Genomic DNA, 53,756 nt, shown 5'->3' on the forward strand with positions numbered 1-53,756 from the left:
GGATGTGGCGCAGCGGGCTAACGTCTCGTTAATGACCGTATCGCGGGCGATTAACGAGCCCGAACGGCTACGGCCTGAAACCTATAAAAAGGTGATGGAAGCGGTAGATGCGCTGGGGTATGTCTCCGATCTCTCCGCTAAAAAAATTCGTGGTGCGAAAACCACGGCTAACACGATTGGGGTGCTGGCGTTGGACACCATGACTACGCCATTTTCCGTGGAGATAACGCTCTCTATCGAAGAGACCGCGCGGGCACACGGTTGGAATAGCTTTGTGGTGAATATGTTCAGCAATGACAAGCCAGAGAAAATGGTTGATCTGCTGCTGGCGCATCGTCCGGACGGTATTATCTACACCGCGATGGGGCTGCGCCAGGTACCGGTACCGGAAAAGCTGCATAAGTATCGCTGCGTGCTGGCGAACTGTGAAAGCACAAGCGGCCCTTTCCCCACCTATATTCCCGATGATGAACAAGGGCAATATCTTGGCGTGAAAGCGCTGCTGGCCGCAGGCTATCGTCAACTGCTGTGCATCCACCTGCCGAAAGGAATTGTGGCGACCGATCGCCGTCGGGCGGGAATGGAGAGGGCTTGTCGTGAAGCGGGTGTCGACCCTGATGCAATGTTCCACCACTATCTTCCGCCGGGGGAGCGCCACCATATTGATGCGGCGGAGATTGCCGGGCATTACCTGAGCGGCGCGCGCCCGATGTTCGATGCGGTGGTGTGCGGTAACGACCGCGTGGCTTTTGTTATTTACCAGCTCTTGCTGGGGCGAGGGCTGCGCATTCCGCAGGACGTCGCTGTGCTGGGCTATGACAATATGGTGGGCACCGGCGAGCTATTTTTGCCGCCGCTATCAACGGTACAGCTGCCGCACTATGAAATCGGTCGTCTTAGCGCGCTGCATCTTATCCAGGGGCTCGATCACCGGGATACCGTGCGGGTAGACAGCCCCTGGCTTCCGCGCGCCTCAATATGATTAACCTAACTGCTTCGTTTCATCAACCGGAGGGATGTGTGAATTATGTGGGGGTATCGCTAATTTTCTGGTGGATGTTACAAAACTGAAACGTGGGGGGACTGTTAAGTCACTGTTTAGCGCGCAAGGCTCAAAGTTGGGGCGTGTATTAAACTTTCGTCGTAATTTAGGGTTTCAATAAAATAACCGTTATTTATTAATGTTAACGTATCAATACATCGTAACTTACGAAACGTTTAGATTTTAGTTCGTACTTACCCATCCATAGCTCTTCTCTGCTCATTCTGCTTCTGTAATTTCAGCGGGACGTACAAGCGTCCACCACATTAACCACATGCAATAGTTCAGCCAGTGACATCGGATTCTACGGCGGTTATAGGCTTTTACGTCCCTTTTTTAGCCTACAGATAAACCGTGAAAATTGTGATCCCGTACTCAGATAGTGCATTCCGTGGTTGCCTTTTAACCACAGACTTTTATTGTATTCTCATTGTATACAATTAAAATACAGGAGATTGAGCATGAAAGTGATTGATACCCATAACCATGTTTGGCATTGCCAGGGAGAACATTTTGCCTGGATCACAGACGATCTGGCGGCAATTCGCCGTGATTTTCTTATTGACGATTTGCAGGCCGTATTGGCTGAAAACCACATCGAAGGCGCCATTTTAGTACAAGCCATCCCTTCAATTGAGGAGACCGAATGGCTGCTGGAAATAGCTGAGCATCACGATGAAGTAAAAGGTGTTGTGGGATGGGTGGATATAAACCGCGGGGCTGGGATCGCAGAGGATTTGCAGAGACTGCAGAGAAAATCCCGCTATCTGAAAGGGATCCGCTATATGTCTCAGGGCTTGCCTGAGAGCCATTTAGTGACCCCGCAATTTATCCAGGGGGTACGTTGCGTTGGAGAGCAGGGGCTGGTGTATGAACTGCTGGTTACGCACCAACAGCTGAAGGCGGCAAGCCAGCTTATCTCTGCTTGTCCGGAAGTGACCTTTGTTATCGAACATGCGGCAAAACCCGCAGTTCGCGACGGAGAAATTACCCGCTGGCGTGAACAGTTAATGTTGATTGGTGAGGCTTACAGCAATGTTTTTTGCAAACTATCAGGCCTGGTCACGGAAGCAGATTATGCCCGCTGGACGGGACCTGAGCAGGCGAGCCAGGAGCTTGAACCTTATTTTAGCTCGGTTTTTGCGGCATTTGGTGATGAGCGAGTGATGTATGGATCTGACTGGCCTGTTTCTCTACTGGCGTTACCGTACGCCGACACTTTAGGGCTTTATCTGAACTACCTGCAATCTCACCAGGCTCTTTCCAGCGATAACTTTTTTTATCGCGTGGCAGAGAAGGTTTACTCATTAAAGTAACAGGGGGGCACTTATGGAAGTCGTTCAATATATCCTCGGATTTGGCCCGGCAGTGGTCATTCCAATGATTATGTTTTTATTTGCCGTGCTATTTGGCGCGAAACTTGCCGATGCGGCGAAAAATGCAATGACGGTAGGTATTGGTTTTCTCGGTCTTTCGTTGCTGATCGGTTTTATGGTGACATCACTCAGCAGTTCGACAGAAGCGATGGTAAAAAACCTCAATCTTCATTATGAAGTATTGGATCTGGGCTGGCCGTTAATTAGCGCCTTCAGTCTGGCTGCGCTTTCTCTACCGATTGTTTATGCGTTATGTTTTGCCACTAATTTGTTGATGATTTCAACCAATACCACCAAAACCCTTAACGTTGATTTTTGGAATTACTGGCACTTTGTATTTGCCGGAATCATCGTTGAACAGGTGACGGGTTCATTTTGGATGGGAATCTTTGCTAGTTGGATCACATTTATTATTACGCTAAAAATCGCCGATTACATTGCCCCACATGTGCAGAAATTCTGTGACACGCCAAACGTGACCATTACTCAGGCGGAGATCGTCGCATGGGCCCCGCTGGCATTTTTAATGGACCGTGTAATTGATCGCATTCCGTTGATTAACAAAATTGACCTTAATCTCAGCAAAATTGAAGCCAAACTAGGGTTTTTTGGTAGTCCGTTAGCGATGGGGGCCATTCTTGGGGTGATCATCGGTATGCTTGGTGCGCTACCGTTCAGCGATATTATTAAGAGTGGAATGAATTTTGCTGCGGTCATGGTGTTATTACCGACGATGGCGGGAGTGCTGGTCAGTGGTCTGGTACCGATTACTGAAATTGCTTCTGAATGGGTAAAGAAACGTTTTCCAACAAAGTCACTTTATTTTGGTATCAGCGGTGAAATTGCTTTTAAAAATCCTGCGGTATTGTCTGTAGGTATTTTGATGGTGCCACTCACGATCCTGATTAGTACTATTTTGCCTTTTAATACCATGATGCCATTCGCCGATATTCCTTATCTGCCGATATTTGTTGTCTTTGGCACGGTTGCATGCAACGGAAACATGTTCCGCGGATTAATTAATGGCATTGTCATCGTGTGTGGGATCCTGTGGTTTGGTTCGGATCTCGCGGTTGTGTCGCAGGCTTTGGCCGAAAAGGCGCAACTGAATGTGCCAAAAGAGATGATGGCCTCATCAATTGATGGTGGCTCACACGCTATATCTTATATCTTCTACAAAATGTTCGAGCTGTTAAAAGGAATGAATCCTGCACTCTTGTGTCTTTTTTCTATCGTAGTGACTGGGATTATTATTTATGTGCTGAAGTTGATTTTTAATATTAATAATAAATCAACGACCGCGGCCTCATTAACTGCTAACAAAGTTGACTAAGAATACTGATAAACATCAGGGGAATATTATGATCACTCAGAATACAATTAAAAGTGTAGGGCTTAGTGTACCTTCTTTAACCTTCGGCGCAGCCAGCCTGGCTAATTTATTCAGAACGCTGAGCAATAACGAAGCCATGGACATTGTTGATAAGGCCATTCAGGTTGGCTGGCGCTACTTTGATACAGCACCACATTATGGCAGCGGACTTTCTGAGTTGCGTTTAGGTCTGGGATTACGTGGACTGGAGCGTAGCGAATATGTTTTGTCCACCAAGGTTGGTCGCCTGCTGCAATCCCGGAAACAAGAGCCAGGCCTTGAAGCAGGGGAATTTTTTTATGATGAGAACCCTTTTAACCGACAGGCTGATTACTCCTATGAGGGCATCATGCGCTCATACGAAAACTCTATCCAGCGGCTGGGAACCCGTTATATCGACATTCTCTATGTACACGATCTCGGCACTTATACCTACGGCAATACGGAACTGGAACGCCAACATTTTAAAACCTTCTGCGAGTCAGGGCAGAAGGCTTTAGAAGAGCTAAAGCGCAATGGTGATATCAAAGCCTGGGGCGCAGGCGCGAATGAAGAGGCAATCCTGATGGAGGTGATGGATAACGCTGCCCCGGATATCTTAATGCTCGCCAACCGCTACAACCTGCTGGAAACAGACCGCCAGGCGTTCTTTGCCAAATGTGAAAGCAACAATGTTTCGGTGGCTGTTGCTGCACCTTTCGCTACCGGAGTTTTAGTCGCGAAAGATAAATCGAAGGCGTTGTATGAATACGGTTCCGCGCCAGCGCAGGTTATTGAAAAAGTAAATGCGATAGAAGCGCTATGTGCAAAACATGCCGTGCCGATTGGTGCTGCGGCGCTGCAATTCCCATTAAGAAACCAAAATGTGGTCACCGTAACCTGCGGCGTTCAATCCGTAGAACAAGCGTTGACTAATTTTGCCTGGGCTAACTGGGATATTCCGCAGGAATTGTGGGATGAACTGGCCAGCATTGGTATTCAGTAAGCATCATTTGTAACTTTGCGAAAAAATTAACAGATATTGAGGATGTAATGAAAATAGTTAAAGCCGAAATCTTTATGGTTGATTTGAAACCTAAAGTAAAACGTGTCGATGCGATTCAGTCTTTTGTCTCACAAGAGACGCCGATTATTCGTTTAACAACATCGAGTGGAGAAATTGGTGAGGGCTATACCTACACAATTGGCACCGGCGGCTCATCTGTGGTTGCGCTGTTACGAGATCACCTGTTACCGAAATTGATTGGTCAGGATGCGACGATGATTGAGGGCATCTGGGAATCATTGCTGTTCTCAACTCATGCGACCTCGGTTGGCGCCATTACGTCTCTGGCATTGGCAGCCATTGATACCGCATTATGGGATTTGAAGTGTAAGCGCATGAATTTGCCGCTGTATAAAGTCGCAGGTGGTGCGAAGTCGCGCATGAAGTTATACACCACCGAAGGGGGCTGGCTGCATTTAAGCACTCAGGAATTAGTTGATGATGCGCTGGCTGTTAAGGCGCAGGGATTCTGCGGTTCTAAAATCAAAATTGGTTCTGAAAGTCCGGTGCGTGATATCGAGCGTTTGACTGCTGTACGTGAAGCGGTGGGTGATGAGTACGTGATCATGACTGATTGCAACCAGGCGTTTAAATTCTCGGAAGCCAAACAGCGAGCAGCGTTGTTGGAGCATATTAATCTTTCATGGATTGAAGAGCCGTTTCTGGCACATGATGTTGATTCTCATCAAAAATTGTGTGAGTCAACCACCATTCCTGTCGCGGTGGGTGAGTCCATTTATTCTATCCAGCACTTCAAAGAGTATTTACAGAATAATGCCGCAGATATTATTCAGGTTGATGTGGCTCGTATTGGTGGTATTACACCATGGCTTAAAGTTGCACATATGGCGGAATGCTTTAATAAAATTGTCTGTCCGCATTTCTTGATGGAATTGCATATATCATTATGTTGCGCCATTACTAATAGCCGTTGGTTGGAATATATTCCACAGCTCGATAGTGTTACTCTGAATAAGGTGAATATTCGCGAGGGATATGCTTTCCCACCAGAAGAACCTGGTTTGGGTATTCAGTGGGACTGGCAGAAAATACAGGCTGATACTGTTGTTTACCATGTCATTGAATAAAACAATTTTTATTTTCTCAGGAATATATTATGTCTGAAAATCATGCTCAATTTCACGGTGCATGGTGCCCATCAATTACGCCTTTTGATCAACAAGGAAATATTGATTTATCGGCACTGCAGCAGCATTTGCGACGTTTGGAAGAGGCTGGGACTCATGTCGTATTGCTAATGGGAAGTATTGGGGAGTTCACCGCATTAACGCTGGATGAACGACTGATGCTTATCCGTGAGGCACGGAAAATGTCATCGCTGCCGCTGGTGGCAAATATCTCAGCTACCTGTATGGCGGATATGATACGTCTGGCAGAAGAGGCCTGGCATTGCGGGTATCAAGCAGTGATGATTCTACCTCACTACTATTTTCAACAAACGCCGGCCCAACTATTGGCATACTACCGCGATCTGGGGCAGCGCCTGAATGGAAAATGGTTCGCATACAACTTTCCTGCCCGAACTGGATGCGATCTGGACGCGGTACTGGTAGCGCAATTAGCGGCAGAATTTCCCAATTTTGTGGGTGTTAAAGATACTGTTGATTGTCTCTCTCATACTCGCGCAATTATTCAGTCAGTCGCGTCCGTTAGAGACGATTTTGTTGTTCTGTCCGGTTATGATGAATATCTTATCCCAAATCTCCTGGCGGGTGGCGCGGGAGTTATTTCAGGATTAAATAATATTTGTCCCGAACTTTTTGTGCAGGCAATTAAAGCCTGGGATGAAAATGATCTTACCCAGCTTACTGGCATACAGCGTGAGATAAGCCGACTTTCTGCTATTTATAATATTGGTAATGATTTTGTTACTACAATTAAAACCGCGGTGGCTCATAAGTTTCAGTATTCTGGAGAGAAATCAAGAAGCTTTGCGGGGGAACTAACTCGTCAGGAATCGCAACAGATTGACATAATGTTCAGTATCCAATAATCAAAAATCAATAACAGCACACATTATGCCACGGCAATGCTGTATTGCTGTTATATCTCTCTGTTATAAGGTATAGAATATGTCTTATAGAATGATATTAAATGAAACCTCATATTTTGGCGTGGGTTCAATTAACGCTATCGTTGATGAAGTTAAAAAGCGAGGTTTTAAAAAAGCGCTGGTAGTTACTGACCACGATCTTATCCAGTTTAATGTAGCGACCAAGGTACTTGATATTCTTGATAGCGCAGGGTTGCCTTACCAAATTTTTGATAAGGTCATACCTAACCCTACGATTGACGTCGTGCAGCAAGGTGTTGAGGCATTTCGTCAGGCGGGGGCAGATTACCTGGTCGCTATTGGTGGCGGTTCACCGCAGGATACGTGCAAAGCGGTAGGGATAATCATTAACAACCCTGAGTTTGCCGATGTCCGCAGCCTCGAAGGTGGGGCTGACACTAAAAATGCCGCTGTACCGATGATTGCCATTCCAACGACCGCGGGTACGGCAGCTGAGGTGACTATTAACTATGTGATTACCGATGTAGAGAACCGACGTAAGTTCGTTTGCTATGATCCTCATGCTATTCCGGTCGTTGCCATTATTGATGCTGACATGATGGCCAGCATGCCGCCCAGTTTAAAAGCGGCAACCGGTGTTGACGCGCTGACTCATGCAATCGAAGGATATATTACGAAAGGGGCATGGGAATTAACCGATACGCTTCATTTAAAGGCGATTGAGATGATAGGGCGTTCGCTACGCGGTTCGATACAGGGAGTCGCCCATGACGCTGAAGGCATGGCGGTGGGGCAGTATATTGCCGGGATGGGCTTTTCTAATGTCGGATTGGGCCTGGTGCATGGGATGGCCCATCCTCTGGGTGCATTCTATGGTACGCCACACGGCGTCGCCAATGCAGTGCTATTGCCGCATATCATGGCATACAACGCCGAGTTTACAGGAGACAAATATCGCCAAATTGCACAGGCTTTGGGCAATACTCAGGCCATGGTGATGCCGATCGAAGAGGCGCGTCAGGCGGCCGTTGAAGCCGTGGCACAGCTTAACCGCGACGTAAATATTCCCGCCCGACTGCGCGATATCGGCATGAAATATGAAGATATCGATGCTCTGGCAGCTGCGGCAATGGCGGACGTCTGTACAGGTGGAAACCCTCGAGATACTTGTATTGAAGAGATTAAGGCGTTGTACCGACAACTCTACTAATTTTTAACTTTCCACATGACCGGTAGAAATACCGGTCATGTTATATGCATAGCCTATTTAAAGCTGGAGAACAGGCGGTTGTAGGAGTTGTTGACGTGATGGGCAATGGCTTCACGGGTTTGTTCTATATCGCGGGCAATAATACCGGCGCAAATTTTCAAATGTTCTTTGGATGAATCAATAATTGAATCATTTTTCATTTTGTCTGAACGCAGCATGCGTAACCGGTCATACATGAAGGTCAGCGTTTTAGTCACAATAGCGTTGTGGCAATCGGATAGCATTTGTTCATGTAGCTCGTTATCAGCTTCGAGTAATAAAGACACATTCGAATCATGAAAACCGACTTCAATTTTATCTTTAATTGTCTGGTAGCGTTGCGGGTCCTGGTTCTCCCATGACAAATTCAATACCATAATTTCAATGTCTTTTCGGATCTGGAAAATATCACGTATTTCACTGAGCGTAATGGGTTTAATGGTTTTCGTTTTATTTTTGGAAGGCTCAATCCAGCCTTCAGTCATCAGGCGAAACAAAGCTTCGCGCAGCGGCGTACGGCTGACATTAAGTTCCTGACATAGCTCATTTTCTGAGATAGCCCCCACCAACTCATTGGCGATGATTTTGGCCTTCAATTGATGATATGTTTTTTCGCTGATGTTCATAGTCTGGCTTTAATGAGGGTCATAATCATGTTTAATGAGATACAAATTAGCCCCTTGTCACTATGAAATCAATGGGTAAGCCCGGTTGTACAACGAATTAGCTCGTGTTTCAACGACTCAGTCAGCAGCACTAACAGCTGCCAGCGCGTCCACATCCTTCTGCAGATGATGTTTTTTTACTCAGCGTGAAGAAACCAAATACCGGCGTTCATACCACGATACTGGCCATCATTAAGAAACTCTCCTGACAATCCACCTTTGCAAACTCAACGTTGAATTTGGCTTAGTGGAAGAGATAGCCGTTAGCCAGTTTGATGAGGATGTATGCAGGTGGTCTTTTGGCCGCCATGTCTCTGGCATTTACTCCTGATGAGGAGCGCTTTTTGTCCCTAAAAATTGTCCAATGCGACTAATGCTCAAATAAATTGTCGATTTCTCTAAAAAAAATGATCAGCGTGCCGATACACTGACAGGATATGTCAGCATTTTATATATAATTCATGTCAGGAAAACAGAAAAGTAGGTGCTTATGGCTGATTCAGCAAGGAGTTGCTCAGCAGAACGTTTAGTCGATATCCTAATAGAGCTGCAAACTTGTGGCGTTGTGAATCGCTATCAGTTGATGAAGAAATTTAATATCACTGAACGAACGGTCTATCGTGATCTTAATATGCTTTCCTCCTTTATTGAGGGGTGTGGTGGAGGAGAGTATCGATTAATACCGATTCGCGCGCAGAATAATAGCGCCTATGCCCTTCATGACCCACTGGCAAAGCTGCTGGACGCCGACGCGGTTTTTCCTGATAGAGATGAGGATTTTTGGCTTAGCTTAGAAAAACGAGCGGTAGAACAGCATGTTAGAGTTCAGCTTGGTCGCCCTGAACATTCAGTCAGAAATGATTTGCGAAAGTATTTTAACTTATTAGAAAAAGCGATTCAGAAAAACAGTGTCTGTCATATTTTATATAAAGACAAAACGCGCACCGTTCACCCTTATAAATTAGTTAACCAGAAAAATATTTGGTATCTGCTGGCGACCGAGGACGGAAAGCTAAAGTCTTTTTCGTTAAGTAAAATTCGATGGTTGGATATCCGGAAAGAGCATTTTACGGTCGATACCCCCACACTGTCATTAATTGATGAGCATCGCGATCCTTGGGTAAGTGAAGAGACGTTTGAGGTGCGGGTGCGTATTAAACACAGCATTGCTGGCTACTTCGCAAGACGAGATTTACTGCCTCAGCAAGAATTAGTGCGTGAAGAGAATGATGGCGTGACTTTGCTTTGCAAGGCAGCACATCAGAATCAAATTATTCCATTAATTCTATTCTGGTTACCGAATATAGAAATTCTGGAACCGGAATGGTTGAAAAAAACGGTCATCAACATACTGCATAACTACATCACTGGCGATCGCGACTCTGTTCCTGTTCTGGAATGTGATGTGTAGCGGGTAACAACGACTTATTGCACAGGAGATTTTTATTTATGGCATTACCTTTCATTATTCTGGGCGTCGCGGCAGCGGCAACGGCGTTTGGTGGCAAAAAAGCTTATGATGGCTACCAGAAAAAATCAGAAGCCGACGATGTTTTAGATCGCGCGCAGCGTCGCTTTGATAAGCATAAAGAGAGCTTTGATCTGGCGAATGAAACAACGTCGAAAAAACTGGCCGAGCTGGGTGAAAAAGAACTGAAGATCGGTAAAGATTTCAATGAATTTAAAACGATTGCCGACGATCTGTTGGCGCGTATGGCTAAGGATGGGCATAAAGATCTTCGTCTGAAGGTACCGCAGCACAACATCAATAAAATTCAGAGTCTGGCGATTTCCGCTACGGAATACCTGACGACGGTCGTCGGTGCCGGGGTGTCCGGTGCTGCCGCTGGTTTTGCCGTGTACAGCGGTGTGATGGCATTTGCCGCAGCGTCTACCGGTACGCCGATTGCCGCCCTGTCTGGTGCGGCGGCGTATAACGCCACAATGGCGGCTATTGGCGGCGGTTCTCTGGCCGCAGGCGGCTGGGGAATGGCGGGCGGTGCGATGGTACTTGGCGGCGCGGTAGTGGCTCCGTTGATTGCTATCGCAGGCTGGGCTTACGATAGCCATGCCGAAAAGGCGCTTAACAATGCTTATCAAAGCTCCCGTGAAGTGACAGCTGCGGTGGAAAAAATGAATGCGGCTGAAGCGCAGCTGACGAAGGTGCAGCAGTATGTAAATAGCATTTATGAATCAATAACCCGTATGCATGGCGTCTTTGTTCAACACTACTTTGAACCGCTGAAAGCGATGCATGCCATCATTGTTGAGCGTCATGAGAAGAATATAACCACTGAGATTAGTGAGTCGGAAGAGATCATGGCTATTATCGACCATGGTTATGAATTAGCCGCCATCATGACCGACGTGATCACCACGCCGCTGTTCAAGCCGGTGACGCAGGAAAACGGTGAAGCTGTTATCGAAGATGGCGTGATCCAACTGCAGACCGACAGCAACGGTATGAACCTGCTGAACAAAGAGATTCTGGACGAAAAACTGGCGGTTTCTGCTTCTGAGTTTGACGCATTTTCTTCTCGTATTTAATCGACGCGCCGGGCGAATCTGCCCGGCATTGCTATGGGCGAGCACAATGAACACAGCCAGGTTTGACTGGGGTGAAGAGTTACATCAGACGGTGGTTAAGAGTCTGACCACCTCTTTTGGGTTGGATTTTCTCTTGCTGGAGGATAAACACGGCGGCGATGTGAATACCATTCATAACGCTCGCGAGGGAGTGTATGCCACCGACGCCGAGCGTCAACGGTACGAGCAACGTGAAGGGTATGATTCTCATCATTACCATAGCCACGAAAACTACATTGCCACCAACCGGGCGGGAAAAAAGGCGCACGAGGCCGGTACGTTGACCGATACCTACACCGGTGAGAAATTTGCGGCTAATGATAAAAAGAACCTCGACCATATTATTGCCGCCCATGAAATTCACAACGATCCAGGGCGTATCCTTGCCGAATGCGATGGTGCCGATCTGGCTAATGATTCATCAAATCTGACCTTCACGAATGAGTCGCTGAATAAGGCGAAGAAGGCGAAAACGATGGATGCCTTCGTGCAAACGCTACAAGAACAGCATGCTGTGACCACGCAGGAAATTGCCCGTTTACGCAGCCAACCAATGCTTTCCGAGCAAGAGCAAAAACAGCTGAATAAGCTGGAAAATAAAGCCGCCGCCGATTTTGAACGGATGAAAGAGGCCGACAAAAAGGCGCGGGCAAAATACAACAGTACGATCAATCAGGAATATTATACCAGCAGTAAGTTTGCGAAGAATGTCGCCACCGCCACAATGAACAATGCGTTTCGCATGGGAACGCGGCAGATGTTGGGACTGATTCTGGCAGAGACCTGGTTTGAGTTCCGCGCGCGTATTCCCGTGATGTTTGAGAAGCATCGTCATTCATTCGATGCCGGAGACTTCCTGCAAGATGCGGCGGAGGCATTACGCGCAGTCTGGCAGCGAGTGCAGGGTAAATTCAGCACTTTCCTGACGTCCTTTAAAGACGGAGCCATCGGTGGCGTGCTCTCCAGCATTACGACGACGCTCTTCAATATCTTCTTTACGACTAAGAAGATGATGGTGCGCCTGATTCGTGAGATGTGGAACAATTTGGTACAGGCCTTTAAAGTTATGGTCTTTAACCCTGAAGGCTTAGCGCCGGGGCAGCTCGCTAAAGCGGTAAGCAAGCTGGTGGCTGCGGGTGTGGCCGTGGCTGCTGGTGTGGTGGTTAACGAAGCTTTAGCCAAGATGCTCGTCTTTCCTTTTGGTCCGGAACTGGCCGCTTTCTGCGGTGCGCTGGCGACAGGTATTCTGACGCTGGTAATGAACTACTTCCTGGAACACAGCGCATTGATGAAAAAGGTCTGGGCGTTTCTGGATACGTTTAAAGATAAGTATCAGAAAGCACTAGAGTATTATCAACAGGTGAATGCTGAACTCGATCGTTATCTACTGGAGCTTTCGGCGTTAGAGTTTGCTATTGATACGTCAGCGTTATCGCGTTTCTCGCTGCATCTTAACGCGGTGAACAGTGAAATTGAGCGTGGTTTGTTGCTGCGTGCAGAGGTTGAGCGCCGAAATATTGCGCTACCGTTTGAAGCAGGGAATACCCGCTCTGTACGTAGCTGGTTAAGTAAGCTATGACGCTCACGCCCGCGTTTCCCTGTAACCAGTGTGGCGCTTGTTGTCGCCACGTCGATCGCGCCAGTGAAACGCAGTTTCTTGATCGCGGTGACGGCATTTGTCGTCACTATCAGATGGAGACAAAGCTGTGCGCGATTTATGAAACACGTCCGCTTATTTGCCAGGTAGAAAAGCAGTATCAGCTTAACTACCAACAGCAATATAGCTGGCAGGAGTTCATTACGCTTAATCGTGAAGCGTGTTTAATTCTGGAGAAAATGTAGGGCGGTGTGCTTCACGAAGGGGTCAGGGTCAATATGTACTCATTATGGAGTTGGCTCGCTTTCGTAATGCGAAGGTCGTAGGTTCGACTCCTATTATCGTGCCATTTAAATCAATAGGTTACAGTTTATTATTTGCATATAATCTTACTGTTTTCTCTCCCGCGTACTTACTGGCGTACTTATTTAGCATGGCATAGCTGAGTGTCATGTTCCCGTTCTCAAATAAATTCAGACCCTACAAACTATTCCCTTCATAGGCTACTAAGAAGCCAATCCAACAGAAGTATCTAACTGAAAACTCATTGCGTTTACATGAAAGTGGTCAAATGCTTGATATACCTCATTGGACGTCCCATGATCTGTGCCGTACTGTACGGACAGGGCTATCTCGTTTGCAATGTCCAAACGAGGTAGCTGAGGCTATATTGGGGCATATGCGTGGCGGCGTTGAAGGTATTAGGATTTACTGACACATAAAAGTGATGGTGAAAAAATGTTGCCTATCAAATATGCATTTTGAAGTTTTGATACATGCATTCGTTTCTCTGGTTCAGAGCTATCGTAGATGGCTTTAGTAAAAAAATCATCAGGCATTGTGTCAGCTGATTTCTTTCTCAGTCGTGCTTCAGAAAGCCTTACGGTGCCAGAATCTAGCATCACGTATTCAAACGCAATGGTACGCTGGACGCTACTTTTCCCAACGCCATGCTCTCCTGTTTCCGTAACGACACCAGAAAAATCAACCTCACCGGATCCGTCTTTATAAATCTGAACGTATACACTGCCATTGAATTTCACCCCATGAGGTAATTCTGGCATCGAGATCGTCGATACACAGTTGATGCTTATCCCATTATTGGGTGCCCAGTCAGCGATTCCTGTCGCGCGAACAGCAATTGCTGAAATAAACGCAATTGCTGAGACGCTTATCAGTGTTTTTTTCTTATTAATTTTCATGGATATAGATATCCTTGCAACCTGCAAATTTAGTTTGTTCTTTGTTATTCCAGGTGCAGCGGGACAAAAATACGCGTCCTTTTTCACCGTAGGTGTATAGATCGTCAGGCTGGAAGAAGTAGGTCGCACCCTGAATGCACGGAAGGTAAGTGTTTGTTAACAATCTGGCTTTTTCGAGTTTGACGGACATCATTTCTGGGGAGTTGTTATAAAAAGTATACACAGGGCACTGATCAATCTTACCGAGTTTCCAAGTCTTTATAGCTGAAATCATATCAGAAGCACCATTTTGTAATGGGTAAAAGGCTATAACCAGTGAACTCAGCAACAAAGTCATTACCAAAATCCAGATTTTTGCCGATACTTGCGTTTTTTTTATTTGCACCGATGCCTTAACATTTAATGAATTGATTTCACGGTAGTTATCAGTCTCTCTGATAGATATAGAGTCATCAGGAACCAAGAAGCCCACCCGGGGTATAGTCTGAATGACTTCCTGATTACAGCCGAGATCGTGGAGTCCTCTTCGTATAAATGAAATGTACTGGCTCAGAGAGTTATTCGAGGCCTGAAACCCATTCTTATCCCAAACATTAACTAAAAGATCCTCACGGGAAACGACCTTACCTCGTTGCTCAAGCAGGAACGAAAAAATACGATTCGCCGTGATGGAAAGTACAACCGAATTTTCGGGTGATGAAAGACTGGCAAGGACACCATCATCAGTTCTGAATGTTACTTCGTTGTAAATTTGGTAAAGCATATGTGTATTCATCTGCATATGATTGTTCCTCTCTATTTTAGCTGATATTTCACGTTTTGACATTGTGCTCTATCACGCATACGCATTTTGCAGTTAGATATTTTATAAAACCATTTCTTCTATTGCTTTATCAGAATATCTACCTATATGACATGACATTACTTCTATAGATTCCTGGGTAAGGTGTTGTTGTATTATTATTTTCGTCTCAAACCCTCCCAGTAACGAGGCTCTTCGTGAAGGTTCTGTCAATTAATTTTGAGAACATCATGAAGGGCATTATCAGGATTTACTCATGATGGATAGGCAAACATTCATGGTCATCACGCATGATACTTTTCTTCGTCAGTCTATTTTCGCTTTAATGAAACAAATTTGTTGTGAAAATAGAATATGTTTCATTGATGTCGATTCATTTAACTCGCTTGGAGAACTGAATGACACCCTATATCACTTTTCCAAAGAGGATGAAATTCGAACGATTTTGATCTCTCGCGGGTTATGGATCTCTAAGGTTATCTCATCTCAAATTGATTTATCTGTGTATGATGATTTAAACAAATGGCGACACCTTATAACGATAGCTAAACTAAAATCGGTGAGTAATGTAATTGAAAAAATTGAATTCTTCAAGGACTTCAAAGGAATGAGCCAATGTGAAGTTAAAACAATTCAATCACTAAAACTTTCAGAGAGTATTTTCTTGGCTGCAAAAAAATCAGGCGTAAGTTATAAAAACTTTTTGAGAAGTACACTCGCTATAGCAAAGAGGTATAATCTTAAAAACACCGCCAACCTGCACTTCTTTGTTTACAGGTTTAATAAATAGGATTACTCTCAAAAAAGTTTTTCCAGGGTGGTAATCCCCCCTGGAGCTTTTTAATCATGAAGCTATTAGTTAACGACATGCTGAAAATATATATCGATAATATGTACTCACCAGAATGTATCCTTCCGCTAACCAATAAAATGTCGTGTAACACCATTTAAAATTCAGCACGATAATCTTTAAAGATTTATTTTTATAGATGATGTATCTATAAATAACGCATTATTCATTATATATACCCTAGAAGAGGGGCGGCAAGTAAAATCACTCACGAAACGCCTGAGCTAAAAATCAGGCACTGATAATTTTGGCCCAAATTCACCTGTGAAGTAATCGCGAAAGAAAATGGGCTGTTAAAAGCGAGTGAGATGATGAACAAAGTATTTAAGGTTATCTGGAGCGTAGCCCGCTCGTGTGCCGTTGTTGTTTCCGAACTGGTACGTGGAAACGTACAATCAAGCAGTTCTTCGCTTATTACGGAAGAACAATACAGCGCAGAATTCCAGAATGCATATGTTTTTCGAATGGCACCTGTCGCTTTATTAATGCTTGCACTTTTTCCAGCGAAATCACAGGCAACAGATTATGTAGTAGACTCCATGACCCCACAAGATGCCATAGAGATAACAGTGAGTGGACGGGATAATACATTGTCAGGTAGCTTTTCGAATGTTTCGTATGGTAATAGTGGTTACACCAATATGACTCTGGGTGAGGCTTATGATAAAGGTCTTCTAGGTACTAATAGTGAGTATGTTAAGAATAACAACATATTTAACATCGGCTCGCAAAGCAAAGTAATTGACTTTATAGATCCAGTTACCGGGAATACGACATCAATAGCGGTCTACGATAATGATGCGATGGTCATTAACTCTCTCGCCGACTTTAATGTTACGATTTCAAATGCCGTGGGTGCTAACGGCCAGTATATAGATCGTAATCTATACAACGTTAATAGTGGAGCCACTCTTGATGTCAATGTTGGAAGTCAGGATGCCAACTGGATTAATGATAGGGAAAACTTATTTAGTGCTGTTTTCAAAAGTTCAAATACGAGTAGCATAAATAAAGCATCAGTTTTTAATGTTTCCAGTGAGTCTGGTGACAAAGCAGAGCTTAATTACCATTCTAAAACAATAGCCCAGTTAGGTAATGATTACAACAATCACAGTGGTGGCACGGCTATTGCGTACCCAGTGATTGACGAATTTACAGGTGAGTTCACCAGCAAACTTGGGCCACAAAATGTGACAAATGTGGAGGAGTTTAAAGCTTACAACGCTGCGTTAATCGCAGCGATTGAAAAAGGTGAGCTCTCAATGACCAGTGCAGAGTACAACGCTGAACTGAATTTGGCGCGAACTACCGGGTCTATCCCTATTTATGCGAATGAGGATGGGATTGCGTCTGATGATGCAGTTAGAGGAACGGTTAATCGTGATACCGTCTCCTACATCCACGGAACCGGCAAAGATGCCGTTATTAACATTGATAAAGACGCTAATCTGCAACTTTTTTGGTCTGATGCATCGCTGGTTAACCTGGAAAATGGTGCAACCTTAATCAATGAGGGCACACTAGGGTCGAATAACAATACGCTTCGTGGGGCCTATGTCGTCGCCGTTCACAGTGGTTCTGTATTTGAGAACAACGGGGTTGTTGATGCAGGGACTAACCCTGACATGGCTGAAAAATTGGGTTCGAGCGCAGCATTAGTCGCAGCAGGCCAGCACACGGCTATCCTGGCAAACGGCACATCCACTATTAATAACAATGCCACTGGCGTGATTAACCTGGCAACGAGCTCTTCTCAATACAGTAATAAAGGTGTCCTACTCTCTTCGTCTGCGGTGCTGACAAATGATGGCACGATCAATGTCGCATCAACAACGCAGACGAGTACCACTGGCACACCGGTCACAACAGGTGTTGAGGCCGGCCAGCAATCAACATTCAACCATAACGGCATGTTGTACATTGGCCGGGAGGCTCAACGTGAGGGTCCGGATGCGACTAACGACCTTCGTATTTCGGGAGACTCCATCGGTGTTCTGTTATCAGGCAGTGCGACGTATAACGGAGATGCGGCCTCAAAAATCGTAATAGGTTCTCAGACAACGAACGCAACAGCCATCGTTGTTAAAAATACCGCGACGTTGAATCAAAATGGCACGATAGAGATCAATGGCGAACTGCCTGGCGAATCCTCGATTGCCAACGTGGGGCTCAACGTAAAATCAGGTACCAGTGAAAACCGGGTCGTGAACAAAGGCATTATCAATCAGAACGGGCAAAACAGTATCGGTATTGATGTGGAAGCCGGTGGGAAAATCACGCACGCTGGTGTCATTAACGTCAACTCCGGTGTTGATGAGGGTACGCATTACGCTAACTACGGTATCCGGGCAAGCGGTGAGGATGCCCTCGCGGTAGTATCAGGCGAAGTCAATCTCAATGGCGATTATGCCATCGGTGTGCAGGCGCGTGATAAAGGCACTATCACCCTGGTGGATAACGGAACGGTCACTTTCAATGACGGGAGTCACCAGACAGGGTATTACATCTACGGTTCTGGAGCGTCAATTATCGATAATTCCACGAGTAATCAAACGGTTTCGACGACAGATTCGACGCTTTATCGCGTCGATGGCGGCGCTGCGTTTGATGGCTCCAACACCAATATGTCACAAATGAATGCAACGGGTGATAACTCCACCATTATCCTTACGACGGACGCAGGCAGCAGTTTTAACTCCGGCAAGCTGGCGTTAAGCATTATAGGCGAAGGCTCAACTGGTGTTCGCATTGAAGGCGGCGCGACGGGGATAATCACGGCGGATGCCGATATTGTTAAAGTCGCCGGTAAGGGCACAACGGCGGGCGTTGTTGACGGAAACTACTATGCCCTGGACGGCGAAGTCGTAGAAGCCAAAAAAGGTGAGTCGGTATTAACCAGCTATGCCACCCTTGAAACGGCCAACACCGCTGACGGTGCTTTCGGCTATATCGCCCGCAATGGCGGTACGCTAAATCACAAAGGTACCATTGACTTTGATCAGCCTGACAGTACCGGGGTGCTGATTTCCGGCGGTACGCTGAACAATGACGGCGATATTCAGGTGAATGGCGTGGCGGTCAATATTCAGGGCGCAGATTCCGTGGTGAACAATATCGCGACAGTTTCTGCCACCGATGGCACCGCGGCGTATCTGGTCGGGAGCGACGCAACGCTTAACCTGACCGGTGAAGGGCAAACTACCGCTGACGGCACGGCGCACGCCATTCTGTTGGCAAGCGGGGCGAAAGGGCTGGTCGTTGATGGCGCAACCATCACGATGGCCGCGGGCGGCAGCGGTAACGCCATTGAAAACCAGGCCAACCTTGCCGGTATTCAACTCAAAGAGACCCACATTACCGTCGGAAACGGCGTTGGTGTGCATACCGGGGCTTCCATGGATCGGATCAACTCTGGCACCATCAACGTCACTGGCAGCGGCACAGGTATCCTGTTTGAAAACATTGATGGTTCGCAAACCAATCAGACTCTGGATATGTCCGATTCGCGCGACCTGGTCATCAACGTCCAGCAGGCGAGCGGCAAAGGGATCGTCACCAATTCGTCCGCAGACCTGAAAACCGGTGCCAGCGTGAACGTGCTGGACCGCGATGGTGCAGAAGCGCTGGTCGTCGGCGGGACCACGAAAAATATTGAACAGTCGGGCGAGTTGACGTCGGTTTCCACCTCGCATGCGGTGGTCGATGCAGATAACGGCTCACTGGAAAGTTTCCTTAATAAAGGGGTGATCCGCGCGCTGGATGCTTCGCAAAAAGCGTTGGAAATCGTCAAAGGTAAGGGTATTGCCTTTACCAATGCCGCGGAAGCCAGCATCACTGGGATGGTGAATTTACTGAGTGGTGACAATACCATCACGCTGGAGTCCGGCAGTACGGCAACGGATATCACCACCGGTGACGGCAGCGATCTCTTCGTGCTGAAAGACATCAAGACGACTGAAACGTCGCTCTTCACCAGCCTGAATGGCGGAGAAGGCGAAGACACGCTCCGGTTGCAGAACGCGCAGTACAGCCTGAACAGTGCCGACGCTATTACCGGCATGGAGCATATCGATCTGACCAGCAACTCGGTGTTTACCGTCAATGACGTCGACTTCGCCCTGGGTGATTCGAAAGATGATGCATCAAATACGGGTTACAGCATCGATGCGAATAGCACGCTGCAACTGAACGCGACCGGCGATCTAGAGTTCAACAGTCACCTATCGGGAACCGGGAGCGTGTCTGTGGATGCGTCCGGCAAGGCGTTTGATTTTACCGCTAACAATGCCGCAGACGGTTTCCAGGGCACGCTTGCGCTGCAAAACAGCACCTATGAATTGACCGGACTGAACACTCAGGCGCTGACTCAGGCGAGGCTGATCGCGGGTGAAGGTAGCATCACGCATGTTGGCAAGGGCGAACAGAATATCGGTGGGCTGGCGTTTAACGGCGGCACGGTGAGCTTCGACGGTGTTACACCGGGCAAAACGCAAGCGGATGGTACGATCCATGCGGGTGAAATGGATCTGAGTGGTCGCGGGACCGTTCAGGTGGATACCGGCAGCGTCAGCAACGATCGTCCGCTGACGGATACGACGCTCTCCCTGCTTGAACAGGACGACGCGCAGGAATTGATCAAACTGGTCACCTCTGACACCGCTGTGCAGGGTGGTGCGGGCAACCTGACGTTAACCGACAAAGACGGCAACGTTATCAGCGATGGCGTGGTGGCTGACATTGAGCAGAATGGCGACGTGGTGGCCAAAGGCACTTACGATTACCGCCTGACCGGTGGCGAAAACGACGACGGGCTGTATATCAACTACGGGCTGACGCAGGTCGAACTGCTGGCGTCCGGCAGTAACGCACTGGTGCTGGATGCTAACGGTAAAACAGGTAATGCCGCTGACCTCAGCGCCCGCGTCACCGGTTCAGGAGACCTGGCCTTCGACAGTGCCAGAGGCCAGACCGTGTCTCTCTCCAATATGGATAACGACTACACCGGTGTCACCGATGTGCGCAGCGGCAACCTGCTGATGAAGAACAACGACGTGCTGGGGCAGACCAGCGAACTGAGTCTGGCATCTGACACCGGTTTTGATATGAACGGCTACAGTCAGACGGTCGGTAAACTGACTACTACTGTCGATTCTCTGCTGAACATTAATGGTGGCAGCATGACGATTGCGGACGGTGGCGAGGCTAACGGCACTTTAACAGGTAGCGGCGCGCTCAACCTGAATGGCGGAATGCTGACTGTCACGGCTGAAAACAGCACTCTGGCAGCGAAAACCACTATTGCCGAAGGGGCAACGGCGCTGCTGAACTCCACGCTGGGCCTCGGCACCGGCGACATCGTGGCGGCCGGTACGCTGGCGTTAAGCAATGCCGCAGGCGTACTGTACAACGCCATCAGCGATAACGGCAGTGTTGAACTGACCGACAGCGATGTGGTGCTGGCCGGTAACAACAGCGAGTTTACCGGAACCTTTGACATTGATGGTGGATCGCAGCTTACCGCGTCCGTGGCTGAACATCTGGGCGATGCGGCGGTGAAAAACGCCGGTTCCCTGGTGCTCAACAGCGCCAGTAGCTGGGACCTGAACAACATTGTTTCCGGTGCGGGCAGCGTTACCAAGCTCGGCAGTGGCACCATCACCGTGGGCGAGAATGCCGAGTGGACCGGTGCCACACGCATTGAGCAGGGGGGCCTGCAGCTGGGCAGCGAGATTGCTTCAGTGGTGCTGAGCAGCAAGCAGGTCAATATCGCAGAACAGGGAACGTTATCCGGGTTTGGCGGCGTGGCAGGTGATATCAACAACGCTGGTCTGCTTCAGGTTGGCACCGCTGAGAGTATAGGTACGCACACATTTACGGTGGGCGGAAACGTCACCAACAACGGTACGATGGCCACCGGTGTGTCCGGTCAACAAGCCGGTAACCAACTGGTGATTAAGGGTAACTATGCGGGCAACGATGGGCTGCTGTCACTTAACACCGCGCTTGGCGACGATAAATCCGTCACCGATAAGCTGGTGGTGGAAGGCGATACCTCCGGCAACACGTATGTCACGGTGACAAACGCCGGGGGCAAAGGGGCGGCGACCATCAACGGTATTGAAGTTATTACCGTTGAGGGGGCGTCCGACGGTGATTTCACCCAGAAAGGCCGTATTGTTGCCGGGGCGTATGACTACACCCTGAACCGCGGTACCGGTGAAAACAGCAGTAACTGGTATCTGAACAGCAGCAAAACGGACCCGGGCACGGATCCGGGTGATAAAGAAACGCCGGATCTGCGTCCGGAAGGCGGCAGCTACACCGCAAACCTGGCGGCGGCTAACACCCTGTTTGTGACCCGTCTGCACGATCGCCTGGGTGAAACACAGTTCATCGACGCGTTAACCGGCGAGCAAAAAGTCACCAGCATGTGGATGCGTCACGTGGGCGGCCACAACAACTGGCGTGATGGCAGCGGGCAGCTCAAAACGCAGAGCAACCGTTACGCCGTTCAACTGGGCGGTGATGTGGCGCAGTGGAGCCAGAGTGGTCTTGACCGCTGGCATCTTGGGCTGATGGCCGGTTACGGCAACGACCACAGCAATACCCACACGTCACGTACGCAGTATGGTTCGAAAGGGTCTGTGAACGGCTATTCCGCCGGGGTTTACTCAACCTGGTATGCCAACGACGAGACGCACAGCGGGCTGTATGTCGATACCTGGGCACAGTACAACTGGTTTAACAACAGCGTGAAGGGTGAAGGTCTGCAGGGCGAATCCTATAAATCGAAAGGGGTGAACGCCTCGGTGGAAACCGGCTACACCTGGAAAATGGGGGAATACCAGACGCGTGAAGGTTCGACCAACGAATGGTATATCCAGCCGCAGGCACAGGCCGTGTGGATGGGCGTGAAAGCCGACGATCACCGTGAAAGCAACGGCACCCGCATCACCAGCAGCGGTGACGGTAATGTGCAAACGCGACTTGGTGTGAAAACCTGGATCAAAGGCCACAGCCAGCTCGATAACGGTAAAGCGCGTGAGTTCCAGCCGTTTGCCGAAGTTAATTGGCTGCACAATACCCGTGATTTCAGCACCCGGATGGACGGCGTTAACGTCAGCCAGGCCGGAACGAAAAACCTGGGTGAGGTGAAAGTGGGTGTCGAAGGGCAGGTCAGCCCACGTTTCAACCTGTGGGGCAATGTCGGCGTGCAGGTGGGTGATAAAGGCTATAATGACAGTGCGGCAATGATCGGCGCGAAATGGAACTTCTGATAATCGTCTCCTGACCTTTTTGCCAGGCAACCAGTGGTTTGCCTGGCAATCCTGCTGGTTGGACTGACCCCACGCTCGTAGACAAATTCTTTCCTCACGACGGGGCCTGTTCAATAAGTTGAGACATTATGAAATGAAAAATCCACGCAATTGCGTGGATTTTATAGGGTTTTGTGATTTTCATGAGATTCGATGAAACCTCACGAGACAACAAATTTTATTTAGACGTTGAACAGGAAGTTCATGATATCGCCATCTTTGACGATATAGTCCTTACCTTCGGCACGCATTTTCCCAGCTTCTTTCGCACCTTGCTCACCTTTATAGGTGATGAAATCTTCAAACGCGATGGTTTGTGCGCGGATAAAGCCTTTCTCGAAGTCGGTATGGATTTTACCGGCTGCCTGCGGAGCCGTGGCACCGACAGGAATGGTCCATGCACGGACTTCTTTCACGCCAGCAGTGAAGTAGGTCTGCAGGTTCAGCAATTCGTAGCCAGCACGGATAACGCGGTTCAGGCCCGGCTCTTCCAGACCCATTTCAGCCATGAATTCTTCACGGTCAGCATCATCAAGTTCTGCGATGTCAGCTTCAACGGCAGCGCAAACGGCAACCACAACAGAACCTTCGGCAGCCGCGATTTCGCGCACTTTATCGAGGTACGGGTTATTTTCAAAACCGTCTTCGTTGACGTTAGCGATGTACATTGTTGGCTTCAGCGTCAGGAAACTCAGGTATTTGATGGCCGCTTTGTCTTCGTCAGTCAGCGTTTTCAGCGCACGCAGCATGCCAGCGTTTTCCAGCTGTGGCAGGCATTTTTCCAGCGCAGCCAGTTCTGCTTTAGCGTCTTTGTCGCCGCCTTTGGCCTTCTTCTGCACGCGATGGATAGCGCGCTCACAGGTGTCGAGGTCGGACAACGCCAGCTCGGTATTGATAACTTCAATGTCGTCAGCCGGATCCACTTTGTTATTAACGTGGATGATGTTGTCGTTTTCAAAGCAACGCACCACGTGGCCGATAGCTTCGGTTTCACGGATGTTGGTCAGGAACTGGTTACCCAGGCCTTCACCTTTAGACGCGCCTTTTACCAGACCGGCGATGTCGACGAATTCCATCGTTGTTGGCAGGATACGCTGCGGTTTGACGATTTCGGCCAGCTGATCCAGACGCGGATCGGGCATCGGGACAACACCGGTGTTCGGCTCGATAGTACAGAACGGGAAGTTTGCCGCTTCAATACCCGCTTTTGTGAGCGCGTTGAACAAGGTGGATTTGCCTACGTTTGGCAAACCGACGATACCGCATTTGAATCCCATGTTTAAATCACCTTAATCTTTTGATATTCAACCTGTTATGGAAAACAGATTGTAGAAATGTAAATAACTTTGCCTATTATACACAGCACGCGAGAAAAATGCCGCACATCGCTGCTTATTGCGCTTTAAAGGTGTGTAACCGGCTCGTCGCTTTGGTCAGGCCATCTTTGAACAAAATCTCGGTACAACGTGCCGCTTCGTCAATTGCTTCATCAATTAACTTCTGTTCTGAAACAGGCGGTTTGCCTAAAACAAATCCGACAACTTTGTTTTTATCGCCCGGATGGCCAATTCCAACGCGTAAACGATGAAAGTTGGGGTTATTACCTAACTTACTAATGATGTCTTTCAGGCCATTATGTCCGCCATGACCGCCGCCAAGCTTAAATTTGGCAACGCCTGGCGGCAGGTCTAACTCATCGTGTGCGACCAAAATTTCATCGGGGTTAATACGATAAAAACTGGCCATCGCACCGACAGCCTTGCCGCTCAGATTCATAAATGTGGTTGGCACCAGCAGACGGACGTCTTCACCTTCAAGCGTAACTCTGGAGGTGTAGCCGAAGAATTTCGGCTCATCGCGCAGGGGAGCGCGTAATCTTTCTGCCAGCAGATCGACATACCATGCGCCTGCATTGTGTCGCGTTGCCGCATACTCTGCGCCGGGGTTTGCCAGGCCGACAATCAATTTAATCGCCACGTGTTTTGTCCTGAGTGTTTCGATAAACGACGTGTAGTTTACTGTCTGACGCTGCTGTTGACAAAAAACTGCGTGCTTATCGCCAAAAGCTGAATAATTGCACAAATGGACTATTAGAAAATGAGTGTGTTCAGTGGCTTATTTGTAAAGTTTTGTTGCATGAGTGTTTGTAATTGTGATCGCTCCCGCACTTGCGAACGGCAGTGTTGTCTATACTTTACACATAAGGATTAGGGGTATTCCCTGTAACAACCCAAAGTTCCGGAGGTGACACATGAAACGCAAAAACGCTTCGTTACTCGGTAACGTGCTCATGGCTTTAGGGTTGGTGGTGATGGTGGGTGGTGTTGGTTACTCTATTTTAAACCAACTGCCGCAATTTAATCTGCCACAGTTTTTCGCACATGGTGCCGTGCTCAGTATTTTTGTTGGTGGAGTCCTCTGGTTGGCCGGTGCCAGAGTGGGGGGGCACGAACAAATCAGCGATCGTTACTGGTGGGTGCGCCACTATGACAAACGCTGCCGTCGCGGTGATACCAATCATCGGCATAACTAAATAGCTCTCCCAACTCGGAGTGCAGTTGTTTGAACACAAAGTCCTGGTTTAAAAACCAGGGCTCTGCTTGTTCGTCAGTACTGGATTAAACGACTTCTACCCTTGGTGGCATACTACAAAGAAGCGTTATTCGAATAACCGATAATGTAACGCTTTGATCGCGCTGTCTGCATTGTCAGCCGGCAACAGGATACTCAGGTTGTCGTTTGACGCCCCATGGCAAATCATTCGTACCGTATGCTCTTCAAGCCAGGCAAAAACGTCTTTGCAAACTCCCGCAGCCTGTGTGAGTTGATTCCCCACCAAAGTGACCAGCGCCAGCCCGGTTTCCACTTCCACACGACAGTGGGAGGACAAGGCGGTAAACAATGCGGTGGTCAACACATGGTCTTCACCTGAGGTTGCATGAGTGGCGTCCAGCGCCAGCGCAATACTATTCTCTGAGGTTGTAACCAAATCCACCGTGACCGCATGGCGAGCTAAAATGGCGAAGGACTGCGCCAGGAAAGAACAGGAAGGTTGCTTCTCCAGACTGTGTAACCGCAACAGCGTCTGTTTACGACGCACGGCGAGCGCGCGATAGCGAGGTGGATTATCGGTGGTGTTGTGCACCAGCGTACCTCCGGCGGCAGTATCCTTACTTGAGCCAACAAAGACCGGAATGCTTTTACGCATTGCCGGGAGCAGTGTCGCCGGGTGGAGGACCTTCGCACCGTAGGCGGCCATATCGCTGGCCTCGGAAAATGAGATATGGTCGATTCGTTTGGCCCGCGGCGCAATGCGTGGGTCGGTGGTGTAGATCCCTGCAACGTCGGTCCAGATGTCAACGCGTGTGGCGTGAAGCGCCTCACCGAGAAGCGTAGCCGTGTAATCACTACCGCCGCGTCCAAGCGTTGTGGTGTGTCCTGCGGCATCACGCCCGATAAATCCCTGAGTCACCATAATCGCTTGCTCAAGACGAGGGCGCAGGTGAGTCTCCACCTGGTGGTGCAGTGTGCCAAGCTCGGGTTCGGCGCAGCCGAAGTTCGAGTTAGTACGCATCACGCTGCGGGCGTCAAACCACCCGGCCTCGGCATGCCGTTCACGTAAGACTTCAGTAAACAGTAGCGAGGACATCAGCTCGCCATGGCTGACTAACTCATCGCTTAACGCATCAGACGGCGAAACCATCGCCGTTTGTGCAAGTCGACGTATATTGTTTAGAAGATTATCGATTTCCGTGCTGATAACGGACGGCTGCTTCAGGCGGGAAATAATGTTGTATTGGATGGCGCGTAAAGTCTCAATCTTATCTAATTGTTGATGTGTTTCCAGACCTTCAGAAAGCTCAACCAGTAAGTTTGTCACGCCTGCTGAAGCAGACAAAACGACTAAACGGACATCTTGATCAGCAAGGACAATGCTGGCGCTGCGGTTCATCGCATCAAAATCAGCGACGCTGGTGCCGCCAAATTTGGCAACGACGGATGGTGGATAAATGCGAGTCATAACAATCTCATATCAGGGCGCCATAAAAGTATGGCTAGAAAATTTTCATTCTCGGCATAAGGGAACGAAGTTCGCCTTACGAAATGTCCGCCCGCGAACATTTCTGCTGACAACCCAGGGAATACCTGTTGTCGATAACGCGTGTCGCCTGTACGCGTTATCGGGTGCTGCGCATTAATTTTATCTACATAGCCTGCAAATAAGCGCGCCATACTAAGTGATTTATATTTAGGGATCGACTTTTTTATTCGATTTATCGACAAATAAGTGAAAAATCATGGCATCACAAGATATCGCGAGCATCATTAATGGTAAAAACGTGTAAAAAAATAATAAAAACACGAAAATTCCATGGTTTTTATTAGATTGTCTGCGTTGCAATTAGCTGCAACATTGTTAATTAAATAGATATATTTCTTTAGGATTTAGTAATGGTAAATAGTTGTTACGCTTTGAATTTAAAGGGGAAAGTTGTTATTTTCAATGCCGAAAAATAAATGATTGAGTCCTAAGCTAAAACAACATATATTAGCCGCGCTTTTTTACAGGTAATCCTTATAACCATTTATTCAATCAGGCGTTAATCTACACCTGGTTGTAGGAGTGATATGATGACGGATAAAGTCCGTATTGATACTTTAAGTGCTAATTCATTACCACAGAGCAATGATACCTTTTTAGCAAGACAGGCTGAGTTTGAATCTAATGTCCGCAGCTATCCACGTAAACTGCCATTAGCGATCGCTAAAGCGCAGGGCGTCTGGATTACTGATGTAGAAAATAATCAATATCTTGATTGCCTGGCAGGTGCCGGAACCCTGGCGCTTGGTCATAACCATCCTGAAGTGCTGCAGAGCATTCAAAGTGTCATCACAAGCGGCTTACCGTTACATACGCTTGACCTTACCACGCCGTTAAAAGATGAATTCTCATCATATTTACTTTCTTTATTACCGGGTCAGGGCAAAGAATATTGTCTGCAGTTCACCGGTCCGTCCGGCGCAGATGCTGTTGAAGCGGCACTGAAGCTGGCGAAGAAAGTCACCGGCCGTTCCAGCATCATCAGTTTCTCCGGTGGATACCACGGGATGACCCACGGTGCGCTGTCCGTGACCGGCAACCTGTCGCCGAAAGAAGCGGTCAGCAACATGATGGCGGAAGTGCAGTTTATGCCGTATCCGCATCAATACCGTTGTCCGCTGGGTATCGGCGGCGACGCTGGCGTTAAAGCATTAACCTACTACTTCGAAAACCTGATCAACGACGTTGAAAGCGGCGTGCGTAAACCAGCTGCCGTGATCCTCGAAGCGGTGCAGGGTGAAGGTGGCGTGAATCCGGCTCCGGTCGAGTGGCTGCAACGCATTCGTAAAGTGACGCAGGAACATGGCATTCTGCTGATCATCGATGAAGTTCAGGCGGGCTTTGCACGTACCGGTAAACTGTTCGCCTTCGAACATGCCGGTATTGAGCCAGATATCATCGTGATGTCCAAAGCGGTTGGCGGCGGTCTGCCACTGGCGGTGCTGGGCATTAAAAAGCAGTTCGATGCGTGGGCTCCGGGCCACCACACTGGTACTTTCCGCGGCAACCAGTTGGCGATGGCGACCGGTCTGACAACGCTGAAGATCCTCAAAGATGACAAGATTGCCGATAAAGTTGCTGCCCAGGGCGAGTGGCTGAAAGGCAAACTGGCTGACCTGCAGAAACGCTACCCGGTTATCGGCCAGGTGCGCGGTCTGGGTCTGATGATCGGCCTGGAAATCGTGAAGCCGAACGAAGCGCAGGATCACATGGGCTGCTACCCGGCCGATGGCGAGCTGTCCGCGTTGCTGCAGAAAAAATGCTTCGAAAATGGGCTGATTCTGGAGCGTGGTGGCCGCAACGGTTGCGTGCTGCGCCTGCTGCCGTCACTGCTGATCACCAACGCTGAACTGGAAATCTTCCTCGATAAATTCGAAAACGCCCTGCTGGGCGCTGGCGTGAAGCCGGTTTAAACGGAGTTGGATCGAATGTCAGACGTAAACCCGATTCTGTCCGGCTCGGCGCAAAGCATTGCAGCTTATCAGGACGCTATCGAGCAGAGTACGCAAGCGGTCGTTGAATGGTTGAAGCAGCCTGAGATGTATCAGGGTAAAACCGTTGAGCAACTGCGTGAACGTATCAACCTGAATTTTACGTCTCAGGGCCTGGGCAACCAGGCCGCTATTGAGCGTGCGGTTGAATACTTTCTCAAAGACAGCTTGTTGGTTCACCATGCGCAGTGCGTGGCGCATCTGCACTGCCCGAGCCTGGTGATTAGCCAGGCGGCGGAAGTGCTGATCAACGCCACCAACCAGAGTATGGACTCCTGGGACCAGAGCCCGTCGGCCACCATCATTGAGATCAAGCTGATCGAGTGGTTGCGTGAGCAGGTTGGATACCCGGCAGGCGATGCGGGCGTATTCACCAGCGGCGGTACGCAGAGTAACCTGATGGGTCTGATGCTGGCGCGTGATGCTTTCTTCGCTCGCCAGGGGCACTCCATTCAGCAGGATGGTCTGACCGGTGATCTGAGTAAAATCAAAGTGTTCTGCTCTGAAAGCGCGCACTTCTCCGTGCAGAAGAACATGGCGCTGATGGGGCTGGGCTACCGTTCCGTCACCCAGGTGAAGACCGATGCGTTTTCACGCATGGATCTGGCTGACCTGAAAGACAAGCTGGCCCAGGCGAAAGCCAACGGTGAGCAGGTGATGGCAATCGTCGCCACTGCCGGTACTACCGATGCGGGCGCAATCGATCCGTTAGCGGATATTGCAGCGCTGGCTGCAGAACATCAGATTTGGATGCACGTGGATGCGGCATGGGGCGGGGCGTTACTGCTTTCTGAGAAGTACCGTGACTTCCTGAACGGCCTTGAACTGGCGGATTCCGTGACGCTGGATTTCCACAAGCAGTTCTTCCAGACCATCAGTTGCGGTGCGTTCCTGTTAAAAGATGCGCGCCACTACGAGCTGATGCGTTACCAGGCGGCGTACCTGAACTCTGATTTCGATGAAGAGGCTGGCGTACCAAACCTGGTATCGAAGTCGCTGCAGACCACGCGTCGTTTCGATGCGCTGAAGCTGTGGATGGGCCTCGAAGCGCTGGGCAAAAAGCAGTATGCCGAGATCATTGATAACGGTGTGACGCTGGCGCGTGATGTTGCTGAGTTTGTCAAAACCCAGCCGCATCTTGAACTGGTGATGGAGCCGCAGCTGGCAAGCGTGCTCTTCCGCTTCCGCCCGCAAAGTGACGACGTGGCATTTGTCGCGCTGCTGAACCAGCGTATTGGTGACGTTCTGCTGGCTTCTGGTAGCGCCAACGTCGGCGTGACCGAAGCAGATGGTGTCACCTGCCTGAAGCTAACGCTGCTCAATCCGACGGTATGTCTGGAGGATGTTAAAGTCCTGCTGGCAAGCGTGAAGGCAACGGCTGAGCAACTGTTGAACGCGTAAGCAATAAGCTTGTTATAAAAATGGCTCCCACGTACGGGAGTAATGCCAGTCAGTTAGCGCCTCAGTTTCAGTAAACTGGCGGAGGTAAAGAACATGCTATCCCGGAGATAGAGTTCCGTTCACCTCATGCTCATTGTTTCTCTGAAACACGGATTCCCGTGAACGTGTAAAGGGCGTTCTCCGCCACGCCCTTTACAATCCCGGCTCCCGGCGGGAAAATTGTTGCTACGCAATACCCTCCGCTTATTCCTCCAAGCTTCCGGGCCGGGCGCGAGGAATCGTCCCTGCAAAGCGCGCCCTGAGCCAGCATCCATGCTGGCTCTCCCGGCCTTACGGAAACACGTCGGCAATTTTCAGCCGGACCAGCCACGCCTGACCACCTGAGCTTTTACTTGAATACCTGTGAACAGCAAAACGGATATAGCTGAAAGCCAGAGCGCTGAAGCGACACCCTGGTCCGGCTGAAAATTGATGAGGCGTTGACGTCTGCCCGGGACTGCCCGCAGGGATGCGGGCAGAGGGGATGGCCTGCATGGATGCAGGCTCGGCCCCGACCCGACAGGCAGACGGCATAAGACGAATAACTCGCGCAGCGACGATTTTCCCGCCGGGAGCCTGGGTTGCAAGGGAGGCGGCGGTGAGCCTCCCTTGCACGTTCACAGGTATCTGCGCTTCAGAGAAATGACATCACTGAGGTGAACGGAACCCTGAGCAAGAATCACATGTTCACCATACATGCTTAACTGACGAGCATTACCCACGTAAGGGAGCCATTTTTTTGTCTGTCATTTGCAATCCGGCGGCGTTTAGCCTGGCCGGGCTACACGTTAGCGGATATCTGCTAGCGCAGCATCTTTATTCGGGAAGAACGTCAGACGCCCGGCGATCGGCTGAATACCCGCGCGCGCCATGGTACGTAGCGGCTGGAATTCCAGATTACTGATGCGTAATTCACAACCTTCCGGCAGACGTTTTACAAAGCGCTGGAAAGCGTCCAGGCCACCGGCATCCAGTACCGGGACCGCGTCCCACTTCAAGACTACGATGCGTTTACCTTCAATACGCGACTCGAGATCGGTAAATAATCCTTCCGCCGCGGCAAAGAACAGCGGACCAATAACGCGCAGCACCAGCACATCGTCCGGTACGTCTACGTTGACCGGCGCCAGGCGAGTCATGCGCGCAATACGACGCATAAACAGCAGAGAGGCGAGAACGATACCGACGCTGATGGCAATAACCATGTCGAACAGTACCGTCAGCGACATACACATCAGCATGACAATGATGTCGTCTTTCGGTGCATGGCGCAGCAAATCCACGACTTTATGCGCTTCACTCATGTTCCATGCCACCATCAGTAGCAGGGCGGCCATGGCGGAAAGCGGTAACCAGGAAAGCAGCGGTGCAAGTACCAGCAGGGCAAGGATCACCAGAATCGCGTGGATAACCGCAGAGATTGGCGAGGTCGCCCCGGCGCGGACGTTTGCCGCAGAGCGGGCAATTGCCGCTGTGGCGGTGATACCGCCAAAGAACGGTGCCACGATGTTACCCAGCCCCTGGCCAATCAACTCGCTGTTAGCTTTATGCTTGGTGCCGGTCATCCCATCGAGTACGACGGCGCACAGCAGAGATTCAATTGCCCCCAGCATCGCCATCGAGAAGGCTGCCGGTAACAGCGCCTGTAACGAGCTCCAGCTCAGGGTAAAGTTTGACTCCGGCATATTCCACGGCAGGACCAGCTGCGGCAGCAACTGCGGGATACCATTACCCTGTGAGCCGTCAGCCAGAATGTAGTGGAACTGAGAACCAATAGTGGCGACATGGCCGCCGGTCAGGTTCACGATACCCATTACCGCACAGCCTGCCAGCAGTGCGGGAAGGTGACCCGGCAGTCGGATCCCCAGGCGCGGCCAGAAAATCAGGATCCCCAGCGTCACTACGCCAATGGCGGCATCGCCGAAATTGATGGTCGGCAAGGCCATAAACAGCGCGCCAACCTTCTGCAGATAGTGCTCCGGGACATGGGCCATCTGCAGGCCAAGAAAATCTTTAATCTGCATGGTACCGATGGTGATACCAATACCCGATGTAAAACCTAACGTTACCGACACGGGGATATATTCGATCAGGCGGCCAAAACGAGCGAGGCCGAAAAGGATCAGGAATATCCCGGACATGAGCGTGGCAACCAGCAGGCCTGCCAGCCCAAACTGTTGCGACACCGGATACAGAATCACCACGAAGGCGGCGGTTGGGCCAGATACGCTAAAGCGCGATCCCCCGGTAAGGGCGATAACAATCCCAGCGACGGCTGAGGTATACAGGCCGTACTGCGGCGCAACGCCACTGCCTATTGCCAGGGCCATTGCCAGCGGAATGGCGATGATCCCAACGGTTATCCCGGCGATCAGGTCACGGGTAAAGCGAGAGGCAGTATATTTTTCTTTCCAACAAGCGTCGATGAGGGCGCGGAAAGGCATCACATGTGAGGAAAATAATCTGTTCACAATAATGTTTCATCCATGAGCGCATCATCTGTCAACTAAATGGCAGGTGAAGGAGGCATAAGTCATACAAATAAGTATTGCAGATAAAAAAACCCGCCGCAGCGGGTTTTTGAGCCGGGCTCGATTAATGCTCGAACATAGCAGAGATGGATTCTTCGTTGCTGATACGACGAATCGCTTCGGCCAGCATACCCGACAGGGTCAATGTACGCACGTTTGGCAGCGCTTTGATTTCGTCAGTCAGTGGAATAGTGTCACAGACAACGACTTCATCAATCACTGAGTTGCGCAGGTTGTTTGCCGCATTACCTGAGAAGATCGGGTGAGTGGCGTAAGCAAATACGCGTTTAGCACCACGTTCTTTCAGTGCTTCTGCTGCTTTGCACAGCGTACCGCCGGTATCGATCATGTCATCAACCAGAACACAGTCACGACCTGCAACGTCACCAATAATGTGCATCACCTGAGAAACGTTCGCACGCGGGCGACGTTTGTCGATGATAGCCATGTCGGTATCGTTCAGCAGTTTAGCGATAGCGCGGGCACGCACGACGCCACCGATATCCGGAGAAACCACAATCGGGTTGTCCAGGTTCAGCTGCAGCATGTCTTCTAACAGGATCGGGCTACCGAATACGTTATCAACCGGTACGTCAAAGAAGCCCTGGATCTGTTCAGCATGCAGGTCAACGGTGAGGACGCGGTCAACGCCAACGCTGGACAGGAAATCAGCGACGACTTTAGCGGTAATCGGTACACGAGCGGAACGTACGCGACGATCCTGACGTGCATAGCCGAAGTAAGGAATAACGGCGGTGATACGGCCTGCGGAAGCACGGCGCAGCGCATCAACCATAACGACCAATTCCATCAGGTTGTCGTTAGTAGGGGCACAAGTGGACTGGATGATGAAAATATCACCACCGCGTACATTTTCATTAATTTGTACGCTGACTTCGCCGTCGCTAAAGCGACCTACAGCGGCGTCGCCGAGTGAAGTGTACAGGCGGTTGGCAATACGTTGTGCTAGTTCCGGGGTGGCGTTACCAGCAAAAAGCTTCATATCAGGCACGAGAAGAACCTCAGGCATGCGTCCATTGGTGGAAAGAATCTGCCGAAAACTGTGCGGGCCAGGCAGTATCCTCTCCATGCGGTGTATTAAAGAGCGCGATGCAACGTCTGGAACAGGGTGACGTTGTCACCGCAACTCAGCTTGCCCGGCTTACTCTTTATCTTTCGCGTTTCATTTGCGCTGGCATCAATTCCTCACACCAGTTACATACTGAAATTGTATGCATCTGGCGATTCGTCATTTCGCCATCTTCCTGAAATCCGAAGGATTTAGAGTAACGCTCTGTGCAATGGGGAGAGGTTGACGCCTTTCGCCACAAAGCCTTTGAGCCATTCCGGGGCTTGCTCAAGCACCTGGCGAGCACGAGACTCAGTGTCAAATTCAGCAAAGACACAAGCCCCTGTACCAGTCAGGCGCGACGGCGCGTATTCTAACAGCCAGGAAAGCGCCGCATCAACCTCGCGAAAACGTTTTCTTGCGATAACCTCGCAATCATTGCCGAATTCACATTTTAGTAACGTTTTTATTGACCTTTTTGGCGTGTTGCGCGGGAGGTCGGGATCGTTAAAAATCACCGGTGTCGGAATACTGACTCCCGGATGAGCAACCAGATACCACTTTTCCTCAGGCTCGACCGGCGTCAGAATTTCGCCTACGCCTTCGGCAAAGGCCGCATGGCCGCGCACGAATACGGGAACATCCGCCCCCAGCGTTAAGCCGAGTGCCGCCAGTTCATCAACCGAAAGTCCGCACTGCCAGAGATGATTCAGCGCCACCAGAACGGTTGCCGCATTAGACGAACCTCCGCCAAGACCGCCGCCCATCGGCAGGCGTTTGTCGATACTGATGTCCGCACCACTCCCTTTGGGAAGGCGATTGCTTTCAGATGCCGCTTTCATCAGCAAACGTGCCGCACGGACGATCAGATTGTCTTCATGCGCAACGCCTTCCACTGGGGTTAACAGGTGAATTTCGCCGTCGCTACGCGGTGCAATATCTATCGTGTCGCCATAATCAAGAAACTGAAATAAGGTCTGCAGCGTGTGGTAACCGTCCGCACGCTGTCCGGTGATGTATAAAAACAAATTCAGTTTTGCCGGAGAGGGCCAATGGGTCATCATTTCACAATCCAGTTATCCATTTTCAGCTTAATACGCTGGGAGCCGTCGGACAGCTCCATGTTTGCTGGCATCGCTGGCTGGGTTTTGCTGTCGTAGGCGCTATAGACCACTTTCCAGTTTTTACCGTCTTTGCTGTAGTTCACTTCACTCAGACGATATTGGTCGTCGAGCTTATAATCGGTGGCGTCACCTGGCAGTCCAAGGATCCACTGGCGCAGGCTGTTTAATGGGATAGGCATGCCGGTCAGTTTGCCGATCATCTCTTCAGCGTCGTCGGCGGTGTAATGCTTGCCTTTGTTATCGACCAGTTCGACGTTGCCCGGCTGCGCATTAAGTTCCAGTTCAGTGCTGCCCAGAGGGTTGGTCAGCAGGAGACGATAGCGATCCTGACCGGTTTGCTGCCAGAAAAAGCGGGCATACACTTTCTGTTGATCGGAAATATAGGCAAACGCACCACGCGTCTGATACTGGTTCAGGGCGCGAACTTCCTGTTGGTGCTGGCGCCACTGCGGAGAATCGGGGCTTTTACCGGGACCTTTAGGCGCGTTGAGCGTACAGGCAGTAAGAACCAGGGCCGCCAGCGGCAGCAGGCGAATCAGGCGAAAATCAGGCAGGGTCATAATGATGACAAATCCTTGAGATACGTTGCAGTTATAACTCTTAATGCTAGCGCCGCCATCAGACATCGTCTACGTTCAAGTTATCTTAAATCGCTTAAATTTGTGCACTAAGCTATTACTCCAAAAGGGGTCAGTCTCTTTTATTGACCGCACGCATCCTGTATGATGCACCCAGTCTAACCTTATCAACGCTGGTACTATTCCCGCACACATGACCCTTTTAGCGCTTGGTATTAACCATAAAACGGCACCTGTATCGCTGCGAGAACGCGTAACGTTTTCGCCGGATACGCTCGATCAGGCGCTGGACAGCCTGCTCGCGCAGCCAATGGTGCAGGGCGGGGTAGTGCTGTCGACGTGTAACCGCACGGAGCTGTATCTCAGCGTTGAAGAGCAGGATAACCTGCAAGAAGCGCTGGTTCGCTGGCTGTGTGAATACCATAACCTCAATGAAGAAGATCTGCGCAACAGCCTGTACTGGCACCAGGACAACGACGCGGTCAGTCATTTGATGCGTGTTGCCAGCGGTCTGGATTCACTGGTGCTCGGTGAACCGCAAATTCTTGGGCAGGTGAAAAAAGCGTTTGCGGATTCGCAAAAAGGTCACCTGAACGCCAGTGCGCTGGAACGCATGTTCCAGAAATCATTCTCTGTCGCAAAACGTGTACGTACAGAAACTGACATCGGCGCCAGCGCTGTGTCGGTGGCGTTTGCCGCCTGTACCCTGGCGCGGCAGATATTTGAATCGCTCTCCACGGTAACCGTGCTGTTAGTCGGTGCGGGCGAAACCATTGAGCTGGTAGCGCGACATCTGCGCGAGCACAAAGTGAAGAAGATGATCATCGCCAACCGCACTCGCGAGCGTGCGCAGGTGCTGGCGGATGAAGTCGGCGCCGAGGTGATTTCACTGAGTGATATAGACGCGCGTTTACAGGATGCCGATATCATTATCAGTTCTACCGCCAGTCCGCTGCCGATTATCGGCAAAGGAATGGTGGAACGTGCGCTTAAAAACCGCCGCAATCAGCCTATGTTGCTGGTGGATATCGCCGTACCGCGCGATGTCGAGCCGGAAGTGGGTAAATTGTCTAACGCCTATCTGTACAGCGTTGATGACCTGCAAAGCATCATTTCGCATAACCTGGCCCAGCGCAAAGCGGCGGCGGTGGAAGCCGAAACGATAGTGGAGCAGGAAGCCAGCGAGTTTATGGCCTGGCTACGCGCCCAGGGCGCAAGCGACACTATCCGCGAGTATCGCAGTCAGTCAGAACAGATCCGTGATGAACTGACCGCCAAAGCGTTGGCCGCTCTTCAACAGGGCGGTGATGCGCAAGCCATTATGCAGGATCTGGCCTGGAAACTGACCAATCGCCTGATTCATGCACCAACCAAATCACTTCAACAGGCCGCCCGTGACGGGGATAGTGAACGCCTGAATATTCTGCGCGACAGCCTCGGGCTGGAGTAGCAGCACACCAATCTTATTTTTTACAGGGTGCATTTACGCCTATGAAGCCTTCTATCGTTGCCAAACTGGAAGCCCTGCATGAACGCCATGAAGAAGTTCAGGCGCTGCTCGGTGATGCGGGTACTATCGCAGACCAGGATCGCTTTCGTGCGCTGTCGCGCGAATATGCGCAATTAAGCGATGTATCTCGCTGTTTTACGGACTGGCAACAGGTTCAGGAAGATATCGAGACGGCTCAGATGATGCTCGACGATCCTGAAATGCGTGAAATGGCGCAGGATGAACTGCGCGAAGCAAAAGAGAAATGTGAGCAGCTGGAACAGCATCTGCAGGTCCTGCTATTACCTAAAGATCCCGATGACGAACGTAACGCCTTCCTCGAAGTGCGCGCGGGAACCGGTGGTGATGAAGCGGCGCTGTTTGCCGGCGATCTGTTCCGCATGTACAGCCGTTACGCTGAATCGCGTCGCTGGCGGGTTGAGATCATGAGCGCCAGCGAAGGCGAGCATGGCGGGTTTAAAGAAGTCATTGCCAAGATTAGCGGCGAAGGCGTTTACGGGCGACTGAAGTTTGAGTCTGGCGGCCATCGCGTGCAGCGCGTACCTGCGACGGAATCGCAGGGGCGTATTCATACCTCGGCCTGTACGGTCGCGGTTATGCCGGAACTGCCGGATGCCGAACTGCCGGACATCAACCCGGCCGATCTGCGTATTGACACCTTCCGTTCATCAGGCGCGGGCGGTCAGCACGTTAACACCACCGACTCCGCAATCCGTATTACCCACTTACCGACCGGTATCGTAGTGGAATGCCAGGACGAACGTTCACAGCATAAAAACAAAGCCAAAGCGATGTCGGTGCTGGGGGCGCGAATTCGTGCGGCCGAAGTGGCAAGACGTCAACAGGCGGAAGCCTCTGAGCGTCGCAACCTGTTGGGCAGTGGCGATCGCAGCGATCGTAACCGTACCTATAACTTCCCGCAGGGTCGTGTGACCGATCACCGCATTAACCTGACGCTCTACCGTCTGGATGAAGCGATGGAAGGCAAACTGGATATGCTCATTGAGCCGATTGTCCAGGAATACCAGGCCGACCAACTGGCGGCGTTGTCCGAGCAGGATTAATGGATTATCAGCACTGGCTGCGTGAAGCGATTAGCCAATTACAGGCAAGCGAAAGCCCGCGCCGTGACGCCGAGATTTTACTCGAGTTCGTTACTGGCAAAGGGCGCACCTTTATTCTGGCTTTCGGCGAAACGGAGTTAACCGAGGCGCAGCGTCAACAGCTTGATACGCTACTGGAGCGGCGTCAGCAGGGAGAGCCGGTGGCGCACTTAACCGGCGTGCGTGAGTTCTGGTCGTTGCCGCTGTTTGTGTCTCCAGCCACGCTTATTCCGCGTCCGGATACCGAGTGTCTGGTGGAGCAGGCGCTGGCTCGCCTGCCGGCCTCAGCGTGTCGTATTCTCGATTTGGGAACCGGCACGGGTGCCATTGCGCTGGCGCTGGCAACCGAGCGTCCGGATTGTGCAGTGACAGCTGTAGACCGCATGCCTGATGCCGTGGCACTGGCCATTCGCAACAAGCAGCAACTGGGCATCGACAATGTTTGTGTGCTGCAAAGTAACTGGTTCAGCGCATTGCAGGGACAGCAGTTTGACATGATTGTCAGCAATCCGCCGTATATCGACGAACAGGATCCGCACCTGGCGCAAGGCGACGTTCGCTTTGAACCGCTGTCGGCGCTGGTGGCGGGCGCTCAGGGGCTGGCGGATATCGTGCATATCATCGACCAGTCTCAGCGCATGTTAACGCCCGGCGGCTATCTGTTGCTGGAACATGGTTGGCAGCAGGGCGAGGCCGTCCGTGATGCCTTTACTCGTGCGGGTTACGTGGCAGTTGAAACCTGTCGTGACTATGGCGGCAACGAGCGAATTACGCTTGGACGCATCCCATCATGAGTACCTTCGGTGTGTTACTCAACGTCCATCTCATCAGCATTGCGCTTTCGGTTGGTTTGCTGATCCTGCGATTTTGGTGGCGTTACACCGACTCGCGCCTTGCCTGCGCGCGCTGGACGCGCATCGTGCCGCCGGTTGTCGATACCGTTTTATTACTCAGCGGCGTAGCGTTAATGGTTAAAGCGCACATCCTGCCATTCACTGAGCACGGGACATGGCTGACTGAAAAGCTGTTTGGGGTTATCATTTACATCGTTTTGGGTTTTATTGCGCTCGATTATCGTCGGGCGCGCAGTCAGCAGGCGCGATTAATCGCTTTTCCGCTGGCGCTGGTGGTGCTGTACATCATCATTAAACTCGCCACCACAAAAATACCGTTACTGGGGTAAGCATGAGGTCGTTAGCTGATTTCGAATTTAATAAAGCGCCATTGTGTGATGGGATGATCCTGGCGTCGGAGTCTATCCGTCTGGATTTTCCAACACAAACTGTCTATGACGAACTGGAACGTCTGGTCAGTCTGGCGCAAGAAGAAATTAGCCAGCTCCTGTCTCAGGATGAGCAACTGGAAAAACTGCTGGCACTTTTTTACGGCGAATGGGGGTTTACGGATACCCACGGCGTCTATCGTCTTTCTGATGCACTATGGCTTGATCAGGTACTGAAAAATCGTCAGGGCAGCGCCGTATCCCTGGGTGCGATCTTATTGTGGATTGCCAACCGACTGGAGCTGCCGCTGGTGCCGGTGATTTTCCCGACACAACTCATCCTGCGTATTGAATCGCTCGATGGCGAAATGTGGCTAATCAATCCGTTCAATGGCGAAACGTTAAATGAGCACACGCTGGAAGTGTGGCTGAAGGGGAATATCAGCCCGGTCGCGGAGCTGTTTAACGAAGACCTGGATGAGGCGGATAATGCAGAAGTAATTCGTAAGCTGCTCGACACGCTGAAATCATCGCTGATGGAAGAGCGGCAAATGGAGCTGGCGTTGCGTGCCAGCGAAGCACTATTACAGTTTAATCCTGAAGATCCGTATGAAATACGCGATCGTGGATTAATTTACGCGCAACTGGAGTGTGAACATGTTGCGCTGACAGATTTAAGTTATTTCGTTGAACAGTGTCCGGAAGACCCGATCAGTGAAATGATTCGTGCGCAGATTAATACTATTTCGCACAAGCAAATTGTATTGCATTGATTAATGACACTTTACCTACCGTTTAAGGCGATCCTATGAAACAAAAAGTGGTTAGCATTGGCGACATCAACGTGGCAAATGACCTGCCGTTCGTGCTGTTTGGCGGAATGAACGTGCTGGAATCCCGCGATCTGGCGATGCGCATTTGTGAGCACTACGTAACCGTTACTCAAAAACTGGGTATCCCTTACGTGTTCAAAGCCTCCTTTGATAAAGCCAACCGTTCTTCCATCCACTCTTACCGTGGACCTGGCCTTGAAGAAGGGATGAAAATCTTCCAGGAACTGAAGCAGACTTTTGGCGTAAAAGTGATCACCGACGTTCACGAAGCCAGCCAGGCTCAGCCTGTTGCTGACGTGGTGGATGTGATTCAGCTGCCGGCCTTCCTCGCTCGTCAGACCGATCTGGTGGAAGCGATGGCGAAAACCGGTGCCGTTATCAACGTGAAAAAACCACAGTTCGTAAGCCCGGGCCAGATGGGCAATATCGTGGACAAATTCCATGAAGGCGGCAACGACAAAGTAATTCTGTGCGACCGTGGCGCGAACTTTGGTTATGACAACCTGGTTGTGGATATGCTGGGCTTCAGCGTGATGAAGAAAGTTTCTGGCAACTCGCCGGTGATTTTTGACGTTACCCATGCGCTGCAATGCCGTGACCCGTTTGGCGCAGCAAGCGGCGGTCGTCGTGCGCAGGTTACCGAACTGGCGCGCGCAGGTATGGCGGTAGGTCTGGCCGGTCTGTTTATTGAAGCGCATCCGGATCCAGCCAATGCGAAATGCGATGGTCCATCCGCGCTGCCGCTGGCGAAACTGGAACAGTTCCTGACTCAGATTAAAGCGATTGATGACTTGGTTAAAAGCTTCGACGAGCTGGATACCGAGAACTAAGAAAGTATTGCAGTCCGGAGAGATATCTCTTCGGACTGCTGTTTGAGAAAAGTGTTAAGGGTGGCCGTCAGGCGCCAAATGCACCGTCAATTGTATGCATTGCCCCCGTCACAAACCCAGCCTCAGGGCCTGCAAGCCAGGCAACCATTCCCGCAACTTCCTCTGGACGGCCATGTCGTTTTAGCGCCATAAAACTGTGCATCACCTCTTTCAGTGGGCCATCTTCCGGGTTGGCATCGGTATCAATAGGACCCGGTTGAACCACGTTTACCGTAATGCCCCGCGGTCCAAAATCACGTGCCAGCCCCCGGGCCAGCCCTTGCAGCGCTGATTTGCTCACCGCATAAGAGGCCAGGCCAGCAAGAGGCATACGGTCGCCATTCACAGAACCAATAACGATAATGCGTCCGCCGTCAGGCATCTGTCGTGCCGCTTCCACGGCCGCATAGTATGGGGAGTGAATGTTAATCCGGAACAGGCGCTCCACGTCATCCGGATCCTGCTCCAGCGCATCACCAAACAGAATAATGCCTGCATTAACTACCAGCACGTCCAGCGGGCCGCTTTCGCGTACCCGGTTGATGACGGCGTTACGATCGGCGCTATCGGTTTGCGCTGTCTGGGTACCCGTCTCATCAGCAAGCGCTTTGGCAGCGTCAGGGGAGCCTGAATAGGTAAAGGTAACCGATGCGCCATCTGCGGCAAAACGGCGCACGATAGCCGCGCCAATTCCACGACTGCCGCCAAGAACCAGAACTGACTTGCCGTTAAAAGAAGACATGAGGTACTCCTTGAACAATTATGTAGTGATCGATATATAATAGGTGCACTGTTTTCTGTCAATGGATTTGTAATGAATACTACAAAATGCACTCGTGCACCTGGACGCCCACGTAATTTTGATCCAGAAATGGCCGTTGCCAAAGTACAACCCTTGTTTCACGCACATGGCTATGACGCGGTCAGCGTGGCGGATGTCACCGCGGCGTTGTCGATCAAGCCCCCCAGTTTCTATGCTGCTTTTGGGAACAAAATCGGTCTTTATAAACGTGTTCTTGACCGCTACGTACAAACTGAGGCGATCCCTTTTGATGACATTCTTCGCCCCGACAAACCCGTTTCTGCATGTCTTACCGATCTGCTTGAAGAGGCGGCGCGACGTTATGCCGCAGATCCGCATGCGCTGGGATGTTTGGTCCTGGAGGGCACGCACAGTAACGATCCGCAGGCGCGGAAGGTCGCGCGGAATTTCTACTCGGCTGCCGAACATAAAATTCACGACTTTATCGCACAGCGGCATCCTAAAGAGGCTGACAGCCTGACTGATTACGTCAGTACCACAATGCTTGGCCTGTCGGGAAAAGCGCGTTGCGGGCATTCGTTCGAACGTCTGCTAGCCAGCGCGCGAATCGCCAGCGTAGCGGTGCGGCATCAGCTTTCCTGATTTTCATCACGTGAAAAGGTAGATAAATATGATGGGTAAACTGGGACTTCGCTTTAATACTCCCCCTCCGGCTATTCGCAAAGCAACGTTGGCCGCAATTCTGATCGGAACTTCATTTCTGGCGCATTCTCAGGACAAGGCCGATGTTATTTTGTATAACGGCAAGCTGATTACCATGGATGAACAACAACCCAACGCGCAGGCGCTGGCGGTAAAAGGGCGGCATATTATTGCGGTGGGTAATAATGAAACGGTGAAAAAATGGTCCGGACCGAACACGAAGGAAATCAATCTTACGGGGCAAACCGTTATTCCGGGATTAATTGATGCGCATCTGCATGGCATTCGGGGTGGGAGGACGTTTTTATTTGAAACCTACTGGTTTGATACTAAAAATTTACCCGATGCGTTAAATAAATTGTCGCAATCTGCGGCACAGAAAAATACTGCGCAATGGGTGGCGGTGGCTGGCTCATGGATGCCTGAACAATTTGCTGAAAAACGGGATCCGACGGTTCAGGAACTGAATCAGGCGGTGCCTCAGCATCCTGCGTATATACAAAGCCTTTATGACTATGCCCTGTTAAATCAAAAGGCTATCGAGACCCTAAAACTTAATAGTCCACAGCCGGATGTTCCGGCAGGGATCGTGATAGAACGCGATGACAAAGGGCTGGCAACGGGGAAATTGCGCGGGACCATTGGCAGTTTTAACCAGCTTTTCGCCCAGATTAGCCAGACTTCCGATGTTGAAAAGAACCTTAACGCCTTTGTTCGTTATTTAAATAAACGCGGCGTGGTCGGGTTTATCGATCCTTCTGCCGGGCATGAGCAAGCTTATCGTGATTTCTTTAAACTTCAGCAGCAACCTCTCAGGATACGTGTTGGATATCGTTTATCCGCACCGCCTGGTAATGAAACGGAATGGTTTAAACAACGTCTGGCATTTCGCCCGGCAATACACGATGACGGCAGAATAGCCTTTCTGGGCTTCGGTGAAAGCCTGGTGATGGCAATGAATGACGGCGTACGGATGTCATCTGGATTTAAGTCTTCTGCACAATCCCAACAAGAACAATTTAAGGTGCTCCAGCTTGCCGCCCAGGAAGGGGTCGCCGTAGAAATACATGCCTATACCGATGACAGTGCGGATGCGATTTTAGATCTCATTAGCGAGGTGGCTAAATCGTATGACATTGCTCCGTTACGCTGGTCTATTGCGCATCTCAATACCGGTACGCCAGAAACAATTACCCGCATGAAGAAACTCGGCTTGGCCTATTCTGTCCAGATGGGGCCATATTTTGAATCTCCCGCCATTGAGCGCGCGAATGGTAAAACGGTGGCGGCGCTATCATCACCAGTTCAACCCGCGTTAGAGCAGGGGGTAATCGTTGCTGGCGGTACAGATGCGACGCGGATTGGCGTTGCGGGAGTGTGGCATGCCATTGAGTATCATGTCACAGGTAAAGCACTCGACGGCTCAGTACGCCATGACACCCGCCAGTTAAGTCGGGAAGATGCGTTAAAAATGTATACCCGAAATGCCGCCTGGCTGGCTTTTGCAGAACAGCAGAGGGGTAGTTTGCGGGAAGGTAAGCTCGCCGATTTTGCGGTGCTTAATCAGGATATTATGGCTATTCCGGCAGACAAATTGCACCAAACGGAGTCGTTATTAACGTTTGTCGATGGTCAACAGGTTTATCCGGAGCTGTGAGCGGTAAAAGAAAACGGCCCTGAGAAGGGCCGTGGGTTCTATCAGAAAGACTAATCAGGCAAATATCGTCATCAGATAGGCGATAAACAGCGCCAGATGCGCCGCACCGTTAAGCACGTTGGTGCGTCCGGTGGAGAAAGAGATGTGGCACAGTACCAGTGATGAAACCATCACAATCATCTCTGGCGCGCCCAGCGCAAAGACCAAATCATTCCCGGTTGCCCATGCGATCAGAGTCACTACCGGAACGGTCAGTGAAATGGTGGCTAACACCGAACCGAAGAATAAATTCATCGCCCGCTGTACCTGATTACTCAGAACCGCTTTCAGCGCGCCGAGGCCTTCAGGAGAGAGGATCAGCAATGCGACTAGGAAACCGGTAAATGCCACTGGGGCATTCAGTTCAGTCAGCAATGTCTCCAGCGGGCTGGCGTTCATCTTGGTCACGGCAATAACGGCGATCAGATGAATGATAAGCCAGGCAGCGTGCCACAAATTGCTATGTGCTGACGGTTTACCGTGATGCGGGTCGTCGTCGTCACCCTCGTCTTCATGCTCGTAAATGAACAGACTCTGGTGCGTTTTAGTTTGGATCAGCAAAAATACACCGTACATTGCCGCAGAAATTAACGCCACCAACAGCGCTTGTGCGGTAGTGAAATTCGCACCCGGTAAAGCCATTGGGAACACCAGTACAATAATGGCCAGTGGGAACAGTGCAATTAAATACTGCTTAATGCCAAACAGATTCATATACTGAGTGGCAAATTTACGGCCACCTAACAGTAATGAAAAACCGACCAGGCCGCCGGTTACGATCATAATGATTGAATATAGCGTATCGCGCATGAGCGTAGGCGCAGCATCGCCGGTCGCCATTAATGCGGAGATTAAGCTGACTTCAAGAATAACAACGGACAGGCTGAGGATCAGCGACCCGTAGGGTTCACCAAGTCGATGTGCTAATACGTCCGCATGACGGACAACACTGAATGCACTGCTTAATATACCAATAAGGGCCAGCGCATTAATGCCGATGACCACTGGTAGTGACTGACTGCTCCCCCATAAGAACAGTACTACCAGTGCTAAAATCGGGAAGACGAGAGAGGTCTCCTTGTGGCGGGTTTTTACCGCCTCATGTACGTGTGTCATTGAACTAATTCTCCATCTCTGCAGGTATTTATAATTATAAAAGTATTAAAGAATGTAAAAAATAACAGAACTTTCGGTATTTCCGATCTGATTTTACGTAATTTTACGGCATGGACCATTTTTTGCATCCGAGCGAATGAAATTGCATATCTTGTTTAGAGAATATTTAAATAACAGCACATTAGATTTTAGCGTCCACAAAAATTGATGATCGTACTGATACAAATGATAGTGCAGGATGTACCACCCCGAGAGGATATAAAGTGCCGTTGACACTTTGTTCCCTTGCAAGCGAGCGGTGAATTGCCTATCGTCCAGTTATTGGTTTCAAAATGAGCAGCAAAAAAGCCCGGAAGGCGTCAAAAAAGTTGTCGCAGGGAAGCAGCAGTGGCGGAGGTGTAAGGTGTTAACGCGTGATTTTTTATTGAATGCCGACTGTAAGACGGCATTTGGTGCTATTGAAGAATCACTACTCTGGTCAGCGGAACAACGGGCAGCCTCACTGGCCGCCACGCTTGCATGCCGACCAGATGATGGACCGGTGTGGATCTTCGGTTATGGATCGTTGATGTGGAACCCGGCCTTAGAGTTTGAAGAGTCCTGTTCCGGGACGTTAGTCGGCTGGCACCGTGCATTTTGTCTGCGCCTGACGGCGGGGCGAGGAACGGCGTGTCAACCAGGACGTATGCTGGCCCTGAAAGAGGGCGGACGCACCACCGGTGTGGCCTACCGTTTGCCGGACGCGTCGCTGGAACAAGAGCTTTCTCTGCTGTGGAAGCGTGAAATGATCACCGGATGCTATCTACCAACCTGGTGCCAGTTGACGTTGGATGACGGTCGGGCGGTAAACGCGCTGGTCTTTATTATGGATCCGCGTCATCCGCTGTTTGAGTCAGATACGCGCGCGCAGGTGATTGCGCCGCTTATCGCCGCGGCGAGCGGACCTTTAGGCACCAATGCCCAGTATCTGTTCTCACTGGAACAAGAGCTGGTCAAGTTGGGGATGCAGGATGATTGTCTTAACGATCTGGTGATCACAGTCAAACGATTGTTGGGAGAGAACCTGCCGGAAGGTGTTATGCGTCCAGGATTTGCCTAATATCGCCCGATGTTGTATGCCCGATAAGCCTAGTGCTTATCGGGCGTTTAACGCTTAGGCTGCAATAAAACTTATCGAATGCTCGAGCGACTGGCTATGGCTGTCGATCAGCACATTCCAGACGCCGGTATACGGTACGGTTAACCATGCGTTATCACGATCCTGCACGCTTAAGATGTCGGACTGCGTGTCTTTGACGTGATTTTTCTCGCTCATCAGGTGGATGTGGCAGCGCTCAGAACAGCGCACTACCACCGTATCACCACCAAATAACTTTAAACTCGCCTTCACTAATGCCATTTTTCACCCCGTTCTTGAAAACAACGTACTTTCTGTCGAAAGTGCTGCGTGATGTTGTTCACATTTCACTCATTGCATAACACCAAAGGGGGAGCAACAGGATGCTGATTTTGATCAAAAAATGGCATAACGATTAAACAAAAGTGACAAAATACCTCAAAAGGGTTGAAAGGGCGTGCTAACGTTCAACGAAACCGCGCCCATCTACGATTAAATTCGGAAATTATCGACACTTTCAGTGAGCTTGCCTGAAGCGGTGTATCAGAAGGTTAATACTTTATCTGCAGCCAGCGTCCATTGAGCCAGTTCTACCAGCGTGCCGACGGCTACTCCGTCAATTAACGGCAGCGTCGTGATCCCGCGGCCATCGGTGCAGGTTTTACACAGTTTGACCGGCACATTTTGCGCCGTCAGGATCTCCAGCATTTGCTGAATATTGTATCCTTCTGCAGGTTTCTGACCTCGTAATCCCGCGGTTACCGCGTCCGACATTAAAAATAAACGTAGGTCGAGTTCCGCATCCTGTTCGCGCAGGGCGATGGCCAGACGCAGGCTGTTAAATAACGATTCGCTTCCATAGGCTGCACCGTTCGCGACGATCACTATCTTTTGCATTATTACTCCTGTTGTCAGATGGAAGGGATAATTCCTGGCGTGTATGTTACTCCCTGTTCCTGATGTGGGAAAGAAAGCATGGTTGCAGGAGTGGGTACCTCTAATTATCCATGTCAGAAAATCCCGAAAACGGGGATAAAGGCTGCAATTAACAGCCGAAGACGTTATGGTTTAGGTTAAGTGTGTCTAATTAATTGATGTAAGAAACAACTGACGATTTGAGCCGTAATATTTATTTTTCTCTCGCTGTATTCTCACTCTTGCCATTGGCAGGCGGTATTGCCAATGCACGGACATCTTTTATTCACCAGGCTGAAAACCCTTTCGATAACAATAGTGATGGCTTACCCGATCTCGGTATGGCGCCGGAGTCGCGGGCAGGCGAAAAGCACTTTGCCGAAATGGTCAAAGCGTTTGGTGAAGCCAGCATGACCGATAACGGGCTTGATACGGGTGAACAGGCGAAGCAGTTCGCATTTGGTCAGGTGCGTGACACGGTCAGCGAACAGGTTAATCAGCAACTGGAATCCTGGCTCTCTCCCTGGGGAAACGCCAGCGTTGGATTGCAGGTGGATAACGAAGGCAGCTTTACCGGAAGTCGGGGAGGCTGGTTTATCCCATGGCAGGACAATCAACGATATTTAACCTGGAGCCAGTTGGGGCTGACGCAACAGGACGAAGGTTTAGTCAGCAATGCGGGGATTGGGCAGCGCTGGGTACGCGACGGCTGGTTTCTGGGTTACAACACTTTCTATGACAACCTGTTGGATGAAAATCTGCCCCGGGGAGGCCTTGGCGCCGAGGCGTGGGGCGAATACTTGCGCTTATCCGCTAACTATTACCAACCGTTGTCCTCCTGGCAGGAGCGTTCCGCAACCCAGGAACAACGGATGGCCCGCGGCTACGACCTGACTGCGCAAATGCGCATGCCGTTCTATCAACACCTCAATACCAGCGTCAGCGTGGAACAGTATTTTGGCGACCGGGTGGATTTGTTTCATTCCGGAACCGGGTACCACAATCCTGTGGCGGTGAATCTGGGATTGAGCTATACGCCGGTGCCGTTGATTACCGTGACGGCACAACATAAGCAGGGCGAAAGCGGAGTCAGCCAGAATAACCTTGGCTTAACGCTGAATTACCGCTTTGGCGTGCCGCTAAAAAAACAACTGATGGTCAGCGAGGTGGCAAACAGCCGATCGCTGCGAGGCAGTCGTTATGACGATCCGCAGCGTAACAATCTGCCGACGCTGGAATATCGCCAGCGTAAAACATTGTCGGTATTTTTGGCCACGCCGCCCTGGGATCTCAAGTCTGGTGAGACGGTGGCGCTGAAGCTGCAGGTGCGTAGTTTGCATGGGATCCGCCATTTGACCTGGCAGGGTGATACCCAGGCGTTGAGTTTAACGGCGGGTAGCGATAACCGAAGCGCGCAAGGCTGGACGATTATTATGCCGAAGTGGGACAGCAGCGAAGGCGCGACAAACCGCTGGCGGTTGTCTGTGGTGGTAGAAGATGAGCAGGGCCAGCGTGTCTCTTCCAATGAGATCACGCTATCACTGACCGAACCGTTTATTACCGTTTCGGAAAATGATCCTCGTTAGCAATGAAGCATCAACGCGTTATCAGAAAATGCGTTCCTGATGTACCCATACCGCGGCTTCGACGCGTGATTTGAGCTTCATTTTCTTCAACATATGCTTCACATGGACTTTTACCGTACTTTCAGTGATGTCCAGACGACGGGCGATCATCTTGTTCGGCAGCCCCTGGGCAATGAGCTTGAGAATGTCGCGCTCACGCGGTGTCAGTTGGGTGACATCACGGTCCGACGTTGCACGATTAGCACGCAGGCTGGCGGCCAGAACCGGCGTTAAGGCTTCACTCAGCACCATTTCACCGGCCGCTGATTGCTGTAAGGCTTTGAGTAAATCTTCAGGCTCCATATCTTTCAGCAGATAACCATCAGCGCCGCGTTTCAGTGCGGTAACTACGTCTTCTTCATGATTGGATACGCTAAACACAACGATACGGCCCGACAGTGACTTTTCACGCAGCATATCGAGAGTTTCCAGACCGTTCATGCCGGGCATGTTGAGATCAAGCAGGATCAGATCGGGATCAAGGGATTCAGCCAGCTCGATACCCTGCTCACCATTGCTGGCTTCGCCGACAACGGTAATATCGGGCGCCATGCTGACAAGCTGTTTTACACCGGTTCGCAGCATCGGATGATCGTCGATCAACAGGATGGTTGCCGGTTCCAGATTACTCATGGGTATCTCCTTGGACTTCTGTGAAGTTTGTTTCGGGAATAAAAGTGACAGCAACTTCAGTACCGCCCGTCTCGCGACGGCGTACGCGGCAATCGCCGCGCAAGCTCTGCGCACGGTCGCGCATTATAATCATGCCGTAGTGGTTACTGCGTTCGGCGTTTTCCGGTACGCCGCAGCCGTTATCTTGTACTGTTAGTTTGACCTGCTTGCCATTTTGCACCACCGTCACGACCACTTCATTGGCTTGAGAGTGTTTAAGTGCATTACTCAGGGCTTCGCGCGCAATTTGTAGCAGGTGAATCGCCTGATGCGAAGGGACCAGGCGTGGCGGTAGCTGATAATCCAGCTTAACCGTAAATCCAAAACGGGCGCTGTACTCCTGACAGCTGGCTTCCAGAGCCGGTCGTAATCCTGGTTCCGTGAGCTGTAAACGGAAGGTGGTTAACAGCTCACGCAGTTGTGCCCATGAAGCATTCAGCTCGTTACGAATCTGGCTGAGCAACTCGCGACAGTTATCTGAAAGCGCATCGCCCTGCATCTGCAAACAGCTAACCTGCATCTTCATACAAGAGAGCGATTGTGCAATAGAATCATGAAGTTCGCGTGCAATGGTGGCACGCTCTTCCATCACGATCAACTGCTGCTGACGCTCCTGATGTCTGTCGAGCGCGAGCGTTGCGGTCAGTTGCTCAACCAGGGTATCAACCAGCTGCTGCTGATCGTGGCTGAGATGGCGTCCGTTCGGCAAGGTGGCGAGCAGAATACCATATTGGGTATGCGCATCGGTCAGCCGCCATTTCAATGTGATCCCGCCGTCAATCGCGGGCAGCGTTCCGCGAGGACACAGATGGCAACCTTTTTCATCACAGCTGGCATTGGACTGACAGGTAAATTCCTGATGATTGTCTTCATCTTCCAGGTCGTAAACCCGGAGTTCAATATCATGCAGCAAGGTCAAATTTTGCAGACCGTTCAGTACCGGAGAGAGGCGTTCGCACAACGGCACCTGAGAGTGCAGGCGGCGGTTGGCTTGCCACAGAAAAGAAAGGATCTGATTTTTGTGCTCCAGTCCCGCCGTTTTTTCCTGCACCCGCTGTTCCAGCACGGCATAACTTTCGGCCAGTTCTTCCGACATATTATTCAGTGCCGAGCCCAGAGCGGCCATCTCATTACGCCCGCTGATACGCGCGCGTTGGGTAAAATCACGTTGGCTGACGGCTCGCGCCATCGCCAGCAGCTGCTTCCACGGCTCTAACAGGCGCACGCGCAGCCAGATAATGGTAAAAACCAGCAGCAATGCCATAAATATGGCCATCAGGCGATGCAGCAGGACGACGCGTTCAATGCGTAATTCGGTGGTATGGTCAAAGGCGGTAACCAGCTTATCCAGACCGCCTACAAAGCGCGTTACATCCTGCGCTACCGCATCAGGCGTTTGCGCATGCGCAAGCCCCGGCGCCAGTTCAGTGTGCCAGTAATCCTGTAGTGCTTTTAACTGCGCCTGTTGTCCGTCTCGCTTTGCGGCACGCGTCAACTCCGGGCTAAACGCCGTTTTCTCCATTTCATCCAGAAGCGGTTGATCGCTAGCGTCCAGCGGTACGGCTGCCAGCAGGCGATAACTCTGCATGCGCAGCGATCCCGCTTTGTTGATTGCATGGGCGCTCCCCTGAACGCCCTGAACCAGCCAGCCGGAGACAGCCATACCAGCCACGCCGATGGCTGTGGACAATAAAACAATCAGCGCCACCTGGTTGACCAGCGTAAGCGGGGAGAGACAACGTTTAAACATGGTGACTTGTTCCTTCGGGTTTTCGTCGAACAGAAAACCTTATTGAATGACGATTCTGCTGCAGGCAGTGGCGTTATTCTCGGCGATACACTGGAGTATACCCATACCTCAAACGGGCTACCTCTTAATTGCCAGCGGAGGGAGAGATCCTGGGCGAGGGGGAGTAGGGGGCGACAGAAGCGTGAAAAACCACATCTTTTTTACCGAAGTTATGTACTCATTTAGGGTAATGATAAATTTTAGGCATGAATAATGACACCTTTTCCTTTGATTTATATCAACTTACCTCCAGCTGTAAACCCTAATGTTGCAGGCATCGAAACAAGTATCAGAGGTGTCTATGAGTCACTCATCTGCCCCGGAAAGGGCATCTGGAGCTGTAATTACCGAATGGCGGCCGGAAGATCCCGCCTTCTGGCAGCAGCGTGGTCAACGAATCGCCAGCCGTAACCTGTGGATTTCAGTCCCTTGCTTGCTGCTGGCGTTTTGCGTGTGGATGTTATTTAGCGCCGTGGCGGTGAACTTACCGAAAGTCGGTTTTGATTTCACCACTGAACAGCTGTTCATGCTGACGGCATTACCTTCGGTGTCCGGCGCGCTGCTGCGTGTTCCGTACTCCTTTATGGTTCCCCTGTTTGGTGGACGTCGCTGGACAGCGTTTAGCACCGGTATCCTGATCATTCCTTGCGTATGGTTAGGTTTTGCGGTGCAGGATACCTCCACGCCGTTTAGTACCTTTATTATTATTTCTCTGTTGTGCGGTTTCGCCGGTGCGAACTTTGCGTCCAGCATGGCAAACATCAGTTTCTTCTTTCCAAAACAGAAACAGGGTGGTGCGCTGGGTCTGAACGGTGGCCTGGGCAACATGGGCGTCAGCGTGATGCAGTTGGTTGCGCCGCTGGTGGTTTCACTGTCAATCTTTGCCGCATTTGGTAGCCACGGGGTTGAACAACCGGATGGTACGCAGCTGTATCTGGCAAACGCCGCATGGATTTGGGTACCGTTCCTTGCGGTGTTAACGCTGGCTGCATGGTTTGGTATGAATGAACTGGCAACCTCAAAAGCGTCGCTGAAAGAGCAATTGCCGGTGCTGAAACGTGGGCATCTGTGGATTATGAGCCTGCTGTATCTGGCAACCTTCGGTTCATTCATCGGTTTCTCTGCCGGTTTTGCCATGTTGTCAAAAACGCAGTTTCCTGAGGTACAGATCCTGCATTACGCCTTCTTTGGACCGTTGATTGGCGCGCTGGCTCGTTCAGCGGGTGGCGCAATCTCTGACCGTCTGGGCGGAACCCGTGTAACGCTGGTGAACTTCGTGCTGATGGCTATTTTCAGTGCCTTACTGTTCCTGACGCTGCCATCAAACGGTGTCGGTGGCAACTTTATCGCCTTCTTCGCGGTGTTCCTGGCATTGTTCCTGACGGCTGGTCTGGGGAGTGGTTCAACCTTCCAGATGATCTCCGTTATCTTCCGCAAGCTGACGATGGACAGAGTGAAAGCTGAAGGCGGTTCAGAAGAGAAAGCAATGCGCGAAGCAGCAACCGACACCGCGGCAGCGTTGGGCTTTATCTCAGCCATTGGTGCGATTGGCGGCTTCTTTATCCCGAAAGCATTTGGTACGTCTCTGGCGTTAACTGGTTCGCCGGTCGATGCGATGAAAGTCTTTCTGATCTTCTATGTCGCTTGTGTGGTCATCACCTGGGCGGTATACGGACGTCATTCTAAAAAGTAAAAAAGTAGTAGCAGTTGATTATCCATTGCGCGGTGTTAGACCGCGCTTTTTTTTGTTCTAAATTAGTTACAACATACTTATATGTGAGCTCATGACGAAAGTCTGCGAAAACGGTGCTGGTAATATGCTAAGCAGGGGGGATACCCCTTAATACCCACT

43 protein-coding genes, 1 tRNA gene and 1 pseudogene (1 of these 45 only partly in view) are annotated in these 53,756 nt (G+C 50.4%); 29 read left to right on the plus strand and 16 right to left on the minus strand.

Going from position 1 to position 53,756, the window contains the following annotated elements; translation table 11 throughout:
• The 7 genes from BZK40_RS13030 to fucO form a co-directional block, all read left to right on the plus strand.
• Positions 1 to 982 carry the 3' portion of a LacI family DNA-binding transcriptional regulator gene (locus BZK40_RS13030; RefSeq protein WP_079934764.1) on the plus strand. 14 nt of this gene lie to the left of the window's left edge, so only the last 982 of its 996 coding nucleotides appear in the window; its start codon lies beyond the left edge, outside the window; the stop codon is at positions 980 to 982.
• A gap of 521 nt (positions 983 to 1,503) precedes the next feature.
• Complete coding sequence (locus BZK40_RS13035) at positions 1,504 to 2,358, plus strand: amidohydrolase family protein (protein WP_079934765.1); 855 nt, start codon at positions 1,504 to 1,506, stop codon at positions 2,356 to 2,358.
• A gap of 13 nt (positions 2,359 to 2,371) precedes the next feature.
• The gene (locus BZK40_RS13040; RefSeq protein ID WP_053069329.1) at positions 2,372 to 3,751 is read left to right on the plus strand and encodes a PTS transporter subunit IIC; all 1,380 of its coding nucleotides are present in this window, start codon (positions 2,372 to 2,374) and stop codon (positions 3,749 to 3,751) included.
• 28 nt (positions 3,752 to 3,779) lie between these two features.
• Positions 3,780 to 4,775 carry an aldo/keto reductase gene (locus BZK40_RS13045; protein ID WP_079934766.1) on the plus strand — a complete coding sequence of 332 codons (996 nt, stop codon included), beginning with the start codon at positions 3,780 to 3,782 and terminating at the stop codon, positions 4,773 to 4,775.
• 47 nt (positions 4,776 to 4,822) lie between these two features.
• The gene (locus BZK40_RS13050; RefSeq protein WP_048216226.1) at positions 4,823 to 5,923 is read left to right on the plus strand and encodes a mandelate racemase/muconate lactonizing enzyme family protein; all 1,101 of its coding nucleotides are present in this window, start codon (positions 4,823 to 4,825) and stop codon (positions 5,921 to 5,923) included.
• Between the two features lie 29 nt (positions 5,924 to 5,952).
• Positions 5,953 to 6,849: a dihydrodipicolinate synthase family protein gene (locus BZK40_RS13055; protein ID WP_079934767.1), complete on the plus strand. Its 897-nt coding sequence runs from the start codon at positions 5,953 to 5,955 to the stop codon at positions 6,847 to 6,849.
• Between the two features lie 79 nt (positions 6,850 to 6,928).
• Positions 6,929 to 8,080 carry a lactaldehyde reductase gene (gene fucO, locus BZK40_RS13060; protein ID WP_079934768.1) on the plus strand — a complete coding sequence of 384 codons (1,152 nt, stop codon included), beginning with the start codon at positions 6,929 to 6,931 and terminating at the stop codon, positions 8,078 to 8,080.
• 53 nt (positions 8,081 to 8,133) lie between these two features.
• Here the strand turns inward: fucO and BZK40_RS13065 are convergent, their stop codons facing one another.
• A complete protein-coding gene (locus tag BZK40_RS13065) occupies positions 8,134 to 8,745 on the minus strand; it encodes a GntR family transcriptional regulator (RefSeq protein WP_048216229.1) in 612 nt (203 codons plus the stop codon).
• Positions 8,746 to 9,274: 529 nt separating this feature from the next.
• Here BZK40_RS13065 and BZK40_RS13070 point away from each other — a divergent pair.
• The 6 genes and pseudogenes from BZK40_RS13070 to BZK40_RS25065 form a co-directional block, all read left to right on the plus strand.
• Complete coding sequence (locus tag BZK40_RS13070) at positions 9,275 to 10,195, plus strand: helix-turn-helix transcriptional regulator (RefSeq protein ID WP_079934769.1); 921 nt, start codon at positions 9,275 to 9,277, stop codon at positions 10,193 to 10,195.
• Positions 10,196 to 10,233: 38 nt separating this feature from the next.
• The gene (locus tag BZK40_RS13075) at positions 10,234 to 11,331 is read left to right on the plus strand and encodes a hypothetical protein (protein ID WP_048235248.1); all 1,098 of its coding nucleotides are present in this window, start codon (positions 10,234 to 10,236) and stop codon (positions 11,329 to 11,331) included.
• Positions 11,332 to 11,377: 46 nt separating this feature from the next.
• Positions 11,378 to 12,949 (plus strand): ATP--cob(I)alamin adenosyltransferase, encoded by a 1,572-nt coding sequence (locus BZK40_RS13080; protein ID WP_048235249.1) that lies wholly within the window; start codon positions 11,378 to 11,380, stop codon positions 12,947 to 12,949.
• A complete protein-coding gene (locus BZK40_RS13085) occupies positions 12,946 to 13,212 on the plus strand; it encodes a YkgJ family cysteine cluster protein (RefSeq protein ID WP_048235250.1) in 267 nt (88 codons plus the stop codon). The genes BZK40_RS13080 and BZK40_RS13085 overlap by 4 nt, the downstream gene beginning before the upstream one ends.
• Positions 13,213 to 13,314, plus strand: a tRNA-Thr gene (locus BZK40_RS24640).
• Between the two features lie 155 nt (positions 13,315 to 13,469).
• A pseudogene (locus BZK40_RS25065) lies at positions 13,470 to 13,670 on the plus strand (tyrosine-type recombinase/integrase); the annotation flags it as partial.
• Here BZK40_RS25065 and BZK40_RS13095 read toward each other — a convergent pair.
• Entirely contained in the window at positions 13,669 to 14,169 is a 501-nt protein-coding gene (locus BZK40_RS13095; protein WP_048235251.1) for a FidL-like protein, read from the minus strand. The pseudogene BZK40_RS25065 and the gene BZK40_RS13095 overlap by 2 nt on opposite strands.
• Positions 14,159 to 14,950, minus strand: coding sequence for a winged helix-turn-helix domain-containing protein (locus tag BZK40_RS13100; RefSeq protein ID WP_231504598.1), 792 nt, complete (start codon positions 14,948 to 14,950; stop codon positions 14,159 to 14,161). The genes BZK40_RS13095 and BZK40_RS13100 overlap by 11 nt, the downstream gene beginning before the upstream one ends.
• A 277-nt stretch (positions 14,951 to 15,227) precedes the next feature.
• Here BZK40_RS13100 and BZK40_RS13105 point away from each other — a divergent pair, with 277 nt between their 5' ends.
• Positions 15,228 to 15,761 (plus strand): hypothetical protein, encoded by a 534-nt coding sequence (locus BZK40_RS13105; RefSeq protein ID WP_048216235.1) that lies wholly within the window; start codon positions 15,228 to 15,230, stop codon positions 15,759 to 15,761.
• Positions 15,762 to 16,132: 371 nt separating this feature from the next.
• A complete protein-coding gene (locus BZK40_RS13110; protein WP_079934784.1) occupies positions 16,133 to 23,098 on the plus strand; it encodes an autotransporter outer membrane beta-barrel domain-containing protein in 6,966 nt (2,321 codons plus the stop codon).
• Positions 23,099 to 23,319: 221 nt separating this feature from the next.
• Here BZK40_RS13110 and ychF read toward each other — a convergent pair whose 3' ends face one another.
• Together ychF and pth are read right to left on the minus strand one after the other, a co-directional pair.
• Complete coding sequence (gene ychF, locus BZK40_RS13115; protein ID WP_003020818.1) at positions 23,320 to 24,414, minus strand: redox-regulated ATPase YchF; 1,095 nt, start codon at positions 24,412 to 24,414, stop codon at positions 23,320 to 23,322.
• A 115-nt stretch (positions 24,415 to 24,529) separates the two neighbouring features.
• On the minus strand, positions 24,530 to 25,114 hold the full coding sequence (gene pth, locus BZK40_RS13120; RefSeq protein ID WP_003020814.1) for an aminoacyl-tRNA hydrolase: 585 nt from the start codon (positions 25,112 to 25,114) through the stop codon (positions 24,530 to 24,532).
• Positions 25,115 to 25,388: 274 nt separating this feature from the next.
• Here pth and ychH point away from each other — a divergent pair, with 274 nt between their 5' ends.
• Positions 25,389 to 25,670 (plus strand): stress-induced protein YchH, encoded by a 282-nt coding sequence (ychH, locus tag BZK40_RS13125; RefSeq protein WP_003833480.1) that lies wholly within the window; start codon positions 25,389 to 25,391, stop codon positions 25,668 to 25,670.
• A gap of 126 nt (positions 25,671 to 25,796) precedes the next feature.
• Here ychH and lysC read toward each other — a convergent pair whose 3' ends face one another.
• Positions 25,797 to 27,158 (minus strand): lysine-sensitive aspartokinase 3, encoded by a 1,362-nt coding sequence (gene lysC, locus BZK40_RS13130; RefSeq protein ID WP_048224056.1) that lies wholly within the window; start codon positions 27,156 to 27,158, stop codon positions 25,797 to 25,799.
• A gap of 608 nt (positions 27,159 to 27,766) precedes the next feature.
• Between lysC and BZK40_RS13135 the strand changes: the two genes are divergently transcribed.
• Complete coding sequence (locus BZK40_RS13135; RefSeq protein WP_008784983.1) at positions 27,767 to 29,152, plus strand: diaminobutyrate--2-oxoglutarate transaminase; 1,386 nt, start codon at positions 27,767 to 27,769, stop codon at positions 29,150 to 29,152.
• Positions 29,153 to 29,167: 15 nt separating this feature from the next.
• Positions 29,168 to 30,631 carry a pyridoxal phosphate-dependent decarboxylase family protein gene (locus tag BZK40_RS13140; protein ID WP_079934770.1) on the plus strand — a complete coding sequence of 488 codons (1,464 nt, stop codon included), beginning with the start codon at positions 29,168 to 29,170 and terminating at the stop codon, positions 30,629 to 30,631.
• Between the two features lie 827 nt (positions 30,632 to 31,458).
• Here the strand turns inward: BZK40_RS13140 and dauA are convergent.
• From dauA to lolB, 4 genes are all read right to left on the minus strand, one after another.
• Entirely contained in the window at positions 31,459 to 33,141 is a 1,683-nt protein-coding gene (dauA, locus tag BZK40_RS13150) for a C4-dicarboxylic acid transporter DauA (RefSeq protein WP_071692414.1), read from the minus strand.
• Between the two features lie 124 nt (positions 33,142 to 33,265).
• Positions 33,266 to 34,213: a ribose-phosphate diphosphokinase gene (prs, locus tag BZK40_RS13155; protein ID WP_001518537.1), complete on the minus strand. Its 948-nt coding sequence runs from the start codon at positions 34,211 to 34,213 to the stop codon at positions 33,266 to 33,268.
• Between the two features lie 269 nt (positions 34,214 to 34,482).
• The gene (gene ispE, locus BZK40_RS13160) at positions 34,483 to 35,334 is read right to left on the minus strand and encodes a 4-(cytidine 5'-diphospho)-2-C-methyl-D-erythritol kinase (protein ID WP_032943712.1); all 852 of its coding nucleotides are present in this window, start codon (positions 35,332 to 35,334) and stop codon (positions 34,483 to 34,485) included.
• Positions 35,331 to 35,954, minus strand: a complete 624-nt coding sequence (gene lolB / locus BZK40_RS13165) for a lipoprotein insertase outer membrane protein LolB (protein WP_003833422.1) — start codon at positions 35,952 to 35,954, stop codon at positions 35,331 to 35,333. The genes ispE and lolB overlap by 4 nt, the downstream gene beginning before the upstream one ends.
• A 211-nt stretch (positions 35,955 to 36,165) precedes the next feature.
• On the opposite strand from lolB, the gene hemA reads away from it, so the two are divergent.
• The 6 genes from hemA to kdsA are packed head-to-tail and all read left to right on the plus strand — an operon-like array spanning position 36,166 to position 41,470.
• Positions 36,166 to 37,422 (plus strand): glutamyl-tRNA reductase, encoded by a 1,257-nt coding sequence (gene hemA, locus BZK40_RS13170; RefSeq protein WP_003833420.1) that lies wholly within the window; start codon positions 36,166 to 36,168, stop codon positions 37,420 to 37,422.
• A gap of 41 nt (positions 37,423 to 37,463) precedes the next feature.
• Positions 37,464 to 38,546, plus strand: coding sequence for a peptide chain release factor 1 (prfA, locus tag BZK40_RS13175; protein ID WP_003020786.1), 1,083 nt, complete (start codon positions 37,464 to 37,466; stop codon positions 38,544 to 38,546).
• Positions 38,546 to 39,379 carry a peptide chain release factor N(5)-glutamine methyltransferase gene (prmC, locus tag BZK40_RS13180; protein WP_079934771.1) on the plus strand — a complete coding sequence of 278 codons (834 nt, stop codon included), beginning with the start codon at positions 38,546 to 38,548 and terminating at the stop codon, positions 39,377 to 39,379. The genes prfA and prmC overlap by 1 nt, the downstream gene beginning before the upstream one ends.
• The gene (gene sirB2, locus BZK40_RS13185; protein WP_071446252.1) at positions 39,376 to 39,768 is read left to right on the plus strand and encodes an invasion regulator SirB2; all 393 of its coding nucleotides are present in this window, start codon (positions 39,376 to 39,378) and stop codon (positions 39,766 to 39,768) included. Before prmC ends, sirB2 begins: the two co-directional genes overlap by 4 nt.
• Before the next feature lie 2 nt (positions 39,769 to 39,770).
• Entirely contained in the window at positions 39,771 to 40,580 is an 810-nt protein-coding gene (gene sirB1 / locus BZK40_RS13190) for an invasion regulator SirB1 (RefSeq protein WP_003020775.1), read from the plus strand.
• A 35-nt stretch (positions 40,581 to 40,615) separates the two neighbouring features.
• On the plus strand, positions 40,616 to 41,470 hold the full coding sequence (gene kdsA, locus BZK40_RS13195; RefSeq protein ID WP_003020772.1) for a 3-deoxy-8-phosphooctulonate synthase: 855 nt from the start codon (positions 40,616 to 40,618) through the stop codon (positions 41,468 to 41,470).
• Between the two features lie 67 nt (positions 41,471 to 41,537).
• On the opposite strand, the gene bdcA is transcribed toward kdsA, so the two are convergent.
• On the minus strand, positions 41,538 to 42,251 hold the full coding sequence (gene bdcA, locus BZK40_RS13200) for an SDR family oxidoreductase (RefSeq protein WP_079934772.1): 714 nt from the start codon (positions 42,249 to 42,251) through the stop codon (positions 41,538 to 41,540).
• Positions 42,252 to 42,323: 72 nt separating this feature from the next.
• On the opposite strand from bdcA, the gene BZK40_RS13205 reads away from it, so the two are divergent.
• Positions 42,324 to 42,914, plus strand: a complete 591-nt coding sequence (locus BZK40_RS13205) for a TetR/AcrR family transcriptional regulator (protein WP_079934773.1) — start codon at positions 42,324 to 42,326, stop codon at positions 42,912 to 42,914.
• A 28-nt stretch (positions 42,915 to 42,942) separates the two neighbouring features.
• The gene (locus BZK40_RS13210; RefSeq protein WP_079934774.1) at positions 42,943 to 44,631 is read left to right on the plus strand and encodes an amidohydrolase; all 1,689 of its coding nucleotides are present in this window, start codon (positions 42,943 to 42,945) and stop codon (positions 44,629 to 44,631) included.
• 54 nt (positions 44,632 to 44,685) lie between these two features.
• On the opposite strand, the gene chaA is transcribed toward BZK40_RS13210, so the two are convergent.
• On the minus strand, positions 44,686 to 45,786 hold the full coding sequence (gene chaA, locus BZK40_RS13215; protein ID WP_048216245.1) for a sodium-potassium/proton antiporter ChaA: 1,101 nt from the start codon (positions 45,784 to 45,786) through the stop codon (positions 44,686 to 44,688).
• A gap of 403 nt (positions 45,787 to 46,189) precedes the next feature.
• Between chaA and BZK40_RS13220 the strand changes: the two genes are divergently transcribed.
• Positions 46,190 to 46,885 carry a gamma-glutamylcyclotransferase gene (locus BZK40_RS13220; protein WP_079934775.1) on the plus strand — a complete coding sequence of 232 codons (696 nt, stop codon included), beginning with the start codon at positions 46,190 to 46,192 and terminating at the stop codon, positions 46,883 to 46,885.
• Between the two features lie 54 nt (positions 46,886 to 46,939).
• Here the strand turns inward: BZK40_RS13220 and BZK40_RS13225 are convergent, their stop codons facing one another.
• A complete protein-coding gene (locus tag BZK40_RS13225; protein WP_038641131.1) occupies positions 46,940 to 47,185 on the minus strand; it encodes a DUF1883 domain-containing protein in 246 nt (81 codons plus the stop codon).
• Between the two features lie 261 nt (positions 47,186 to 47,446).
• Positions 47,447 to 47,800 carry a DsrE/DsrF/TusD sulfur relay family protein gene (locus BZK40_RS13230; protein WP_079934776.1) on the minus strand — a complete coding sequence of 118 codons (354 nt, stop codon included), beginning with the start codon at positions 47,798 to 47,800 and terminating at the stop codon, positions 47,447 to 47,449.
• Positions 47,801 to 48,018: 218 nt separating this feature from the next.
• On the opposite strand from BZK40_RS13230, the gene BZK40_RS13235 reads away from it, so the two are divergent.
• Positions 48,019 to 49,404 carry a YchO/YchP family invasin gene (locus BZK40_RS13235; protein ID WP_079934777.1) on the plus strand — a complete coding sequence of 462 codons (1,386 nt, stop codon included), beginning with the start codon at positions 48,019 to 48,021 and terminating at the stop codon, positions 49,402 to 49,404.
• Between the two features lie 21 nt (positions 49,405 to 49,425).
• Here the strand turns inward: BZK40_RS13235 and narL are convergent, their stop codons facing one another.
• Together narL and narX are read right to left on the minus strand one after the other, a co-directional pair.
• Positions 49,426 to 50,076, minus strand: coding sequence for a two-component system response regulator NarL (gene narL / locus BZK40_RS13240; RefSeq protein ID WP_079934778.1), 651 nt, complete (start codon positions 50,074 to 50,076; stop codon positions 49,426 to 49,428).
• Positions 50,069 to 51,865, minus strand: coding sequence for a nitrate/nitrite two-component system sensor histidine kinase NarX (gene narX, locus BZK40_RS13245; protein WP_003833391.1), 1,797 nt, complete (start codon positions 51,863 to 51,865; stop codon positions 50,069 to 50,071). Before narX ends, narL begins: the two co-directional genes overlap by 8 nt.
• Before the next feature lie 340 nt (positions 51,866 to 52,205).
• Here narX and BZK40_RS13255 point away from each other — a divergent pair, with 340 nt between their 5' ends.
• Positions 52,206 to 53,597, plus strand: a complete 1,392-nt coding sequence (locus tag BZK40_RS13255) for a NarK family nitrate/nitrite MFS transporter (RefSeq protein ID WP_003833390.1) — start codon at positions 52,206 to 52,208, stop codon at positions 53,595 to 53,597.
• Positions 53,598 to 53,756 lie beyond the last annotated feature (159 nt).

This window comes from Citrobacter portucalensis (assembly GCF_002042885.1).
Classification (GTDB): domain Bacteria; phylum Pseudomonadota; class Gammaproteobacteria; order Enterobacterales; family Enterobacteriaceae; genus Citrobacter; species Citrobacter portucalensis.

Bases quoted from the DNA above. Each gene is read 5' to 3' on its own strand.
- BZK40_RS13035 (WP_079934765.1), top strand. From the start codon at position 1,504: ATGAAAGTGATTGATACCCATAACCATGTTTGGCATTGCCAGGGAGAA.
- BZK40_RS13040 (WP_053069329.1), top strand. From the start codon at position 2,372: ATGGAAGTCGTTCAATATATCCTCGGATTTGGCCCGGCAGTGGTCATT.
- BZK40_RS13045 (WP_079934766.1), top strand. From the start codon at position 3,780: ATGATCACTCAGAATACAATTAAAAGTGTAGGGCTTAGTGTACCTTCT.
- BZK40_RS13050 (WP_048216226.1), top strand. From the start codon at position 4,823: ATGAAAATAGTTAAAGCCGAAATCTTTATGGTTGATTTGAAACCTAAA.
- BZK40_RS13055 (WP_079934767.1), top strand. From the start codon at position 5,953: ATGTCTGAAAATCATGCTCAATTTCACGGTGCATGGTGCCCATCAATT.
- fucO (WP_079934768.1), top strand. From the start codon at position 6,929: ATGTCTTATAGAATGATATTAAATGAAACCTCATATTTTGGCGTGGGT.
- BZK40_RS13065 (WP_048216229.1), bottom strand. From the start codon at position 8,745: ATGAACATCAGCGAAAAAACATATCATCAATTGAAGGCCAAAATCATC.
- BZK40_RS13070 (WP_079934769.1), top strand. From the start codon at position 9,275: ATGGCTGATTCAGCAAGGAGTTGCTCAGCAGAACGTTTAGTCGATATC.
- BZK40_RS13075 (WP_048235248.1), top strand. From the start codon at position 10,234: ATGGCATTACCTTTCATTATTCTGGGCGTCGCGGCAGCGGCAACGGCG.
- BZK40_RS13080 (WP_048235249.1), top strand. From the start codon at position 11,378: ATGAACACAGCCAGGTTTGACTGGGGTGAAGAGTTACATCAGACGGTG.
- BZK40_RS13085 (WP_048235250.1), top strand. From the start codon at position 12,946: ATGACGCTCACGCCCGCGTTTCCCTGTAACCAGTGTGGCGCTTGTTGT.
- BZK40_RS13095 (WP_048235251.1), bottom strand. From the start codon at position 14,169: ATGAAAATTAATAAGAAAAAAACACTGATAAGCGTCTCAGCAATTGCG.
- BZK40_RS13100 (WP_231504598.1), bottom strand. From the start codon at position 14,950: ATGCAGATGAATACACATATGCTTTACCAAATTTACAACGAAGTAACA.
- BZK40_RS13105 (WP_048216235.1), top strand. From the start codon at position 15,228: ATGATGGATAGGCAAACATTCATGGTCATCACGCATGATACTTTTCTT.
- BZK40_RS13110 (WP_079934784.1), top strand. From the start codon at position 16,133: ATGAACAAAGTATTTAAGGTTATCTGGAGCGTAGCCCGCTCGTGTGCC.
- ychF (WP_003020818.1), bottom strand. From the start codon at position 24,414: ATGGGATTCAAATGCGGTATCGTCGGTTTGCCAAACGTAGGCAAATCC.
- ychH (WP_003833480.1), top strand. From the start codon at position 25,389: ATGAAACGCAAAAACGCTTCGTTACTCGGTAACGTGCTCATGGCTTTA.
- lysC (WP_048224056.1), bottom strand. From the start codon at position 27,158: ATGACTCGCATTTATCCACCATCCGTCGTTGCCAAATTTGGCGGCACC.
- BZK40_RS13135 (WP_008784983.1), top strand. From the start codon at position 27,767: ATGATGACGGATAAAGTCCGTATTGATACTTTAAGTGCTAATTCATTA.
- BZK40_RS13140 (WP_079934770.1), top strand. From the start codon at position 29,168: ATGTCAGACGTAAACCCGATTCTGTCCGGCTCGGCGCAAAGCATTGCA.
- ispE (WP_032943712.1), bottom strand. From the start codon at position 35,334: ATGATGACCCATTGGCCCTCTCCGGCAAAACTGAATTTGTTTTTATAC.
- lolB (WP_003833422.1), bottom strand. From the start codon at position 35,954: ATGACCCTGCCTGATTTTCGCCTGATTCGCCTGCTGCCGCTGGCGGCC.
- hemA (WP_003833420.1), top strand. From the start codon at position 36,166: ATGACCCTTTTAGCGCTTGGTATTAACCATAAAACGGCACCTGTATCG.
- prfA (WP_003020786.1), top strand. From the start codon at position 37,464: ATGAAGCCTTCTATCGTTGCCAAACTGGAAGCCCTGCATGAACGCCAT.
- prmC (WP_079934771.1), top strand. From the start codon at position 38,546: ATGGATTATCAGCACTGGCTGCGTGAAGCGATTAGCCAATTACAGGCA.
- sirB2 (WP_071446252.1), top strand. From the start codon at position 39,376: ATGAGTACCTTCGGTGTGTTACTCAACGTCCATCTCATCAGCATTGCG.
- sirB1 (WP_003020775.1), top strand. From the start codon at position 39,771: ATGAGGTCGTTAGCTGATTTCGAATTTAATAAAGCGCCATTGTGTGAT.
- kdsA (WP_003020772.1), top strand. From the start codon at position 40,616: ATGAAACAAAAAGTGGTTAGCATTGGCGACATCAACGTGGCAAATGAC.
- bdcA (WP_079934772.1), bottom strand. From the start codon at position 42,251: ATGTCTTCTTTTAACGGCAAGTCAGTTCTGGTTCTTGGCGGCAGTCGT.
- BZK40_RS13205 (WP_079934773.1), top strand. From the start codon at position 42,324: ATGAATACTACAAAATGCACTCGTGCACCTGGACGCCCACGTAATTTT.
- BZK40_RS13210 (WP_079934774.1), top strand. From the start codon at position 42,943: ATGATGGGTAAACTGGGACTTCGCTTTAATACTCCCCCTCCGGCTATT.
- chaA (WP_048216245.1), bottom strand. From the start codon at position 45,786: ATGACACACGTACATGAGGCGGTAAAAACCCGCCACAAGGAGACCTCT.
- BZK40_RS13225 (WP_038641131.1), bottom strand. From the start codon at position 47,185: ATGGCATTAGTGAAGGCGAGTTTAAAGTTATTTGGTGGTGATACGGTG.
- BZK40_RS13230 (WP_079934776.1), bottom strand. From the start codon at position 47,800: ATGCAAAAGATAGTGATCGTCGCGAACGGTGCAGCCTATGGAAGCGAA.
- narL (WP_079934778.1), bottom strand. From the start codon at position 50,076: ATGAGTAATCTGGAACCGGCAACCATCCTGTTGATCGACGATCATCCG.
- narX (WP_003833391.1), bottom strand. From the start codon at position 51,865: ATGTTTAAACGTTGTCTCTCCCCGCTTACGCTGGTCAACCAGGTGGCG.
- BZK40_RS13255 (WP_003833390.1), top strand. From the start codon at position 52,206: ATGAGTCACTCATCTGCCCCGGAAAGGGCATCTGGAGCTGTAATTACC.